This window comes from Aeromicrobium sp. Leaf291 (assembly GCF_001423365.1).
Taxonomy (GTDB): Bacteria; Actinomycetota; Actinomycetes; order Propionibacteriales; family Nocardioidaceae; genus Aeromicrobium.
Window position 1 is genome coordinate 510,479 of sequence record NZ_LMNM01000003.1, and the last position, 49,484, is coordinate 559,962.

Genomic DNA, 49,484 nt, shown 5'->3' on the forward strand with positions numbered 1-49,484 from the left:
CCGCGGCGAGCCCCGTAGCGGCCGCCGGGTCGTTGTTCGTCGCCGCCTGGTAGATCAGCGGCAGCATCGCGGCCACGGCGAGCAGGGCCGCCAGGGTCGTGCGGAGGGTCGCGCGCCACGGGTGCGCGGTCTGGGTGGGGACGCTCATGAGGTTCTCCTTCGGGGTTGAGCGGTCGGCCGTCACTTCCGCACCTTGCGGACGACGGTGATCTTGTGGTGGTCCGAGCGGGACGCGTTGAGCTCCTGCGCGGCCGAGAGGACCTCGACGTAGTGGCGCACGAGCACCAGGTCGAAGTGGCCGCCCTCGAGGAACGGGGTGCGCCAGTTGTTGTGCGTCCGGTACTTGCCCTGCGACGTCTCCCCGGCGAGCTGGAAGGACGACCGCCAATTCATGCGGACGGCCTCCTCGAGGGCCCACGTGTACGAGTTGCTGTCGACGCCGAGCGCGAGGTTGTAGTACGGGACGTCGTGCCCGTCGGCGATGCGGTGGACCAGGAAGACCAGGTTCTCGCGCAGCTGCCGCACCCGGACCGTGTCGGCGTGCAGGCCCGTCGCCTTGTCGATGCCGTCCTTGCGGTACTCGTTGTGAGCGGCGACCACCGCACGGGGCAGGCCGCCGTCCCTCGGGCTGTAGACCACGCCGAGCATCGGCTTGTCGTCGCCGTTGAGCTCGGTCGGCGTCGTCGACCGCTCGACGTGGTCGATCACGTACTCGGCGTCGCGGAGGTAGACCTCGCGGCCGGCGCCGTTCGACTGCGTCGCCGAACGGCCCGGGAGCAGCGCACGTCGGAACCCGGGCAGCGCGGCGTCCATCTCGCGGAGCATGGCGTGGGAGTGCTCCACGGCGATGATGACGTCGGGCGCGTCGGCGAGGATCTCGCGCGCCATGTCCGGGATCCGCTTGCTGGCCGTCGCCTTGCCCTTCGCGGCGTTGTAGCCGGCGAGGTTCCAGAACACGATCCGCTCGTCGACGAGCTCGAACGGCTCGGGCGTCGGGACCACGACCGGGGGCGCCTCGGGCTCGGGGGTGGGTGCCGGGCAGATCGGCGGGATGACCTCGGGGCGCACGACGGCGAGGAGCTGGCCCTCGCGGATGACGTCGGCGTCCTCGATCGCGTTCCACAGCTTGAGGTCGTCGAGCGACACGCCGGTCCGCTTGGAGATTGCCCAGAGGGTGTCGCCGGCGACGACGACGTAGTGCGTCTCCGGGGCGGGCTCGGGCTCCGGCTCGTCGACCGGGGCGGGGTTGACCTTCGCCGGCCACGCGGAGGGGGCCGCAGCGAGCCGCTGCAGGGTGACGGGTCCGACGTAGCCGTCGGCGTCGTCGCCGGTCCAGCCCTGGCCGAGCTGGAACAGCCGCACGGCCTCGCGGTCGGTGTCGGACCAGCCGGGGCCGGGGCCCACGGCGTAGGGCACGCGGATGCCTGCGGCCTCGAGGTGCAGCACGAGCCGCTCGCCGAGCCACGTGATGTGGTCGCCGCGCGTGGGGCCGACGGGCGGGTAGGAGGACGCGGCGAGCCGGTCGAGCTCGACGGGCTCGGTGGTGGCACCGGGGGCCTTGGACAGCGCGCCGGAGCGCACCAGGGCCATGAGGGGGGCGCCCGGGCAGGCGGTGCTGTTGCCGGGCACCTGCTGGTGGCCCTGCACGAGCGTCGCCTTCGTGAACTTCCGCCGCTTGTCGGCGCGGAGGGCTCGGAACGCCTCGATCGCCTCGGGGCTGATCGGCTCGTTGTTGCCGACGACGAACAGCACGCCGATGCGGCGCGTGTTCCCGACGACGTTCGCGTGGGCGCCGACGTTGTCGCCGGTCAGGAACCAGATGCGGCCCGCCTGGTCGATCGCGTAGTTGTAGCCGATGTCGGCCCACTTCTTGTTGAGGTGGACCTGCCGGTAGGCGCGAAGCTTGGCGGCCACCTGGGCGCGCGACAGGCGCCCCAGGGTGACGTTCCCGTCGGCGGGGTAGTGGACGGCGAACCCGTCGACGCGGGCGACGTCGAGGGCCCGGCCGGCGCGGCCGTTCTTGGTGTTGGTCCACTCGGACCGAGGAATGTAGGTGACGGACATGGTGTGCTCCTATGAGGCGGGCGTGGCCGAGGGGTCGGGGGTGGGCTCCGGGTCGGGGTCCGTCCCGGGGAGGACGGGGGGCGGCGAGCACGCGGCGGAGCCGCCCTCGACCGTGCTCGAGGTGTCGTTCGTGAGGAACGCGACGAGCTCCCCGTCGACGCACGCGAGACGCCGCAGCCCGACACCCTGCGGGCCCTGGCCGCCGGTCGCGCCGTCCTTGCCCGCAGGGGGCGCAGGCGGCGTGCAGCTGTTGCGTGGGGCGCAGTACGCAGCCACGGCCTGGGCGGCGATGCCGGAGAGCTGGGCCAGGGAGGGGGTGGCCCCGTCGGCCCCGTCCTCGCCGCACCCGCCGGACGCGCAGTAGTCCTCGATCGCGCGCTGCAGGCGGGACTCCGACGGCTGCGCGCCAGGGGCGACCAGGAGGGGGACGGTCGGGGCCGTCTCGCTCGGACTGACGGGGACGATGGGAATCTCGCCGATGTCCTCGAGCTGCTGCTGCAGGAGCGAGATCGCCACGTCCTGCTGCTCGGTCGTCTCGCGGGAGGCGTCGAGCCCGGACCGCAGCTCGCCACGCTCCTCGCGGGAGACCGCGGACCGTTCGAACAGTGTCATGGTTCCCAGGGCCAGGGCGGCGACGGTCAGCACCGCCGCGGTGTAGCCGAGCCACCGCAGGGCGACTCGGGTGCGTGACGCGCGCTGTGTGTTCATCCTCCTACGCCCCCTACGTTGACGATCAGGCCGAGCACGGCGATGAGAAGTCCCACCGCGGTGAGGGCGGCGCCGATCGCCCACCGGCGGGTGGCCTTCGCCTCGGCGTCGCGCTCCTTGAGCTCGCGGGTGACCTTGCCGTCGAGCGCCTCGAGCTTGGTGTGCAGGACCCCGCGGCCGCGCTCGCCGTCGGCCCGCAGCTCGTTGATCGCGGCCAGGTGGTCCCGCTCGAGCTTCTGCAGCTGCTCGGCGTGGCGAAGGTCGGCGTCGCGCTGCGCGGACTGCACGCCGGCGAGCGCCCGCTCCCACGAACCGAGATGCGCGGACAGCACCTCGGTCGTGGGGACCCGGCCGAGCCGCTCCTCCATCCGGGCGAACCCGGCGCGCATCTCCTGCACGACGTCGTCCTGCCGCCGCGCAAGCTCAGCGGGCGTCGGCTCATTAGCCATGCAAGGTTCCCCGGTTTCCACGGCGACAGGACGAGGACCAGTCTATCTGTGCCCTCCTATGATGCGCGCATGCGAGACGCGCCGGAGCGTCACTTCGCCGGAGAGGCCGCGGCCTTCTTCGCGGGACGCCTGGCCGGCTTCTTCGCCGCCGCCTTCTTCGCCGGGCTGCCCGAGCGGGCGCCGGCCTTCTTCAGCACGGCCAGCTCGGCGGCCTGCGAGGCGGCGACGTTCTGCCAGTGCGCGGCAGTCGTGCGGATGATCGCGATGGTCCGAGCCTGGTCGGCGACCTGCGTCGACAGGTCCCCGATGATCGCGTCGATGTCGAGCGGGGTGCCCTGGTCCTGGGTGCTGGTGGTGTCGGTCATGCTGCTCCTTCGATGAGCGCGACTCGGCGGTCGAGCGCGGTGTGCTTGCGGTCGAGCCGGACGACCTTGGCGTCCAGCTCGGCGTTCTTCTTCTTGAGCTCCTCATTCTCGCGCGCCAGGGCCCTCATTGCGAGGACCGCGGCCGCGATCATCCGGTCGTAGTGCAGCGACTCGGCGCGCCCGTCGACGAACTCCACGAACATGCCGCCACCGTCCTCGAGGACCTCCTCAGCGACGAACCCGGGGTAGCGGAGCGGCATCGGCTCCGTGCCCGTCTCGTCGTCGGCGTAGCGAGCAACCTCCGCCTTGTCGAGCCACGTGCGCGGCCGGAGCCGCATGAACAGGCCCTCGTCGACGACGAGGTCCTGCACGTCCTGCTTGTACCGCAGCGACGACGAGGTGCGGTGGATGCGGCGCGTGTTCGCGTTGATGGCCATGTTCGCGGTGGCCGACGCCGTGAAGTTGTAGATCTGGTTCGACGTGACGTAGCCCTCGGGCTCGAGCTGAGCATCGCCCGCGGGCGCGAGACGCGTGTTGCCGCCGGGGGCGATCCAGAGAGCGGCCTGCGCGTACAGGGTGGTGGAGCCGACGAAGTTGAGCCAAGACGTGTTCGTCCAGATTTCGTTCGGCGAGCTCCCAGCGCCGGCCGACACGAGACGCAGGTAGGTGCGGACGGTGTCGGATGCGGTCGCGGGCGAGTTCATCTGGATCGAGCTGCGCGTGGTGTCGCTGGCGTCGGCGAAGATCTCCGCCGGCTTCGAGTACGCGCTGCCGTCGAACAGGATCGAGCCGCGAGCGCCATACCCGTCAGGGGAGGCCGTCCTGACGCGCACGTGGTGAGTTGTGCCACCGATGCGGACCTCGCCGGTCTCGGCGACGTTGAGCACGCCGGAGAGGTTCATGCCGCCGGCCGCCGCCGAGAGCGTCGCGGTGATCGCGTTCGCGGTGTTGTAGGTGGCGATGCCGGTCTGGCTGATCTGCACCCGCTGCCCGGCCAGCGCGGTGGCGATGACGTCGCCCTCGATCAGCTTCGCAGTCATGGCGCCGACGGCGAGCTTCGCGGCCGTGATGATCCCGTCGACCAGGAGCCGGCCGGACTCCATGCGGTGCAGGGTCGGCGTCTCGCCGTACATCGCCCACGTCTGCCCTGCGGCGCCCTCGACCTGCACGCGGAGCGCGACGTGCGTGACGTTCTCCGGCACGGTGAGGACGTAGGAGCGCATGGTGGTCGAGTTGCCTGCGGCCGTGACCCACACGGCGTTGTCCTCCTGGCACACGAGGTCGACGCCGCCGGTGGTGCCGTCGGTGCGGAGGAAGTTGGCGTACACCTTGAACCGGGTCGCGGTCTTGTAGTGCGCGAACCGCAGCATCCACCGCTCGCCGCCGGAGACCTGCAGCCACTGCTCACGCGCGGCGGCCTTCGCGGGCTCGTTGCTGGGGGTACCGGAGGTGACGGGGAAGATGTCGAAGAAGCCCGTCCCCCCGCCCGCGGGGACCGTGTAGCGGACGGCGCGGGCGCCGGACCCGGCGGTGTAGACGTCCCAGCCGGTGCCGTTGCCGAACCGGCCGCCGGTGCCTGAGGTGAGGAACGCGTCGGTGCGGAACCCGGTGTCGGGGAACACGTTGTCGCCGGTCACGGCGAGCAGCGGGGAGGTGATCGACCCGGCCTTGACGCGGTTCGCCACGTCCAGCCACCCCACGGTGGCCTTCCCGAGGTCGAGCGATCCGATCGCCTGGTGGCCGAGCTCGGACGCCACCCACTCGGTGCCCGACCAGCGGTTGAGGCGGTAGCCGTTCGCGGCGTCGAACCACGTGTCGCCGACGACCCCGACGTACGGGGTGGGGGGCGTGACGTACCAGACACGGTTCTTGCCGTTGGCGGAATCCTGGGCGGCGACGGCCGCGGCGTTGGCGGCCGACGCAGCCTGCGCGGCCGCCGCGACCGCCGTGCCCATCTCGCTGACCGCGCTCACGGCGCCCGTGAGGTCGGCCTGGAAGTCGGCCATGAGCTGCTCGAGGGTCTCGTCGTAGTAGAACGGCGTGACCTCGTGGACGTCGCCAGGGGCAGACCAGGTGCCCGCAGCAGACACCGCGACGAGCGTGACGTACGTCGGGACGTCGGAGTCGGCCGGGAGCGTCAGGACGCCGCCAGCGGGCGGCAGCTGGGCAACCTCCGTCGAGTCGTCCCACTCCTCGCCCTCCTCCGGCGAGGCGTGCACGCCGATGTACGCGATCGTGACCCCGGCGGGCTGGTCCTCGAGGTACTCCCCCGCCCACTGCACGACGATCGACGAGCTGCCGGGCGTGACGTTCACGTCGGCAGGCGCGGCGGGCGTCGCGTCGACCAGGTCGACGAGCCCCACGGTGCCGTCGGCCGCCTTCCCGAGCGCGGCGACGGGGTTGCCGTCCTCGTCGTAGACGGTCATGGCCCCGGCCTCGATCGAGCGGTAGGCGGACTGCGCTGCGCGCTCGCCCGCAGCGACCCGGGACTCGATCTGGTGGACGCGGCGCGCGAGCTTGCGGCTCGACTGGTTGCTCATGACAGGACCCGATCTGCGTTGACAACGGTGAGCTGGATCCGGTCGTCGGACCCCGGCCGGACGAGCTCGGAGACGATGCGGCACCAGATGGTCTTGCGGTCCCCGCCGGGCGTGCGGACCTCGAGCGCGACCTCGTCGCCCATCGACCAGGACCCGAGCGGCGCGTTCGGGTGGTCGATCACGACGAGCTCGGCGATGCCCTCGAGCGCGAGCCGCTGCTGCAGCTCGGCGCCGGCCAGTGCGCGGAGGCGGGTGGCGTTGCCGATGTCCTTCATCGGGACAGCGCGCGGGCGACGGAGCCGGCCGTCGTCCTGGTTCACCTCGACGCGCAGCATGTCGCGGCCGTCGCCCTTGCCGAGGGCGATGATCCCGTTGGCGTACTCGTCGCCGTCGTGCTCCGTGTCGGGGACCACGACGACGTTCTCGCCGACCTGGAAGCGCAGGTCGTTGCGCCGGCGCCCGAAGCGGGGCTGTCCGAAGTCGACGCGGTGGAGCACGTTGGTGCGGGCGGCGTTCCACCGGTGGGTCTCGACGTAGTCGAACGGCGTCTCGACGGCGAGCCGGTCGATTTCGGAACCGCAGTCGGGCGCCTCCCACCAGGAGAGCTCGTAGGGGTCGTGGTCGCCGTACTGAGCGTCCCACCGCTCCTGGGCCTTCTTGATCGACTCCTTCGACCGCGCGAGGTTCTTCTTGGCGGCCTCGTACGCAGCCCGCCGGGAGGCGTACGAGCTCTCCCATGCGGCGACCCGGGCGTTGTACGCAGCGGTGGACTCGTTCTTGCCCTTCTTCGGCTTCTTGCCCTTCACGGGCGCCTTCAGCTTGGTCTTGGGCGGCTCGGGGCGGTCCGGCGGCTTCGGGGGAGACACGCGGACCGGGGAGACCGCGTCGTCGATGACCATGCCGATGTTCCCGTTGGCGTACCCCTGCAGGTGGGACCAGATGTCGCGCACGATGAGGAACGGGTCGGCGTTCCACCGGTAGTAGCGACCGCCGAACGGGATGCCGTGAGGGTAGGACGTGAAGCCGGGGCACTCGAGCGACCACGACTCGCCGTCGTCCTCGAGGGCCGACCGCACGTAGATGCCGGCGCCACGGATGACGCCGTCAGCCTCGGCGTAGATCGCCGTCTGCCACTCGCGGAGCAGCTGGGAGCCGTCGGGGGCGCGCAGGTCCCACACCTCCGGCGCGATGACGGCGTCGATGCCGCCAGGCGCGGACACAGCGCGCTCGACCTCGACGTCCCGCAGGGGAAGGTCGGGGTGGAGCCACGCCCCGGTGCGGACGTTCTGCGCGAGGTAGCGCCACGCGGTCACTCGACCTCCTCCACCCACTGCAGGTCGAGCACGACGGACGAACCGTTGTCGAGGGACACGCGGGCGCTGTTGCCCGAGGAGGCGGTGATGCGGCCGCGCAGGTGCGCGTAGACGGTCGTGCCGCGCAGCTCGGCGGGGATCGGCAGGTCGTCGGCGAGCCCCCACGTGTCGCGGGAGACGTTGTTCGCGTTCGGGGTGTCGAAAACGATCTCCTGCGTGACGGGGGCGTTCGCCTGGGCGACGAGCCCGAGCCGCGCCTGGACGCGCCCGACGAGGTTGCCCGGGGGCACCCGCACGCCGTACCAGGTTGCAACGACCTTCACCCGCGTGGCCCACTCCGGGATCTGGACGTTCCAGCCGGCAGCGTCCGGCCACTGCTCGCCCGTCGCCGACGTCGACGTCAGGGTCTCCGCGTCGGTGGGCAGCAGCGAGTACGTCAGCGGGTCGCGGTGCGAGCGCGGCTGGGAGAGGCGCCGCAGGTCGCGGATGTGACCCGCGGTGGCCGTGCCGGTGTTCGCCGGCCGGGTCACGGCGGCCACGGCGTAGCCGGAACGGCTGGCCCAGCCGGGGACGGCCTGCAGGCGCGTCGTGTCGGCCGGGACGCCCTCGACGACGAGCGTGTAGACGCCACCCTTCGTCGAGTCGTAGCCGGGGAACTCCGGGTCGTTGATGATGACGCAGATCAGGTCGGTGCGGGCCGAGCCGGCCGGCGTCGGCGTCAGGGGCACGACCTCGTCCTCGGTCTTGCGCGCGGAGTACGCCTGCGACGCAGCGCCGGCCGACCGGTTGACGATCGACGTCGCGCCCGGGCTGAGGACAACGGACTGCGCCGCCGGCGAGCTCGGACGGACCTTGAGGTCGCCAGGCCGCGTGACGCCGTCGACGCCGCCGCACGCGTTGTACGCCACGAGCCGCGCGACCTCGGGGCCGTGCTTGCCGCCAGCGATGAACCAGGGGGTGGAGTCCCACATGATCGTGCTCCTTCTCAGAGGGTCCGGTACGCGGCACGCCAGCTCGCGTCGAAGTAGGACGTTCCGGTGGCGTCGATCCCGGAGCACACAAGCTCGTGCTCGCCGGGCGGGATCGTGGAACGGGAGGGGGCGGAGTCGAGCGTCATGCGACCCGGCAGAGGGGCACCGGACTCGAGCGCGGCCGAGCGGGACCACGGGCGGGTGTCAAACACGGCCACCTGGCCTGCGGGGACCGTCCCGACCATGCCGAGGGACCAGAGGCGGCGCCCGACTCCGTCGACGAGCGTCGCGGTGGGGTTGGTGATCGGCCCGGCGAACCGCAGCACCGGCCACGTGGGGCGCTTGCCGCCGTTCTCGATGATGGACGCACGACGGGCCACCGCGGTCGTCGTGACGGGTGCGACCAGGAACCCGTCGTCGTCGAGGATGATGTGCGACGACGACTGCGAGGAGAGACGCACCCGGATGCTCTGCTCGACGTCGTCGTACCAGTGCGGGTCGGACTTGCGGAACGCGCCGTCGAACGGGAGCAGGCCGATCGCCTGCCGGCTGTTGTCGAAGTCGAACTCCTCGGGCCGGCCGTAGGCGACCCGGGCAGGCCGCCCAGGACGGCGCACACGGCACGTGGTGACCGCGCGGGGGTTGCGGAGGAGCTCCGGGTCGTCGAACACGTCCTGCAGGGCGGAGACGCGATCCCACGCGCCCGCAGGGTCGCCCTCGCGGACGACCGCGCCGGCGAACAGGATCGTCTGCCCGTCGCGGTACTCGGTGCCGAACGCCCGACCGTCCTCGCCGGCGTTCTCCCACTCGCGGTCACGGAGCGGCCCCGTGCCGAGTCCCCGGATGGACTCGAGCGGCGCGTCGGTGCCGTGCCCGAACACGACGCCGCCCACCTCGACCTGCAGCTCGGCGATGTTCACCATGAGCGGCCTCCTCGCTTGATCTTGCGGAGCTGCCGATCGGCGAGCTCGAGGTTGTCGCGGCGCTCGCGGCGCGTCTCGCCGCCGATGACCAGGGACCCCACGAGCGGCGCCTCCTGGGTGTTCATGACCACGGCACCGCGCACCTGCTCGCGGCCCTTCGGCATGAGGTCGTAGCCGAACTTGTCCGCAGTGAGCCCGAGAATCTCGGTGGCCCGGGAGCGCCGGTCCATCGCGTGGGGGATGAACGACTCGCCCTGCGTCTCGGGCTCGGCGTAGATCGCGCGAGGCACGCCGGCGCGGGCGATGTGCGGGTCCAGGTGGCCCCGTGCGTAGCGGGGGACGCCGTCGACGAACCCGCCCCGGGCGTACGCAGGAGCGCCGCCGGGGTAGAACCCGCCGTAGGCCTCGGCGTTCGCCTCGCGCTTCTTGCGGATGACCTCGTCGAGGCGGGCGCCGACCGATGCGATCTGCGTGAGAGCGTTGCCGATCGACACGGAAATAGACGGGCGGGCCACCTGCCGGCCGAGCGACGTCAGGCGTGCGCTCACGTCGTCGATCGCAGCCTTCGGAGGACCCGTGGCCGGGGGCGTGATGAACAGGCCCGCGGTCGTCCCGTCGAGGTTGTCCATCTCACCCGCGGCCGCGCGAGCAGCCTCCTGAGCCTCCGCAGCGCCGACCTCCTCGATGACGGTCTGCACCAGATCGGGCGTCAGGTTGTACTCATCGAGAAGGCTGCTGATCGCCTCCTTCGTCCACCCGGCGTCCGTGGCTGTGTCGATGAACGCCTGACGGCCGTCACGGAGCATCGCCGCGAGGGTCTGGTTCGACTCGCCAGCCTGCGCGGCAGCGACGATCTGGTCCTGCAGCGCGCCCACCTGCTCGCGGATCGCGGCGTTGTTCTCCCGGCCCGCGGTCGTGGTCAGGTCGACGGTCGCCTTGTTGCCCTGCAGGACCTTCTCGAGCTTCTCGAGGCCCTCGTACCAGGCGCTCGTGGCCTTGTCGTAGTCCATCGCGGGGTTAAACAGCGCGGAGAGGGCGTCGTCGAGCGCCTTGGCGGACTCGGCCGCGCTCATGAGGTCGGTGCCCGTCGACGCGACGGCCTCGGCGAGGTCGGAGGCGGGGCCGGTCGCGCTCCCGGCGGTCTCGCCGTACGCGGCCAGGGCAGCCTCGGCCGCGGCCCACTGCTCGGACTCCGGGCCGGCCTTGAGGACCTCCTCGATGTCGATGCCGAGGCCCTCGAGGATCGGCTTCGCACGGTCGTAGAAGCCCTGCATCTTCTCGGCGTCGAACAGCTCGTTCACGCCGTCCTTGGCGCCGACGGTGCGGTCCTCGAGCAGCTGCAGCGCGCCCCGGTACTGCTCCATGTTGCCCTCGAGGTCGGCGAAGTCCTTCCGCTGCTTCTCGACAACGTTGTCCATGCCGAGCGCGGCCTGCAGGCCGACCTTCCAGCCCGACAGGTTCTTGAGCGAGACGTCGGAGTAGTCGGCGACGTTCTTCGACAGCGCGGCCAGGGCCTTGTCCTGGTCGGCGAACGTGTTCGCCCCACCGAGGGCCTCCCGTGCCGAAGCGAACCGCTCCTCGAGGTCCGCGGTCGAGTTGCTGAGCTCGGTCATGAGCCCGAGGGTCGTGCCGATCGCGACGCCCAGCGGGCCGGCCATTGCGCCCATGAGGGCGTAAGAGATCGTCGTGGCGCCCTCGAACTTCTCGGTCAGGTCCGAAGCGGCCACCGCCATGCCGGCCAGCACCAGGCCGCCCTTCGCCATGTTGCGGAGCATCGCGGCCTTGTCGAGCTGCTGCAGCGACAGACCGGCCATGCGCGACCGCAGCTCGAGCGACGCGATCTCCGTCTTGAGCGCGATGACCTTCGGGCGCATGAGCAGGAACGTGCCGCCGGCCAGAGCAGCAGCACCGCCGAGGAACAGGATCGCCGCTGCGGTGGTCTTGACCGGGCCCGGGAGGGCCTGGAAGTCGCGCATGACGTCCGCGGTGACGTTGAGGAGGTCGACGAGCATGCCGCCGCCGTTCTTGCTCACGAACGGCTCCGCGAGCTCGGAGGACAGGTCGCGCCACGCGGCCTTCACCCGGTCGAACGCGCCCACGGCGGTGTTCTTCACGTTCTCGGCCGCCCCGCCGAACCGCTCGGACATGCCGGCGGCGAGCGCGTCGAGGGCCTCGGTGGCGTCGAGCGAGCCGGAGGTGATCGCGTTGCGGACCTGGGCGCCGGTCATGTCCATCTGGGAGCCGATGAGCGACGCGGCGTCCACGCCGCGGTTGCCGAACTCCATGAGGTCCTGCGCGGTCAGCTTCGCGGACGACTGGATCTTCGACATCGTGGCGACCAGGCCGGAGATGTCGGCGTTGGTGCCACCGGAGGCAGCCACGGCGTCCTGCACGGCGTCGAGGTACGGGATGACCTTTCGGGTCTCGATGCCGAACGCGAGCATCTGCTGCTGCGCGGTGATGAAGGTGTCCTTGGCGAACGGCGAGGTGCGCGCGAACTCGTCGAGCTGGTCCATCTGCGCGTTCGCCTGCTCAGCGGTCCCGAGCAGCGTCGTGAGAGCAGCACGGGACTGCTGCTGCAGCGTGTTGTACGCGATGCCAGTCGACATCGCCGCGGCCGCCACCGCCGTGAGGGAGCCGCCCACGACGACGAGCGCCGTCCCGAGCTCCTGGGTGTTGACGACCGCCCGGGTGGTCTCCTCGTTGTTGCGCTGCTGGGAGGTCGTCGACTCGTCGGTCGACTGAGTGCGGCGCTTGTTCGAGTCGGCCGCCTTCTCGGAGGCGTCGCCCTGCTTCTTCGTGGCCGCGCCGGCGCGGTCCGCAGCGGCGCCGACCTTGTCGGTGGCCGCGGCGGCCTTGTTCATGTCGCCGGCGTAGGTGCCGATATCGGCCTGGACCTTGACGCCGAGAATCTTGTCGCTCATGCGGAGACCTCCAGGTCAGCGAGCTCGGGGTTGACGACGAGGCCGATGTGAACGCCCTTGGCGTCCTCGGGGACGTTGTGGCGCTCCTGCTCCTTGACCTCGCAGCCCGGGCAGCGGGACCAGTGCCCGATGTACGCGAACCGGTGGCCGCCGCGCTTGGGGTCCCACTCCTCCGCGCGGGTGCCGCAGCCGGAGCAGTGCGCCGCCTTCCACGCGCGGAGCTGCAGCGCCTTGTCGCGGTCGAGGGGCGTCCACTCGGCCGGACCGCCGAGGAAGTGCGAGTGCGAGATTCCGAGGGACTCGCACAGCTCGAGCTCAGCGACCAGCGAGGGGTCCGCCCTCAGCCTTTTCCCAGGGAGACCTGCGCGACCTGGTTCACCTCGACGGCCGTGGCGAACAGCAGCGACGACTCGCCCTGCGACAGGCTCGCGATGAGGTCCGCGGCGTCCTCCTCGGTCATGTCGTCCAGGGAGCACGCGGCCACGAGCGCCGGCGCGAAGGTGGCCAGGGCGTAGTCCCGGCCCTTGGCCCGGTCGGCGTCGGTCGGGGGGTGCTCGGAGACCAGCGCGTCGTAGACGTCCGACCCGAGCCCGCGAAGGTAGATGCGGACGGTTCCCTCGTCGCGCTTCTTCTGCGCCAGGGTCAGCTTCTTGCGAGCCGACGTGACCTTGCGGTTGGCGCGGAGGGCGTCAGCGACGGCCTTCTCGCGCACCGCGTGGGTGGAGTCGGCGTGCTGGGCCTCGGTGGCCTTGCGGCAGGCGAGCTCGGCGACGCCGACGACGTTCTGCGCCTGCTCGAGCTCGGCCTCGAGGTCCTCGTCGAGGAAGTCGAAGTGGCGCGTCTTGCGGCCACGACGCCGCAGCTTCTCGCGCTTCGTGGCCCAGACCTCGTCGGCGACGGACGCGTCGGTGGTGGCCTTCTTGGTGGACGTGGTGCTCATCGGGGGCTCCTCGCGGCGTGCGGTGATGCCCCGAGGGCGGGCCGGAAGTTATAGCCCCTGGGTGCCAGGGGGAACCTTCTCGGCCCGACCTCGGGAGGACGAGCACCCGATGTAGTTGTGGTGGTGCTGGGCGACCGGTCAGGCCGCCACGGGGACCGGCTGGTCCTGCTCCGGCTCGGTCGTGATCGTGAACTGCACGACGATCCGCGCGGCGTCGTTGCCGGCGGAGTGCTCGGCGCTGTTCGACGCGACCCGAGCGGGGAACGCGTCGAGCGAGAGGCTGCCCGGCTTGTCGCCGCGGCGGAGGATGACGAACACGCCAGCCTCGCCCTTCGGCAGCACGGCCGAGATGTCGACCTCGTCGCCGGTCGGGTCCTCCTCGGGCTCGTAGCAGGTGATCGAGGAGTCCGAGGCCGAGTCGAGGCCGGGGATGTTCTTCTCGAACCGCGAACCCATGTCGGGCGTCGACGCGGCCTGGTTCTCGAGCGACCAGCCGCTGATGTCGGCGATCTCGTCGGACAGGTCGATGCCGCCCGTGAGGTCGCTGCGGGTGATGTTCCGGTAGTCGGAGACGCCGGTCAGCCAGTAGTACTTGCTGACACCGCGCCGGACGAAACGAGTGCTCATGGTGTCCTCCTATGACCGGGACGTGCCCGACCGGATGAGTGGGAAAGGATCAGCGGGAGCCGCGGCCGCGGACGGCCTTGCTCTCGCTCTCCGCGGAGACGCTCGCGGTCGCGTTCTCACCCTCGGGCAGCGAGCCGCCGTCGGTGGTCTTGGGGCCGTCGAGCGGCGGGACCTCGGAGCCCGCGCCGAGCTCGCCGGCGGGGAGCGTGCCGTCGACGACCAGCTCGCCCGCAGCCGGGGCGACGGGGTCGCCGTCGGGCTGCGTGCCGGCATCGGAGTCGTCGGAGGTCACGACGGACCAGCCACGCTTCTTGTAGAACTCCAGGGCGCGCGTCGGGCACTTCGTGACGACGTCCTCGCGGGTGATGTCGGTGAACTCGGCCATTGCAGGGCTCCTTCTAGGCAGGGGAAACGCTCAGTGTGAACCGCACGTCATGGGACATGATACCGGCCTTTGTGTCCTCACCTGACGCACCCGCGCCGTTCTCGTCGTCCTTGTTGCGGTCGTACACCTTCTGGCCCTCCACGGCGAGCGGGTGAACCCACGCGCCGGAGGCGTGGCGGTCGTACAGGAACGCGACGAGCCGGTCGTAGAGCAGCTCGAGCTGGTCGCCCCGCTGGCCGACAAGGGTGGCCTGGTAGGACCACGCGGCGGAGGAGTGCGGCTTCCCCTGCGTGCCGGAGCTGCCGCCGTCGAGCGGGTACAGGATCACGTAGGGCGGGGCAGCAGAGACCGTCGCGGCGCCGTCGCGGACACGCGGGATGGACCGCAGCTCGCAGGGGAACCCGATCGTATGCGCCAGGGCGTCGCGCAGGGCCAGGCTCATCGGCTGACGGCGCAGAGCGGTGGTGGTCACGTCCAGTCTCCTAGGTCCTTCATCGCTTCCTCGAACTCGGGCGTGGTGGCGTCGAGCGCCGGCTGCAGGTGCGGGAACGGGGGCTGGTTGTAGACGCGCCCGAGCCGGTCGGGGCCGACGAACCCGTACTCGAGGCGGCGGCCCTGCGGCTTGTCCGTGCCGACGGACGCCCCGACGAGCGACCCGGCCGCGAACGGCTCGGTGGTCCACGAGCGCCGGTAGTCACCAGAGGGGGCGCGAGGGCCAGGGCGGCCGGAGGCTGCGGCCTTCACGCGCGTCTCGAGCAGCATGGCGTGGTGGTCGACCTTCTCGCGGGCCCGCGACTGCGCGGCCGCCCCGACAGCCCGGAGGTCGGCGGCGATTTCAGCAGCGTTGCTGTAGGCGCCGGCCGACGGGTGCGCGTTGGGGTGCGGGGCCATTACGGGGCCCAGCCTTCGGGGAGGGTCGGGCCACGGGTCGGCTTGAGCCACCCGATCCGCACGACGGCGAACATGCTGGTCGACGGCGGGCCCGTGAACTCGAACCACCGGCCGACGAGCGCAGGGTCGCCCGAGGAGGCCGGCACGGCGTCGACGCGCAGGAGGTCGCCGGAGCGGAGGTCGTCCGGCGCCACGAGCGGCAGCAGCAGTCGGTGCGTCGTGTCGTCGTCGTCGGGGGTCGTGGCCGTGTCGAACGCAGGCAGCCCGGAAGGGGCGATCGCCGGCACGACCCCCGCCGGACCGGAGTACCGCAGGTCCGGCGGGGGCGGCTCGAGCTTGCCCGTGCCCTGGTTGAGCACGTCGTCGCTGGCGCCGTGGTCGCGGATGACGAGCACGGCGGAGCCGGCGAGCAGCAGGTCGACCGCGGTCCGGACGCCGCCGAGCTCAAGGCCGGACATCGGCCCACTCGATCAGCTGGCGCAGCATGGCCGCGGTGAGGGCGTGCGGCTCGGTGCCGAGGTCGGCGCGCTGCAGCGCCGCCTTCTCGAGCTCCTCGGCGGAGATGCGCCCGAGGAACACAGCCGTGGCGGGACCCGGGTCGGGCGCGGACGGGTCGCCCACGTAGACGCGGGCGAGGCCGTCGAAGTCGATCAGGTTCGCGGGGTGGACGTGGAGCACCGCGTGGGCGACCGCGCCGGCCGAGAGGCGCAGGTCGATGCCGGCGAGCTGCGAGGAGACGTCGGTGCCGTCGAGGGAGACCTCGGCGCGGCCGGGAGCGGTCTCGTTGATCGACAGGCGGCTCAGGGAATCGGTCATGTGTTCATCCTATCCGCACGGTGCCCTCCTACGAGGACGCCGCGGCCTCGGCGAGGTAGCGCGCCCGCAGCCGCTCCTGGCGGGCCACGCGGGACTGCGCGATCTGCTGGCGACGGGCATGGCGGGAGCGGTCCCGCATCGCCTGCTTCTCCGGCGACCAGTCGTGCTCGGCGGCGTCGTCGCGCTGCTCCTGCGTCGTCGAGGGCGACGCGGCCGCCGGGTCGACGATGTCCGGCCGGAGGCCGAACGCACGCGTGCAGTTGGGGTGGCTGATCGCGTACTGCGCCGCCTCCTCGAGGGTGCGGATCGAGCCCGCGGCCTTGTCGAGGTCCTCGTGGTAGCGCCAGCCGCAGTCGGTGCCGTCGAACACCTCGACGTACTTCACGCCCATCGAGACGCCCTGGTTCAGGGTGCCAGCGTTGTAGGCGACGGCCGACTTCGTGCGCGCGGCCATGCGCGTGTAGACGTCGACGGGAACCCGGGCACCGTTGCGGTAGACCACGCGAGTGATGTCGTACTCCCCCAGGAGGCGCGCCTCGAGGCGCTCGGCGGCCTGTGCGGCCGTCCGACCACCCGCGGCGAGCTTGGGGACCTCGGCACGCGATGCGGCCCGCACAGCGCGAGCGAAGTCCGCAGAGGTCTCGCCGGCGGCCTGGGAGCGGGCGAGGAAGTCGGCGTAGGTGTCGGTCGCCAGGGCCACGAACGCCTGCGAGTGGATCGCGGTCCACGCGGCGACCCCGCCGGACGCGACCACGCCGGCCATGTACTGCGGCGCCAGGTGCAGCCCGGCGAACCGCTCGAGGTGGAACGCGACCTCCTCCCCGAAGCGATCGATCGCGGCCTGGAACTCCTTGATCCAGGCGTCGACCTCGCGCTTGCGGAGCATCTTGGGGTCGAGGAGCACCCGGACCCGCTCCGCCTCGAGGTCCGCCCACGAGCGCGCCAGGGCCTCGGCGAGCGCCTCGGCAGCGTCGTCGGTGTCCGCGATCGGCAGCGGCGGCCACTCGTAGCGGGCCACGGTCAGCGGCGCCGGGTGCGGGCCAGCGCGAACGTGCCGAGCTCGCCGCGGTCGTCGGCCGGCACGGGCGTCGGGAGCGACGGGTCGTCGACGAGCTTCTCGAGCTCGGCGATCTGCCGCTCAAGGGCCTTCACGTTCTCGGCGTTGTTCATGGAGACCGCGCCGGGGATGTTGACGGACAGCGGCGAGGCGAGGAGAGCGTGCAGGCGGGCGCGCAGGACCTCGAGCGCCACGTCGCGGACGCTGCCGAGCCGGTCGAACTTCTGGTGCAGCGCCAGGTCGTCAGGCGTGGCGCCGATGCGGCCGCGGAGCCACGACAGCTGCCGCTCGTTGAGAGTGCTCATGGTGCTGGGTCCTTTCGGAAGAGGGACGGCCCGGCCACCGCGCCAGGTAGGGGACGGGTGGCCGGGCCGTGGGCGGCTGCGGGAGGTCAGCCGCCGAGGATGCCCTTCCGGGCCTTGCCCTTGCCCTCGAGCTCGACGACGCGCGTGTACTCCGCCTCGTCGGACTTCTCGAGGTGCGCCAGGACCTCGTCGACGTCGTGCTTCGACGGGTCGAACAGCTCGACCGGCGCCTCGGCGTCGGGGTCGAGGTCGTCGAGGTCGCCCGTCGGATCGTCGTCGCCACCGGTGGTGGCAGCGTCGAGCGCCTCCTCGAGCTCGGCCTCGAGCGCGGCGATGCGCTCGTCACGCTCGGTGACCGCGGCCACGAGCTCGGCGATCTGCGCCTGCGCGCCCTGCAGCGCCTCGGAGACGTCGCCGTCGACGGACAGGTCCGCCGTCAGGACCGGGCGGGGCCCGTCGAGGAGGTGGGCGCCGACACGGCCGGCGACGGCGTCGGGGACCTTCTGGCCCGGACGGTAGATCGTGACCTTGCCGGTGGCCGGATCCAGGTCGTGGAACGTGCTCTTTGCCTTCGCCACGGTGGGCTCCTTCGGATGGTGGGGACGGGGTGGAACGGGGCGGCCCGGAGGAAGTCCGAGCCGCCCCGCCGCCAGGGTCAGAGGACCTTGGCGCTGACGAACGAGTCCGTGCCGTAGAGCACCGGCATGGCGACCGCCGCGGACTTCGTGCCCGTGCTGATCGGGTTGTCCTGCTCCCACGCGGTCACGACGATCCCGGGCAGGTCCTCGCGCTCGATGCGCGGGTTGCCGTTGCGGGCGAGCGTGAGCGCCTCTGCCGTGATGCCGTACTGCGTCTCGGCGAACTCCTCCTTGTTCTCGGGCAGGAGGATGAAGCGGTTCTCCGCGATCGTCCGCTTCTGCACGCCGTCGACGCGGACCTTCACGTCGTAGGCGCGCACCGGGGGCAGACCGGCCCGCGCACGGGCCTCGTTGATCTGGCCCGGCAGGAGCGTCGGACGGCCGGTCACGTCGACCAGGTCGCCGTAGAGGAGCTGCTTGTACTCCTCGGAGCGGGCGAGCTGACGCAGCACCGCGGTCGAGGTGATCGCCTCGGCGGGGGCGCCGTCGCCCTCGTCGATGAGGTGCTCGATCCAGAGGCGCTCCTGGTTGATGTGCCCGGCGTTCGGGTTGGACCAGAGGGTCGTCGCGTCGGGCAGGAACGCCGCGTCGACGCCGAAGTCGGCCTCGATGGTGAGGCCGTTCTCGTCGACCAGGGAGAAGATGCCGTCCTCGAGGACGTCGCCGGCGGCGAGCTCGAGGCGGTGCTTGATGCCCAGGACGTGACGCTCGACGTCGTTGTAGAGCGCGTCGACGAGCTCCTGGTTGTCAGCACCACGGCTGATCGACAGGAGGATCGTCTCGAGCTCGCCGACGGTGAAGACCTGGCCGAGCGGGGGCAGCATGCCCTCGGTCACGGCGTGCTGGACCTCACGACGACCCATCGGGGTCGACGCGTCGTAGGCGCGGAACTTCGCGGTGTTGACGCGACGCTCCCGGCTCTTGATGCGGTACTTGACGTTGTTGATGAACGTCTCGGGCACGACCTCCTGGGTGAGGAGGAAGCCGGCAGGGGTCGGGACCTCACGCGCGTACGCGAGGATGTCCGCCGGATCGACGTTGTGCAGGAGCTCGGTCTCCATGATGGTTTCCCTTCGAGAGAGGTGGACGCTGCCCGGCGGGTCAGCGGTAGAGGAAGTGGGGCGCCCCGAGCTCGGCGTCGAACTCGACGCCCTCCGGGGTGGGGATGAGCTCGGCCGCGGCGACGCCGTGCCACTGCACGGCGATGCCGATCGAGGTGCCGGCACCCACGAGCACGGACTCGCGGACGTGGCCGGTCGCGGCGACCTGCGTGGCCCCCTCGGCGTCCTCCCCGAACACGCTCTTGTAGGTCTTGGTCGCGGCGTCGTACACGACGGGCGTGCCACCGGGCAGCACGTCGCCGGCCACGAGGCCGAAGTCCGCCGCACGAGCGGTACCCGTGAGGACCGAGTCGGTGCCGTGGGTGTCGATCAGCCACGCCTTGTCGTCGATCGGCGCGGCCACCGTGGTCCTGGGCTGGATATCCATATCCCTGCTCCTTCTCCCCGCCGGCGGCGAGGATCGGTGTGGTTTCTCCCCGCCGGTTGACGGTTCGATCCGCGGTGGGCGCGGTCCCTACCTCCCGAAGGGGGTCAGCTTGTGGTCGCCTAGTCCTTCTTCCAGCGACGAGCGGCGCGCTCGCGGCCGTAGGCGCCGGGGTCCTTGCCGGGCGGGTCGTTGCGACCCTGGGGGCCGCCGGAGGGCTGGTAGTGCCCGCGCCGGCGCGGCTTGGGCTCGCCCTCCTCATCGTCGGCCGGCTTGCCGAACAGCTCGGGGCGGCGGCCCTTGAGCTTCTCGACAGCCTCCGCCACGGCGTCCTCGTCGGCGTCCTCCTCGACCTCGCGGCTGAGCAGCAGCAGCGCGTCGTCCAGATCGTCGGCCTTGACGTCGACGTCCCGGAGCGCCGCGCGACGGACGCGCACCCGCTCCTTCTTCTCCGTCTCGACCTCCCGGGCGGCGAGCTTGCGCTCCCGCTCCTCGAGGGCGTCGGCGCGCCGCTGATCCTCGGTCTTGGCCGCCTCGGCCGCCTCGCGCTGAGACGTCACGAACGCCTCGAGCTCCTCGGCCGTCTCGAACCCGACCCGGGAGAGCACGTCGCGGGCGCCAGCACGGCGCCCCTGGCGCTTCTCCTCAGTCAGCTTCTGCGAGACCTCGTCCTGGGTGAACGTGCGGCCACCGTCGCCGCCCCCACCGTCGCCACCGTCTCCGCCGTCTCCGCCGGCACCACCGTCGCCGCCGTCGTCGGACGGGTCGTCCGGGGAGGCGCCGAGGATGGGCCACACAGCGCGGCCGTTGACGTAGCCGACCGGCTGCAGCAGCGAGCCGGTACGCGGGTGACGCTTGAGCGCCGGAGCGCGGGTGTCCTTCACGGAGGTCCTTCTCTCGTGTTGCGGGCTCCCGGTACCGCCGGGTCGGATCCCGGAAGCGCCGGGTCGCTTGGCACTATCCTATGACACACGTTCGATGTTCTGTGCATACCTATGACGATCACGCGTCCTGTGTCGGAACGGGCGGCACCGGAGGCGCCCCGCCGAGGACCACGGGACGCTGCAGCTCCTCGGTGGTGGCCTCGCGGCCCAGGTAGGCGAGCACCGCGTCGATGTTGCCGATCGCGTCCGCCAGGTCGTTCGCGCCCTTGAAGTCGCGGCTCTCGATCCGACGAATCTCCTCGGCGATGTCGTCGACCGGGAACCCGACGTCGACGAGCATGGCCACGCCCGTCTCGAGGCTGATCGCACCGGCCTCGAGCGCGTCCTTGACGAGCGACAGGACCCCGGCCTGGTCGGCCGGCAGGAAGGACCCGAGCCGAATCTCCGCACGCGGCGTCTCCCCGGCCTCGAGGAGCCCGTTGGTCTGGTAGAACCGCTGCACCATCTTGAGGATCAGGGGGTGCTTCACGGACCGCGTGAGACGCATCTGCCGGATCATGGACGTCAGCGGCCCGAAGGACAGCTGCATCGCGTACCCGGAGGGAGCGTCGGACGGGTCCATCGTGCCGGTGACCGCTGCAGGGAGCCGGCTGTTGACGTGGGCGCGATCGCGCAGCGACTCCACGTAGTCCCGCAGCTCCGCGAGCGCGGCCGCGGTGTTGACCGTCGACAGGGCGCCGTTCTCCCCCAGGTCCCAGACCTCGCCGGCCTTCACGGTCAACTGGCGGCCGACGCCCCCGCCCCGGCCGTTCGCCTCGCCGCCGATCTTCGCGCCGGAGACGCCGATGATCGGCGAGCCGGCCGTCGCGGAGGCGCGCTGGGCGTCGGTGTCGGCGTTCTGCAGGTCGTCGAGGATCTGCAGGACGGCCGCGATCGACGACTGCCCGTAGTGGTTCCCGCCGGCCGGGGTGTTGGGGACGTGGACGACGGGCAGGAAGTCGACGTGCAGGTCCAGGTCGCGCACGAGCTCGCCCTCGTCGGAGACCGCGAACGTGGCCGTATCGAGGGTGAGGGCGCGCACGTCCGTGTCGCCGCGGATGTCGTCGAGGATCCAGGTGGCGTCGGTGACGTGGCAGGTGCGGGTCGACGGCTTGCCGTCCCAGGGGTACGTGCGCTCGATGAGGCCCTCGTCGTTGACCCGGTCGCCCTCGTGCAGGACGTACTCGACCTCGTCGCCGTCCTCGAGCACCTCGGCGGGGCGGATGGGCCCGAGCCGGTACGTGAGGCGCCGCAGCCGCGTCTTCTTGTCGAGGGGGAAGTCCTCCGCCGGCAGCTCCCACGCGAAGTGGACCGTCTCGGGGTAGGCGTAGGCGTCGATCGAGTCGGGCAGCACGGGGAAGTAGAAACCGGGATCGATCACGGAGCACGTGGCGCGCTCGCGGTTGCCGTCCCACCCGATCAGGTACACGGCGTCGCCGGACTGGACGGCGTTGCCCTCGCCGTCGACCAGGCGCAGCGGGAGGTGGACGTCCTCGGCCCAGGCGCGCAGGAACGCCTGCCGGTCGGCGAGCCGCTGCGCGGCAGCGAGCTCGAGGAGCAGGTCGTCGCGCTCGAGGAGGTCCAGGTCAGCGTCCTCGTCCTCCGGGCGCTGGGCGAGGTCGGCGTCGAGGGCGTCCACCTCGGCCTGCAGGGCGGCCGCACGCTCGGCGCCGGGCACCACGAGCTCCTGCGTCTCGCCGAGCAGCGCCGCGAGCGTCTGGTCGATGATCAGGGCCGCGTCGCCGTACTCGCGGTTGTCGTCCCGGTCCTCGTCGGTGCCGCCGAGGAACGCCCGGGCGTTGTTCGCGCGGTACGCGGCGAGCACGGTGTAGGCGGCGAGGCGCCGGCGGTCACGCGAGGGGACCCACGAGCGGGCCTCCCAGCCCTTCTGGCGGGCCTCGACCTCGTCGCGCAGCGGCGCCTTGTAGTCGACGGCCGACCAGGCGTCCAGGATGAAACCCTTGATTCGTCCCATGTGCTGTGTCCTCCTATGACGCGGGCAGGACACTAGGGTATCCGGCCGGCGACACGGGGGGCGGGAGGACGGTCCGCGGCGAGGGGACTACTCGAAGTCGCCGTGCAGCTCGCGCATGAGCCGGCGGACCTCGCGGCGCGGGATCGCGGCCAGGAGACGCCGGGAGCCGTTGATGAGGGCCGGGGCCTGGGCGGCCTCCTCCTCCCCGAGCTGCAGGGCCCAGACGGCCCGCTCCACGAGCCGGGCGACCACGAGCTCGGTGCCGGTGACGATCACGTCGCCGCCGGCGGTGGCCTCGACGTGGGGGCGGTGGTCGGCGGGCAGGCCGTGGGAGGAGGCGAGCCAGTCGTTGATGAAGTCGGCCGGCAGCGGCGGGGTGACGTACCGCTGCTCGGGGGCGTCGGTGCTCATCGGGCCGGAGGGGGGTCGTCGCGCTCGCCGGCTTCCCACTGCCGCAGGTGCTCCTCGAACTCGCGCTTGGGCCGGAGCCGCTGGGCGAACAGGCCGCCGACCAGGAACAGGAGCCCGGTCCAGAACATGACGTCCGCGCCGACGGGGCCGGGGGTGGTGTCGGCGACGATGAACCAGATGAGTCCGGCGGCGACGGACACGCCGCCGAGCGAGGCGAGGAGCGAGGCGGGGGTGAGCGGTGGCATGCCCCCACCTTCCCATACCCGGGGGGTGGGGCCGACGGTCTGTGCGCTCACCTGATGCTCCGGGCAGCAGCTCGAGCAGCGCGGCGGGCCTCGCGGCGGGCCTCCCGCTCGGGGTCGGGGGCGGTCCCGCCGACGACGAGCCCGGGCGGCTGCCACGCGGCGGCAGTGGGGGCCGGGCGGCCGAACCGGGTCGCGGTGACCCCGGCGGCCTCGAGGCGGCGGATGTTGGCACGGGCGGAGCTCACGAGCCCGGCGTACTCCGGGTCGAGCTCGTCAGCGATCACGACGTAGTGCCGGGCGTCGTCGAGGGCGTCGACGGCGGCCGCGTCGTCGAGCTCGAGGCGCACGATCCGCGAACCGGCGCGGACGACGGTGGGGGCGTCGCCGTCGTAGCGGCTCATCCAGTCGGCGGCGTGGACGGCGGCGAGGGAGATGGTGAGCATGGGGACTCCTTGGTGGGGGCGGGGATCAGGCGGCGATCGACAGCGGGTGCGTCGGGCGGTAGACCTCGGGGGCGGCGGTCTCGAGGGCGATGACAGCGGCGTGGGCGGCAGCGATCGAGACGCGCAGGGCGCGGGCCACGATGGCTACGCGGCGAACGAACGTCCCTGCGGCGGCGATGTCGGCCAGGTAGGTCCAGTGCGTCGTGTGCAGGGCAGTGACCTCGGCGTTGGCGGTGGCGATGCGGTTCGTGTTCATGGTTACACCGTACACCCGACACTTGATGAACGTCAAGTCATGCAGACCGGCGACCAGCCCGAGACCGCACGTACCGCTCCCACCCCGGCGCCAGCAGCGGCGCGCCCTCCGACCAGTCCCCCGCCGTCGACAGCGCCGCGTCGTGCGGGCCGAGCTCGAGCGCCCGGACCATCGCTCGAGCCCGAGCGGCCGCGGAGCCGGGAGTCGGGGCGGCGAAGTAGACGTGCAGCGCCACGTCGCACTCGGGCACCGCGGGCTCGCACCACTCGCGCCACGCGTCGCCGCCCACGAGCTCGGCGACGTCGAGCAGGGCGCCGTACCGGTGGACCCGCTCGAGGAGGTCCTCGAGGCCGTCGTGGCGGGCCTTGAGGTGCAGGACCCACTCCTGGGCCGTGTCCGGGGCGTGGTCGCGGCTGTCGCGGACGAACAGGGGATCGCCGGCCGGTCCGACCGGGCCGACGGGTGCGACCGTCCACGGGGCGCTCACGACGCCCTCCGGGCGGGCGGGCCGGCGATGACCTCGAGCACCCGGTAGGCGCCGGGCCTCGTGCGACCCCAGGGGACCACGCGGCGGACTCGCATGACGTGGTTGTCGGGGATCACGACCAGGCGGAGGCTCGGGTCAGCGGGGCGGACGACCAGCCCAATGCTCGAGCGGGTGCCGTGGTCGAGCGCGACGCCGACGATGTGTCCGACCACGCCCGCCGCCTCGGCGAGCGGGCCGTCGGTCGCGTGCTCGACCCGCACGAGCTCGCCCTGGGTGCGGGCCGCGACCTCGTCGAGCACACGAATGCGCTCCCGCCAGTGCAGGCGCTTGATGATGCGGCCCACGACGGGCTCCGCGGCGTTGTCGTTCGTCATGGTCACTCCTGGTTGATGGTGGCGGTGGGGCACTCGGTGGCGGGGTGCATCTGGCGGTTGACGTGCGATCCGTGCTCGAGGCACGGGGCGACGTCGATGCGGCGCCGCTCCATAGCGACGCGGGCCCGACGGCCGGCCGCGACTGAGGCGGCGCGGCCGGCGTGGTCGGCGGGGCGGCTCATCGCTCGAGGATGTCGATGAGGGCGGCGTGGTCGCACGGGGCGAGACCGTGGCGGTTGAGGCCGCGCGCGGCGCACGCGATGGCGAGGAGGGCCTCCTCGATGCCGGCGCGGCGAGCCTCGATGGACTCGCGGAGCTCGGTGGCGCGGTCGGCGACGCCGGGGTGGATGATGCCCCGCAGGTGGTAGTCGCGGAACGCCACGAGCTGCGGCATGGCGGCGAGGAGGCCGCGGCGGACGTCCAGGAGGACGAGCTCGGCGTCGGACGGGTCGCCGTTGGCGAACGCGGCGGCAGCGCGGCCGCCGGCGTCACGGGCGGCGATGCCGAACGCGCGAGAGTTGAACGATGCGGCGCGGGCGAGGGCGGTCTCGGTGCTGGTCATGGTGTGCTCCTATGAGGCGGCGAGGTTGAGGGCGAAGGTGGCGTGGTCGGCGACCACTGCGACGACGAGCGCCGCGGCGGTCGTCGTCCAGCCGGCCACCCGGAGGCGGAACGCGAACATGCTCATCGGGCACCGCCGAGCACGACGAGCCCGTCGCGGTGGCGGACCGTCGGCGACGGACCCGAGCCGGCCAGGTAGTCGGCCTCGAGCGAGCTCGCCTCCCAGGACCAGTCCTCGCGGGTGATGGTCACGAGCGCCATGCCGGCGTCGGTGAGGGCCCGGAACTCGACGGCCGAGATGCGCTCGTCGGCGAACGTGGAGGACAGCGCCGGCGCGTTGTGGCGAGCGAGGCGGCCCTGCTCGAGCGGCTCGAGGTCGGCGAAGGGGAGGTTCAGCATGGCGGGGGTCCTTTCGGGACGGGGGTGGGTCACGCCTCGTCGGCGTGGCAGTCGCAGCAGGAGGTGCAGCGGGCGCGGTCGTTGGGGCACATCTGCTCGTCGAGCACGTCCTCGCGGCAGTCGGCGCAAGCGATGTCGGACGGGGTGGTGGCTGCGGTGGTGAACATGGTTACACCGTACACCCATGACTTGATGAACGTCAAGTCGCACGGCGGGCGGCGTCCGCCAGGTCCTCGAGCACCCGCGCCAGAGCATCCGCCTCCGACGGCGACATGATCGCCCGCTGCCACGCGACCGCCACGGACCGCAGCGACTCCCCCGGCTCCGGGCACACCGTGTCCCGGACCTCGACCCGAGCGAACCCGAGGTCGACCTCGTCGGGCCCGGGCTCGAGGCGGGCGCCGCCCCACGCGAGCAGCGCCCGCCCGAGCTCGGCCGCGAGCGCCGGCGTCAGCGACGCGCCCTCGTGCGACCAGGCGTCCAGCACCGGGCCGACATCGGCGAAGGTGAGCGTGCGGCCGCCGGCGTCGAGCCGGACGTGGCCGCGGACCTCGTCGACGTACACGCCGTCACCGGCGGCAGGCTCGGGCACCCGGTCACGGTCCGCGAGCCATGAGGAGGCGGCCTCGAGCGCGTCGTACACCGGCTCGCGGTCGCCGGCCTGCAGGAGGGCGTGGGCCTCGTCGAGCTGCGCGGCGAGCTCGCCCGGCGTTGCGGCGCTCACGGCTGGCCCCAATCGAACGTCACGCCGACCGGCGCGGACAGCGGGGCGGAGCAGTCGATGCACGCCCACCCGGCAGGCTCGTCGGCGTCGGCACGCACGTCGTCGTCCAGCACCACGGTGCGACCGTCGGCCTGCAGGCGGGCCTCGTGTGCCACGGAGCCGGCGTACAGCGCCCGGACCCCGTCGGAGCCGCAGAGCGGGCACGCGAGCCCGCTCCCGACCCCGTGCGACTCGACCTCGACCGCGGGCCGGTGGGCGCGGACCTGGACGGCCACGGCCTCGAGCCACCGCAGCAGCTCCTCGCGGTCGGGCGCCTCGAGCACGGCGCCCTCGCCGATCGTCAGGGCCGGCCCGTCGTTGGTGTTGCCGTACCCGTCGCCGAAGTCGCCCGGCGTCTCGGAGTAAGACCAGGACTGGCCGACCTCGGCCCACTCGATGCGGCCGCTCACGACCGGCCCCCGAGCTCGTCCACGACCAGGATCTGCGCGCGCCCGTCGTCGACGCCTTCGACCTTCCGCGCGATGACCTGGGTGCCGAGCTCGTACTCCTGCCCGCACACCGGGCACAGCACGAAGTACGCGAACGTCGCGTCCAGGTGGCCGTCGGCGCCGCACGGGCACCGGAAGTCGAGGCACACCTGGGTGCCCTTCCACTGGATGAACATGTCCGCGTCGCTGCCGGCGGGCCGCGTGAACGGGAAGGGTCGCGAGGCGTCGGGCAGGCTCGGCGCCTCGAGCCGCTCGTGACGGCGCGGGGCGCGGAGCCGCTGCCCGAGGTTGATGCCGGCGTCGAGGGACTCCTGGGCGTCGCCGCGGCGAGGGACCAGGTGGTCGACGTTCCAGGACACGTGGAGCGCGAGAGGCTGCGCCCACCCGTCACGGATGCCGAGGACCCACGCGCGGAGGTGGGCGAGCTCGAGCCCGGCAGGCAGGAGCCGGCGTACGCGGCCCTTCATCGGGCGACCTTGGCCGGGTCGACGCGCAGGGACGACTTCCAGAGGTTGACGATGACGGTGCCGCGGAGCCCGCGGGGGCCGAGCTGCAGCCCGAGCTCGCGGTCCCAGCCGCCTCCGAAGCGGCCCATGCGGGCGGCGGGTCCGCGGTTGCGGAGGCGCCAGGTGCGCCCCCGCCAGGCCCAGGTGCGCTCGTAGGCGGCGTTGCCGGTGGCGCCGAGGGCGACCTCTGCGGCGGTGGCGAGCAGCCGGGCGGGCCCGGGGCGGGCGGGAGCGGTGGTGGCGGTCATGGTGCTTCTCCTTCGGTGGCGGCGACGGCGAGGAAGCCGCCGTCGGGGGTGGGGTGCAGGCGGTCAATGAGGACGGTCTCGCGCAGGCCGGACGGCCAGACCAGCTCGAGGGGGACGCTCATCGGGGAGCCTCGCGCTCGTCGATGCAGTCGCCGGGGTGGTCGGCGGAGCGGTCGCAGGTGCCCTCGGTGACGCCGTCCTCGAGGACGACGAGCACGGGGAGCGAACAGCGTCCGTGGCGGGGGCCGGGCATGGCGGTGGCCTTTCGTGGGTGGCGGTTGGTGGCGATGGTGCGGTCCTATGAGGGTGCCATAGGACCGCACCGGGAGGTCAGGCGAGGTAGCCGCGGATGAGGGCGGCGAGCGCCTCGGCGGTGGCGTTCGACAGCGTCGCGCAGGAGGAGGCGACGCCCCAGTGGTCGATGAGCTCGAGGCGGACGTCGGCCTCCTCGTCGAGCACGCGGACGCGGACGGCGATGCCGGGCCGGGTGTTGGAGAACACGCGGACGAGCTCGTCGTCGCGCTGGTCGGCCTCGACGTCGAACGCGGCCGGCTGGCCGGCCTCGCGCTGCAGCAGCAGGGCGTAGGCGTCGCGGAGGGCCTGGGTGGCGGAGTAGCGGATCATGGCGGGGCCTTTCAGGCGGGGAGGAGGTCGAGGACGGTGGCGACGACGTCGGCGGCCGTGGCCCGCTCGAGGGCGACGGGGGCGGGGTGGCCGGCACCCTCGTGGAGCCGGGCGACGAGCGACTCGGCCTCGACGGCCACGGCGACCGTGACGAACACGTAGCCGCCGGGGCGGTTGACGACCACGCGACGGCCGGCGTGGGTGACGACGACGTCGGGGTTGGCGGCGAGCAGCTCGACCGCGGAAGCGAGCGTGGCGGAGGCGGAGTAGGTCATGGCGGGGGTCCCTTCGGGTCAGGCGTTGGTCTGGCGGAGGATGTCGGCGCCGCGGGCGGCGAAGTCGCGGTCGTCGCTGCCCGCGGCGTGCTCGGCGAGGGCCTCGAGGGCGATCAGCGAGCTGGCGGGCATGCCGGCCTCGAGGTGCTCGACGGCGCCGGCGAGGGCGAACGCGGCGGTGCTGGCGCCGGCCTCGCGGGCGGCGAGGGCGAGGGGGGCGAGCTGGGCGGCGGCTTCGTTCGTGTTCATGGTTACACCGTACACCCTTGGGTTGATGAACGTCAAGTCGGGGACCAGGGGGCGACCGCACGCACACAGCGCAACGGCCGCCCCGCGCACGGTCAGTCCCAGAGCTCGAGGCGCTGACCGTTGAACCAGCGCGACGGCAGCAGTCCGAACCGAGCGAGGCGCTCGCGCAGCTCGTGAGGCTGGCCGGGCTCCCCGAGCACGTCGCCGGCCCAGCGGCCCACCCGAGCGTCGGCCCACGCCATGAGCTCGTCCTCGGACAGGCCGGCCTCCACGGCCGCGGCCAGCAGCAGCTCGTCGGCGACCTCGCGCTGGTCGGGACGGAAGTCGAGCCGGCGGCCGAGGTAGCCGTAGCCGTGCCACTCGGGGCGGAGGCCGAGGCGGTCGAACAGGGCACCGGCCTCGAGGTCGGCGGTCAGGGGGGCGGAGGTGGCGGTCATGGCGGGTCCTTCCAGGTTGGGGGTGGCTGGCGAGCGGGACGCCCGGCGAGCTCGAGCCGGCCCCGACGAGCGGGGGCGGGACGGGCCCGCCGGGTGTCAGCCGGCGGGCGGGACGTCGCCGTACGGGAGGACGATCCCGGCGACGATGAGGCGGACGTGGTGGTCGATCGCCCACTCGGCGATGCAGGCCGAGCAGATGGTCTCGCCGTGCTCGCAGTCGCCGGCCTCGAGGAGGGCGACGTCGGACCAGTCCATGCCGGCGGGGATGAACCGGGTGGCGTCCTCGTCGGCGACGCGGTAGGTGGGGTCCTTCAGGAGGACCTGGGCGGTGGCGGTAGGTGCGTTGTTCATGGTTACACCGTACAGCATGACCTTGACGTTTATCAAGTCGAGCGGGGAGGGCGAGCGGGCTCGAGCAGCTCGTCGACCTCCGCCGCGAGCCGGGCCACCCCGTGCCCGGACCACAGCGTGCGCGACCGCAGCGCGTCGCCGTCCTGCACCTCGAGCGCGACGACGTCGATGCCCACCGCGATCGCCCGGACCGTGCGGTCGCCCACCCGCCACGAGACACGCGGCCGGCGGGGGTTGAACCCGACCCGGGTCTGATCGCAGGAGAACGGCAGCTCGCCGAGCTCGAGCACCAGGCCCGCCGCGCTCACAGCCCGCCCCCGAGCGCGCGGTGCAGCGCGTTGTCGGCGCAGGACTCCGGCACGGGGCAGCGGGCGTCCCGAGCGGCCTGGTACGCCGCCGTCCAGCCCGAGGAGGCGTACGCGGCCGCCACGGGCCGGTGGCAGGCCCCGCAGGTCGCGCCCGTCGGGGCGTCGGGAGCCGGCACGCCGTCGGCCTTGCAGCACGGCGTCTGCGCCACGGCGGTGACCACGGTGGGCCGGTGGTCGTCGACGCGGCCGAGCACGACGGCACCGCAGGGCGCCTCGTGGCGGACGGGGACGGGGCGGGCGAGCTGGGACATGCGGGGCTCCTTCGGGGGCCGGGGGTGCCGGCGGCCAGGTTGGCCGCCGGCCGGGGAGTCAGGGACGGGCCTCGAGCACGGCCGCCTCGGCCTCGCACGCGACGCGGTGGGCGACGACACGGTCGGCCTCGGTGAACCCGAGCTCCTCGAGGTCGTCGGCCTCGAGCCCGTCGAGCATGGTGACCGCGGTGGACAGGACCAGGCGCAGGGCGCCGGGGTTGGCGGCGAGCACGAGCGCGGCGGCGTTGGCGGCAGCCTGCTCGTTGCGGGAGGCGGGGGTGGGGATCGGGGGCGGCCGGTTGGCCGCCCCGGGGGAGGTCAGGCGTCGACGAGCTCGACGGCGGCGGCCGCGGAGATGAACAGGCCGCGCTTGGCGGTGAGGATGGTGGCCTCGGCGCAGGCCTTGAGGAGCTCGAGGGCGCCGGCGGTGTCGCCGGTCTCGAGCAGCGATGCGGCCTCGTCGAGGTCGAGGGCGGCCTGGTGGAACTCGGGGTTGATGTTCTCGAGGTGGCGGGCGTCGGCGATGAGAGAGTCGATGCGGGCGGCGGCTTCGGTTGCGTTCATGGTTACACCGTACACCCCTAACTTGATGAACGTCAAGTCGGGCGGGTCAGCGAACCGGGCGGACCCGGAGCCCGAGCGAGCGAGCGAACCGCGTGTCGCGCCGGCAGACAGGCCGGCCCTCGAGCACGACACCGTCGACCACGAGCTCGCCGACGTGCGTCGCCGGCCGGGTGCAGCCGCCCAGGTCGCACTCGCCGGCGTAGCGGGTGCAGGCGGCGCAGTCGGCCACGGCGAGCCCGTGGTCGATGCAGCGGGCGTTCGCGGCGGCCGGCGCCTGGGCGCGGAACTCGGCGGCGGTGCGGTGGGGGCGGGACGTGGTCATGACGGTGGCTCCTTCGAGGGGTGGGGGTGGGTCAGGCCGCGCCGGAGCAGCGGCGGACGTCGGCGACGGACACGTGGCGACCCGAGCAGTGGCCGCAGCGGATGCCGACCTCGGCGAGCAGCGCGTCGTCCAGGTCGGCCTCGTCGACGGGGTGGCAGGCGTCCTGGGGGCACCCGGGCTGGCCGAGCGGGACTCCGGCGTTGAGGTGCCACTCGCGGTGGGCGGCGCCCTCGAGCGTTCCGAACATGGTGGGCTCCTTCGGTGGGGGCGGTCAGGCGGGGTCGAGGGACGACTGGCGGACGTGCAGGAGCGTCTGGCCGTGGACGTGCCGCAGGACGAACCGCACGTCGGCGCCCGGCTCCTGGCAGCGCCCGCACGGGCACAGCGACACGGCCGTGAAGGTGCCGCCGTGGAACTCGTCGAGCGAGCCCACGTAGACGACCTCGCGGTCGAGGATGGGGAACGCGGGGCGGTCGCCGTCGAGGCGGAGGGTGTTCGACATGGTGGACTCCTTGGGGGGTGGCGGTGCAAGACGTTGTGGTTACACCGTACCTCCCAGACTTGATGAACGTCAAGTCGGGTGGAGGGGCGAGCTCAGCGGCGGCCAGCGAGCCGGCCGTCGGTCGCCTCCACCGCACCCGCCACCTGCTCCGGATCCAGGAACAGGTCCCACAGCGCCCAGACCAGGGCGTCGAGGATGTCCGGCGACTTCTCCTGCGACTCCTTCGCGCCGACGTAGGACGTCATGACCGTCTCGAGCGCGTCGAACACCTTCGCCGGCCCCACGTGCCGGATGCGCCGCTGCTCGTACAGGCCCGCCACCGGAGCAGCACGAGCACGCTTGTCCCGGGAGGCGTGGACGATCCGGTAGTTGACCGTCGGGTCCACCTGCATGAGGACCGTCGCCAGGTACTCGCCGCCGTTGTTCGCCTCGAGGACGACCGCGTCGGCCTGGTGCTCGTGGTAGAGCTCGGCCGCCCGCTTCATCGTCTGCGTCGGCGTCAGCCGGGCCGCCTCGGAGTGCAGGACGTACCCGAGCGGCCGCGTGTCGCGGTGTGTGGCGTCGAACGGGAACGAGCGGGCACAGACCGCGAAGCCGTTCTCGTCGGCCGTCTCCGTCGACGTGACGGCCGGGTCGACCGCGACCACGACCCGCTCGAGGTCCGGCAGCTCGGAGCGGTGGGGCCGGAAGTCCTCGTCGGCCAGCATCCACCCCTTCCACAGCGCGCCCTCGACGTCCTCGAGCAGCTCGCCGTCGAGCTCCTGCTTCCCCATCCGTGTGCCCGCGTACGAGCGGTCCAGGCGCCGCAGGGCGATGCCGGACAGGTTGGCGGCGTTCTCGTTCGTGTGGCCCGTCGTGAGCCGCACAGACGGCTCCTCCACGCCCGCCTTCACCTCGGCCTCGTGGTCGCGGACCAGGACCTTGATGTGCGGGAGCGCCTTGGGCGTCGTGGAGATGAGCACCCGGGGGTGCTTCGCCTCGCGCAGACAGAACCACAGCATGTCCATGACCTCTTGGGCCTTGCCGGCCGGCCACGCGGCGTACTCGTCGCACCACGCGGCGTCGAACTCCCACCCGCGGAGGTTGTCGGGCTCCTGGGCGCCGAACCCGCGGATGACGTGCCCGCCCTTGAGGTGCAGCTGCAGGTTGCCGACCGTCTTGTCGTACTTCTCGACCAGGTCGCCCAGGATCGTGATGAGCCCGGACTTGCGGTGCTCGAAGCAAATCTCCCGGGCCAGGGTCTCCTTACGGGCGACCACGGCGATGTGCAGCTGCCGGCCCTCGGCGGTGGCCTGCTCGATCCACTCCTTCAGCGACTCCGAGCCGGTGCGGGTCTTGCCCCACCCGCGGCCCGACATGATCAGCCACGTCGACCAGTCGCCGGCGGGGAGCCGCTGCGACGCACGAGCGTGCCGGTGCCGCCACCCGGCGTGCGGGCGACCGTTGCAGCCCGGCCTCGAGCACGCCCACCGGCGAGCGGACTGCGCGGCCGCGGCGAGGTGCGCGGCGATCTCCGCGTCGAGCTGCTCGGGGGACAGCAGCCCGGGCACGGGGAGCGACTGCAGCGCCTTGGTGCGGGGGTGGCCGCCGACGGCAGCCTTGCGGGGACGGGTCGCAGTGGTGGGCATGGGTCAGAACTCCCCGACGGTCGCGCGCACCGTGTCGAGCGCGTAGGACAGGTGGACGACAGCCGGCGGGTCGGCCACGTCGCAGCCCCCGTCGCCGCACAGGAACGTGGGACCGGTGACGAGCGGCGGGTCACGGTCGACCAGGAAGAACCCGACGAGCTGGTCAGTGGCGTCGGCGAGGAGGCACAGCTGCTCCCACGTGGGGTACTGCAGCCCCTCCTCCCACCGGTCGACCTCCGGCTCGACGGCACCGCACATGGCGTCGACCTCGGGCCCGTGCAGGCCGGCGAGGTCCAGGGCCAGGCTGATGCGCCACGGGCGGACCTGCCCGGCCTCCCACAGCAGCCGGTCGACCTCGAGCACGGGCGCGGTCACGTCAGCCGCCTCGGGGGGACGCGGGGCAGCTCGAGCACGGCGTCGGGCCACGGCAGGACCTCGTCGAGGCCGTCGCGGCGCACGAGCTCGGAGCGCGCCCTCGGCTGCTCCCCGGGGTACCGGTCGACGAGCATGCGGGCCTGGGCGTCCCGGACCACCTGCGTTGCGGACACGGCCCCCTCGTCGGGGTGCCGCAGGACCACGCCGTCGATCGGGACCTCCGCGAGCGACAGCCCGTGGACGTACATCCACTCCTGCAGGGCGACGACAGCCGGTCGGGCCCGGTACCAGGCGCGACCGTCCAGGACCCGCAGCTCGACGTCGTCGAGCCCGAGGATGGGCGTGGGGATATACAGGGGGCGGCGCATCATGCCTCCTTCGTGCGGGACCCGATGAGCCACAGGTCGCGTTTGTAGACACGGGCCGGCGTCCGCACCTCGTGCAGCCCGGAGGGGCGGTCGTCGGACGGCTCGACCCACGGGTCGGTGAGCCGGTCGAGGGACGTCTGCCAGAGGTCCCACTCCCCCGCCGGCGCGGACCGCTGCAGCCCGGACAGCGCCCACGCCCACGACGGGCAGTCTGCGAAGCACACGTAGGGGGCACGCCAGTCGGGGGCGACGTTGAACCCGGCCGCGCGCAGGTCGGCGTTGGTGGAGTGGGTGACGGCCCGCCGGCCGGGGAGGAGCCCGCGGCGGATGATCTGCTTGCGGTGCCGGGTCGGGGACCAGTGGTACAGCAGCCGGTAGGGCTCGACCTGCTGCAGGGCGGCCTGCAGGGCGTCGACGTCGGCCTGGGCGAGCTCGAGCGTCGACAGGGCCGTCTCCCCGCACGAGCACGGGAGGAGGACCCGAGCGCCGGCGGGGAGCAGCTCGGAGGCGTCGTCCTCCCCGAGCTCGACCTCGTCGTGCTCGCACAGGTGGTCGGTCACGGCCGGTCCACCGCCTCGAGCGGCCCGAGGACGGCGGCAGCGCGGTTCCGGGCCTCTCCCGCCTCGTTCAGCAGCCACGCCCCGTAGGCGTCGGTCGGGTCGCCCACGCCGGCAGCGCGCAGGGCAGTGAGGTCCGCCTCGGCGTCCCGGCCGCGCCACTCGGCGACGGTGACCGCGCGAGCCGCGGCCTTCCCGGCGCGCCGGCCGGACACGTGGACGGAGTGCCGGGCCCGCTCGGCAGCAGCACGGACGTCGGCAGCGGTCGTGCCGGCACGACGGGCGGGCAGGGACGTCGCGACGTCCATCACCGTCCGCTCCGCCTTGCCCGCTGGGATGCCGGTGGCAGCGGACAGGCGGCGGGCGGCCTCGGCCAGGGCAGCGGGGTGCAGCTCCTCGAGCCGGTCCAGGACCACGCCGGCTTCGGTGAGAGTGGCGCGCACCAGCGCCCCCGCAGGATCCGCAGGATCGACGGCGACGAGCCGCCTGGCCTCGGGCTCGGGGTGCGGAGGCCCGATCGGCTCGAGCGACATGACGGCACGGTGGCCCGCCTCGATCGCACCGCCCACCTCGGAGCGCAGCGACCCGTCGGGGTCGGCCCGCTCGAGCGCGGCCTCGTCGCGGGCAGCGGCGGCCGCCTGGGCGCGCTTGTGGGCGCCGATGCGGGCCTTCACGATCCGCTCCGCCTCCCGCCGGCCGGCGCGGTTGTTCGGCAGGCCGGACGCACGCCGCTGGTCCTCCACGAGCTGGCGGGCGACCTCCTGCACGGACGGCCCCTCGTGGGCCTCGTCGGCGCTCACGGGGCGACCTCCACCCGGTGCTGGATGCCGTGGAACGTGACGGCCTCGGACTGCAGGTGGGCCCGGGGAGCAGCAGCACCCGGGGGTACGGGCTCGGCGTCGGGGTGCTCGACGATCACGGCCACGGCGAACGGGTCGTGCTCGACGTGCGCGGAGACCACGCGGGCGTTGGCGGGCAGCCCGAGGAGCCGCTCGAGGTCGGCCAGGGCGAGGTCGACGCGGACACGCCGATCGGCCGGCGCGGTGCCCCAGTCGGCGGTCCGGGCGTGCAGAGCCCCGGCGTTGAGCACCCCGTCGACGAGCAGCTTGTCGTCGTCCAGGCGGATCACAAGCGCCTGCCGTCCGATCGGGTAGGCGTGACCGCGGGGCTGGATGTGGATGAGCCCGCCAGCGGCGAACCCGACGTGGGTGGAGGCCGAGCCGTTGGTGACGCGGACGGTCGACGGCAGGTGCGGTTCGAGCTCGGCGTACACGGCGCGCACCCGAGGGGCGTTGGCGACCTCGAGCAGCACCTCTTCGCCAGCGTCGGCAGCGCGCAGGGCGTCGGCCAGGTGGCCGTCGAGTCGGGTGGTCGGGATGGGCATGGGGCTCCTTCGGGTCAGGCGGACAGGTGGGTGGACAGGGCGAGGAGGGTCAGGCCGGACGCGAGCAGCGCCACGGTGACCGCGACGTCGGTGGTGCGGTCCCGGTGCGGGAGCCGGCCGACGACGACGAGCACGGCGGTGCAGCCCAGGAGGAGCAGCAGCGTCGCGGCGAGGCCGACCAGGAGAGCGATCACGGGCGGGGCTCCGCGGTACAGCGCCAGCAGATGATGGGGCCCCCCGGGGAGGGCCACCAGTCGTGCCCGCCGGCGAGGAGGCACGCGAGGCGGGCGAGGGCGAGGCGGATCACCAGCGCCCCCTGCGGAGGAACCGGGGCGGCACGTGGTCGGGCAGCGCCGGGTCCCGGGGTCCCAGGTACTTCGGGGTCGGGCCTACACGGACCGTGCCGGCGACCTTGCCGGCGTGGAACCCGTCGGACCACGCCTCCGCGCGGACACGGTCGGTGCGGCGGATCGTCCAGAGGGCCACGGCGAGCTGCACGAGCCACCCGACGGCGAACAGGAACACAGCGAGGCCGGTCATGACAGCCCCTCCCGGCAGTGCTGGCACAGCACGACGTAGTCGTCGGGGTTGCGGGACGCCGGACGCGACGCCTGCGGCCCGTGGCGGTAGACGAGGGTCAGGACGGCGACAGCCTGGGCGCGGCCTCCCATCGGGGAGCGGCGCTGGTGCCGCTCGATGCAGCGGCCGCCGGCACAGCGACGGTCAGCGCACCGGCCGTCGCACTCGCACCGGCCACCGGCCCGACCGTCGCCGAGCTTGCGGACGAACGCCGGCCACTCGAGGGCCCCCGCGACGGCGCTCACGCGAGCCTCCCACCGGTCAGGCGGTCGAGGACGGAGACCACCCGGTCGAGGCGGGCGTGCACGGTCTCGCGCAGCTCCCACGCGGCCATGCGCACGCGGGCGACGGCCTCGGCGGTCGTGCCCGGGAGCGGGGGCCACCCGGGCATCACGTGGACCCGGTCGGGCAGGCCGTAGCCGTCGACGAACAGGCGCGGGTCGGACGCGTCGGCGTAGGGGAAGCCGGGGAGGTGGACGACGTACACGTGCCGGGCGGGGAAGCTGATGAGCGCCCCGGCGGTGATCGCCTCGAGCGCGACGATCCGGGACGCCGGGATGCCCTGGTCGTCGGCCCAGGCGAGCGCCTCGGCCCGGGGAGCGAGGAACAGCACGGGAGGCTGGTCGTGGACGGTGCGGGTGGTGGCGATCATGCGTTGTGTCCTCCTATGACAGTGGCACGGGTTCGGGCGGTCAGGACACCGCGGACGCGGTGCCAGAACGATGGGGTGGGCGCGTGGGGCGCGGGCCACGGGAGCAGCCCGTCGCGGGCGTCGAGCAGCGCCAGGGCGGCCCGCAGCTCGGCGGACAGGGCCGGGTGCGGCCAGTCGGGCAGGTGGACGACGTGGGCGCACTCCCACCCGCGCAACAGGTCCACGTCGCCCGGGTGCAGGGAGACCACGCGCTCGAGGTCGATGCCCTGCTCGCGGGCCCAGAAGCGCGCCACGGTGCCCGGGGCGAGGACCACGACGGGCGGCGGGTGCAACGTCATGCGGCCGCCCCCTCGTCGCCGGACGACCCGAGCTGCCGGTCGAGCTCGGCCCGCAGCTCGAGCAGCCGAGCGTGCCGCTCCTCGTCGGTCAGGATCGACACGTCCGCCACAGCGATCGCACCGCCACCGGGACCCGAGACCTGCACGTTCTCCGTCGACTCCCCCAGCGCGAGCCGCTCGAGCTTCGACGCGGCGTCCATGAGCCGGGCGATCGCGTTCGCGTCCATCTCGCCCGTAGCGAGCGACGACAGGCCCTGCGCGGCCTTGCCGAACGCAGCACGCGCGAGCTTCGCGTTCAGCTTCGCCGAATCCCGCCGCTGCTGCCGCTGCTCGAGGAGCCACTCACGGTCGAGCTCACGGTCCCAGGCGGACGCCCGGAGCACCCACGAGTGGCGCGAGGACCACCGGTTCATGAGCGTGGTGGACTTGCCCAACTCGCGGGCGACCTTCGCGTTACTGCGGGCGAGCCCGAGGTCCCGGTAGGCGAGGAACGCCTCGTAGGCGGGCCCGGACTCGTCGGTCAGCTGGTCCCAGGGGTTGTCGGGGGCTGCGGCGGTGGGCTTCTTGGTGGGGGTGCGCTTGGCGGCCGGCTTCTTCGCGGGGGCCTTGGATGCGGCTGCCATGCGGGTCTCCCTCCGTGGTTCATGGGTGGTGGTGGGCGTACACGGTTACGTCCTATGACCATCGTAGCCGGTTGGGTGGGTGTGGGCGGGGAGCCGTGGCCGGGCCTACGGTGGGCGGGTGGGCGCGAACAGGCGGTATGGCGATCGGTCTCCGTTGCCGGCGCACCTGCAGCGGGGCCCGGAGCGCGTCCACCACGTGTGGGTGGGGCAGGACGACGGGCCCCCGTGGGCGGGGCTGCTGGTGGCGTGGGAGCGGCGCCCGGACGGGTGGTGGGCGCAGGTGGCGGCGGTGAGCCCCGACGACGAGCTGACGCTCCGGTGGGAGCCGGCGGGACGGGTCAGCCCGGCGGGGTGATGCCCCACGAGACGTGGACCTCGCCACCCTTCCCGTCGTCGACCCACGAGCGGTCGTCGTAGGCGCCGATGAACGCGAGCTCGTCGTCGGGGAAGTCCTCGCGGCGGACGGACCACCCGTCCCGGTTGAAGTCGTACATGAGGACGAGCTCGTCGGCAGCGCGCACGGCCTCGAGCCCGACGGTGAGCGAGGTGGCGTTCCCGTTGACCCCGGGGTAGGACAGGGCGACGCGCACCGTCGCGTCGGGGTCGTAGGCGGGCGGCGCGGTGGGAGCTTCGACGTCGACGGGCTCGAGCCAGGCGGGGTCGCAGGCGGGGTGGTCGCCGTAGGGCAGCGCGAGCGCGCGGAGGGTGGCCACGGAGGCGGCGTCGTGACGGTCGGCGTGGAGGTCGACGATGCGGCGCCTCCCCTCGATGCCGGCGAGGACTCGGCCGGGGACGTGGTGACCGTTGTGGTCCACGAGCGCGTCCGCGCGGTGGTCCCGCAGGTCCGGCTCGCCGGACGCGAGCACGGCGCCGTCGTCGTGACGGGCCTCCCAGCGGCGCGGGTCGCGGTAGACGTAGTACCGAACCGGGCCGACGGCGCGGGCGGTGCGTTCCTCGCCGTCGAGGCGGGCGCGGAGGAAGTCGACGATGGTGGTCATGGGTGGCTCCTGGGAGTCGATCTGGCGGTGGTTACACGGTACGCGCGGGGGTTGATGTTCGTCAGGTGCCGCGCGGTGGGTCCGGGGCGAGCTGCGCGGCGGCCGCCAGCACCCGAGCAGCGAGCGCCACAGCACCGTCGGCCGGGTCGTGCTCGACCTCGAACGCGCCACGGACCACGCCGGCATCGCCTACACCGGGCCACGGGATCCCGGGCCACACCTCGCACCGGTAGCGACAGACACCCGACGGCAGCTGTGCGACCCGGACCGCGTCCCAGGCGCCCACCGTGTGCCCGTTGACCTGGACGGTGCCGTGGAGCGTCACCGGTCCGCCTCCACGTCAGCGGCCGCGCGGGTGAGAGCAGCAGCGATCGCGCGGGCCTCGTCGGGCTCGAGGTACAGGGGCCCCTGCGCCACGATCAGCCGGACGTCGCGCCCGAAGCAGCACGCAGCGACGTCGACGAACCCGTGAACGTCGCTGAGCCGGTCGCCGAGCTCGCGATCGCTGTTGTAGGTGCTCACGGGCGCCTCCTGTCGGCGACGCACCAGCACGGGAGACGCATGGTGACGCCCCGCTCGAGGGCGACGTCGCGCATCCCGGTCCCCCCGCAGTCCCGACAGCCGGGAGCAGCATCGTCGGCGATGGCCTGCCTCTCCCCCTCCCAGGCGGCAGCGAGCCGAGGGCCGGGGCAGGACGCCGGGACCGGGATCGTGGCGTCAGGGTCGGCGAACGTCCCCGCCGCGGCGGACTCCGGCGTCGTGAGGCGGATGAGCTCGTCGAGCACGGCCTCGAGCGCGTCGACGTCGACACGGACGAGCGAGCGGGACGTCGAGCGGGCGCGGCGCACCTGCCCGGCGAGGTGGGCCACCTGGGCGCCGACCTGCACGCCACGGTCCTCGCTGCTCATCGACCCTCACCGCCGTGCGAGCGCCAGAGGTTGCTCACGAGCCCGAAGGCGTCGTCCAGAGCGTTGAGGTACTGGTCATCGGTTCCGAGCTCGCGGAAGTGGATACGTCGTGCGCGGATCTGCTCGCGGGCAGTGGATAGCGCGTCGACGGCCCGCACCGTGTCCTCGTCGTCATCCGGCGGCTCGGGGTGGACGTAGCCCGTCACGAGCGGCACACCCTGGCGCTCGATCCGCACGAACGTGGGCCCCTCGCGGTACTCCTCGACCTGCACAGCGATCACCGCGGGCTCGTCGTCCTCTGGGACCAGGCGGCGGAGGCTCTCGACCATCCCGGCGATCTGGGCGTCAACGAACGCGGGGTCGGACTCCTTGCCGTGCTTGCCACGCAGGAGCCCGTAGGCCACGGCTGTGCGGATGCGGTAGCGCACCTCGTTCAGCACCGCCTCGCTCGGCAGCGGGGCCACGACGGGCTCGGGGCGGGTCGGGGCTCCGTGGGCAGCGCACACCTCGTTGGGCCACGTCTCGCCGTACATGGTGAAGGGCGCGGCGTGGTTCACCCTCCAGCACGGGAGCCCCTTGCCCTCGGCTGTCAGGTCACAGCCGTGCCAGCAACGCCCTCCATCAGGGCACGCGTCGAACGGGTTCTCCTCCGGCACTGCCACGGGAGCAGGCGTGGGGGCAGGGTGGTGGGCGGTGTCGTCGGCGGTCATCGGTCGCACGCTCCTTTGGGGTGGTCCAGCCAGCACGTCGTGCAGACCGGGTTGTTGGGGGCGAGTGGATCGGCGGGGGGCGGGCAGGCGGCGTGCTGCCAGTCGTGGGCGGTGGACTCGCGGACGATGGGCGTGCCCGGCTCGAACCGGTCGCCGCACTCGCCGCAGGTGCCGCCGTAGCGCGCCGTGGTGGCGCTCACGGGAGGCTCCCCGTCTCGACGCGATCGGCGGCCTCGAGAAGCGCGCTCCGCCCGGGCTTGGCGCGTCGGTGCTCGCGGGTGTCGTAGAGCGGGTCGGGCTCCTCAGCCATACGGCGGAGCGAGCGAGCGGTGTCAGCCGGCGAGAGACCCCCGGCCGCCTGGCCCTGGTCGTAGCCGGCCTCGAACGCGCGTCGCAGGGCCCCCTCGTCGAGCAGCGGGGGCCGAGGACGGGACGCCTCGTGGGCGCGCCAGGCGGCGGTGCGGTCGGCCATGCGCTCAGCCACGGCGGGCCTCCCTCGCGTGCTGACGGAACCAGAGGATCGCGTCGGTGAGCTCGTCGCGGGCGTGGGCCCGCAGCTGCAGGCGCTCGAGGGACGGGCGCGGCGAGTCGATGTAGGTCGCGGCCAGAGCTGCGCGAGCCTGGGCGCGGGCCGCCTGGCGTTCGAGGTGGGCAACCCTCGCGGCCATGCGCTCGATGGACGCGGCAGCAGCTCGAGCAGCCGTGTGCAGGTTCTCGACGAACCGGGACGCGTCGGCCCGCAGGGCCACGTTGATGGTGCCGGACTTGGTCATGGGTGGGTCTCCTCGAGGACGGCGGGACGGAAGGTGCGGCGCTGGCAGCCGGGGCAGGCGCCCAGCTGGTCGACGGCGAACACGGTCCGCTGGCAGGTCGTGCACCGCTTGGGTGTGGCCAGGAGGAAGCGGGCGGTCAGGGGCGCGGTGGTGGCCACGTCAGCAGCTCTCCGAGTAGGCGGGGTCGCACACGTAGGCGCTGTCCTCCGCGGAGGTGAGGAGCAGTGCGGCGAGCAGTGCGACCCCGAGCAGCACCAGGGCGACGCGCCGCTTCATGAGGGCATCCCGGCGAGGAAGCGCGCCGCCATGTTGAGGTTGCCCTGCCGGTTCTGGTGGACGGTGTCGACGGTCTGGGCGCTGTCGTTGAAGCGCATGGTGACGTAGGTGAAGCCGAGGCGCTCCGCGACGGCCTTCTGCTCGCGCCACATCCAGTAGTGGGCGTCCATCTTCGAGCTGCCCCACGGGGTCGTGACGTAGACCTTCGAGCGGTCGAGGCCGATGCTGTCGACGCGGTCGGCGAGCGCGGTCAGGTAGATGTCGACGGCCCGCTTCGAGGAGGACTCGTAGATCGGGACCTTCTTGTTCGAGGCGTCGCACCCGTGGGTGTCGTTGAACCCGCCGGCGACGATGATCAGCGACGGGCGGATGCGGGAGACCTCGCCGAGCCGGTCGCCGAACTTGGTGCCCTGGCACTTGTTGCCGCGGGCCCACATGCCGGACCCGTGCTCGGCGGACAGGGTGACGTCGGCGCCGAGCTGGCGGGCGACGATCGCCCACCAGGCCTCGGACGGCGACCCGGGCTCCTCGTTGTACCAGGACGACGTCGAGTCGCCGATGACGAGCAGCCGGTCGTTGGGGCCGGCGCCGGCGGGCGTGGAGGTCGTGCCGGCGAGCAGTGCGACGACGAGAGCAGCGGCCAGGGCTGCGGCGACGCGGCGGGCGATCTTCATGGGTGGTGCCTTTCGGGGTGGTGTCCTCCCATGAGCGGGAGAGACAGGATCAGGGGGTGGTGTTGCCGACGACTCTTTCGATGACGCGTTCGGCGACGCGGGCCGCGAGCGTGTCGAGGAGGTCGTCCGCAGCGACACGACGGTTCGCGTTCAGGACGGTGGTGTGGTCACGGTCGAGGCAGCGGCCGATCGAGGCGGCCGAGACGCCGAGTCGGTGCGCGGCGTTCATGGCGACCATGCGGGCGCGCAGCGGGAGCTTGTGCCGTGAGGTCGACCGGACGTAGTCGGAGGCGATGCAGAACATCGAGGCCGCCTCGAGAACGGCGCTCTCGACGATGTCCTCGTCGCTGCGACGGTCGCCCGTGGTGGGCAGCAGCGGCCGGTCGGGGTCGATGCACGCGGCGAGGTACTGCACGAGCGTCCGCAGCTCCTCGCCGTCCAGGCGGCGCAGGACCCGCTGGGTGGTCAGGACGTTCCCGGCGTGGACGGCCACGACGAGCGCGGCAGCGTCCTCGCGGGGGTCGGGCAGGCGGGCGACGTGGGCGTTCACGGGAGCCTCGCAGCGGCCGCGGAGACCAGGACGATGACGGCCGCGATCGCGGCGACGGTGGCGAGCATCATGCGGCCAGGGGGAACAGGCGGTTGTCGCGCGACTCGGGGCGGGCGTGCCGGGGTGCGCGGTGGCGGCCCGGGAGCGCGAGCTCGGCGGCCTCGTCGTAGGGCAGGGCCCGCGCGGTGACAGGTGAGGGGGCCGGCGGGGCGTCGACCCCGGCGACACCGCAGGCGGCGAGCAGGCGGCGGAGCGAGCGGAGGTCGTGGGCGGTGATCTTCATCGGGGGGTCTCCTTGGCGGTGAGGGCGAGGTACAGGACGAGCGCGACGACCACGACGACGTGGAAGCCGTTGATCGTGCCGAGCAGGTTCTCGATCATGGCATGGTGCCCTTCTATGACGGTGGCAGGGGCGGATCAGGCGGGGAGCGCGACGGCGTCGAACGTGGCCTGCGCGCGGCGCAGGAGGTAGGTGGCGTGGCGGTCGGCGGCGGTGCCGGCCGGGGCGGCGTTCCAGCGGGCCTCGGCCTCGAGGAGGTCGCGCTCGGCGGCGCGGTAGGCGATCTCCGTCATGGAGGTGGTGGGGCGGGCGGGCATCCGGGCTGCGGTGTCGGTGAACATGGTTACACCATACACCCATTACTTGATGAACGTCAAGTCGCGGACCTCGGAACGCAGCCGCACCTGCTCGAGCAGCCACTCCGCATGGCACGGCTCCCCGATCGGGCACCAGCACACCAGGTCGAAGCCGGCGAGCTCATCCACCGCAGCCTCGAGCGAGTCCGGCCGCTCGAGCATCCACGCCGCGAACAGGTCGACCGCGAGCTCCGGCGTCACCAGCACGGACCCCTCGTGCGACGGAAGCGCGACGCGATCGCCGGCCCGCCACGGGTTGCCCCAGGGCGTGCCCCGGGAGACACGCACCGCCCCGTCCGGCACGGACCAGCCGGCCACCCGCTGCTGCTGCAGCCGCACCGGCCCCTCCGTGCTCGTCGGGGACGCCACCGGCGTGACGCCCTCCCAATCGCGCGCCACCCGAGCGACGACGGCACGGGCCGCGCGCACCCGTGCCGTCTCCTCGAGGGCGAGCCGGATGACGCACGCGCCGACCACGACGACAACCACCGCCAGGGTGATCGCCGCCGTGGCGGTCAGGGCCTGCTCCGGCAGGGCCTCCGCGCCCGTCATGACCCACCCGGGACGGGGACGCCGAGACGCGCGTAGTGGAGCCGCACGGACTCGTCCTTCAGGCCGACCCGGCGACAGGCGCGCTCATGGTCGACGCCGGAACTCCGCAGGAACTCGTAGTCCTCCCACCGCGCACGGTTGAGGTGACGGGAGTGCAGTAGGTCGTTGAGCTGGCTACTCGAGGGCATGGCGGTCAGGTGCCTTTCAGTCGTCGCCGGAGAGCTCGGCCAGCGCCTCCGCGTGCCGATCGGCGAGCTCGTCCTCGTGGATGGTCTTGCAGCGGTCGCAGAGGTCGGCGTACGGGCCGTCGGTGGGGTGGCGCCGGCAGAGGTAGCAGCGCCGGACGACGTCCTCGGCCGGCGGCGCCGTTGGCGCAGCCACAGCAGCCGCGCTCACCGGCCGGTGTCCCACGGGTTCGAGCTCGCCGGCGCGGCCTGCTGGCCGCCGCCGAACGGGGGCTGCGCCTGCGCGACGGGCCCGGCGGACGCCTGGGAGCCGGCGGCAGCGCGCGTCGGGCGCGCGAGCGACGTCGAGGCGAACCGCAGGGACGCTCCGACCTCGTAGACGTTCATCTCGACGCTGGTGCCCTGGCCGCCCTCCTGGCGGTCGTACTGCCGGACGTTGAGCGCCCCGTGGACGATGACGTGCGAGCCCTTCGACAGCGACTCGGACACGTGCTCGGCCATCTGGCGCCACACCGAGCAGCGGATGAAGAGGGGGTTGCCGTCCTTCCACTCGTTCGACTGCTTGTCGAACGATCGCGGGGTCGAGGCGACCGTGAAGTTGGCGACGGCGTCGCCGGACGGCGTGAACTTCAGCTCGGGATCCGCGGTGAGGTTCCCGACGACGGTGATGACAGTTTCTCCGGCCATGAGTGGCTGGCTCCTTCGGTTAGGTGAGGCGGTAAAGGTCGACGCGCCCGACGTAGGCGTCCACGCGGTACTCGAGGCTGCCGAGGACCAGGACGTCGCCGTCGATGAGCCGCAGCGGCCTCTTGGTGAGGAGGCCGTACGGGCACGGCGTCATGAGCGCGATCGGGCCGGGGACCATCGGGCCCCCGTGCTCGAGGCGCGTCACCCCGTCGGCGTCGACGTAGTCGACGCTGTGAGGGACGGACCGGGACAGCTCGGGGGCCGCGAGCACGAGCTCGGCTGCGCGCCAGTGGCCCGGCTGGGCGCCGGGCACGAGGGGGAGTGCGAAGCGACGCATCGCAGGTTCCCGCCTTCCTCACTGTGTGGTCCTATGACGGGACCCACGTTAGGCGCTGGTGCCGACAGACGTCAACACGGTATAGCCATGCCAGGAGGTCACGACGGCAGCACGAGCGACGCCCGCTCCCCCCGTGGGCCGAGGACCCGCAGGATCGTGGGCCAGTCGGCCGGTCGCCACAGCGCGACCTCCTGGCCGCAGGCCTCGAGGTCGCGCAGCCACTGCACCTGCGCCGGCGACGGCTTCGACTTCTTCGAATCCGTCTTGAGCTCGACGAACAGGATCCGGGGCGGCTTGCACAGCACCTCATCGGGCCACCCCGCATCGGAGCGATCCGAGCGGTGCGTGTGGTAGCCGGACCACCCGTAGCGTTCAGCCACCTCGCGGAGCGCGCGCCGGAACTGCTCCTCGGTCTGCGTCGGCCTCGTCACGCCGCCGCCGAGGTGAAGTCGCGCGGCTGCCCCGTGGCCCGGTTGATCGGCTGGATCCCGGTGTGCTCCTGCCAGCGCCGGCAGATGACGTCGACGTAGCGGGGATCGAGCTCGACGAGCACCGCGCGGGCGCCGTGGTGGTGAGCAGCGATCAGGGTGGAGCCGGAGCCGCCGAACAGGTCGAGCACGAGCCCGCGGGGCGGGAGGCTGTTCTTCAGCATCTTGCGGATGAGCTCGACGGGCTTCATCGTCGGGTGGACGTCGTTCCTCTTCGGCTTGGCGGCGTCGAACACGGTGGTGGCCTTGTTGTCGCCGAACCACCTCTTACCGCCGCGGCCGAGCCGGCCCTGCCCGCCGGGCGTGAAGCCGTACAGGATCCCGTCGTGGTCCAGGGGCTCCTCCTCGTCCTCGGCGCCGGCGTCCTTCGGCCCACCCGGGGCGACGCCCTCGAGGATCGGCTCGTGCTTGTAGTGGTAGTCCGACCGGCCCATGACCAGGGAGTGCTTCACCCAGACCAGGTTCTGCCGGAAGATGATGCCGGCGTCGCGCATCGCGCCCTCGAAGTTCATGCGCTCGGTGTCGGCATGCGCGATGTAGACCGGTGCGCCGGCCTTGCAGACCGTGGCCAGGGTCTTGAATGCACCGTCCAGGAGCTCGCGGAGGCCCTCGGCGCCGTCGTTCTGGATCGTCAGCTTGTCCTTCGTGCCGCCGACGTAGGACACGCCGTAGGGCGGGTCCGTCCAGACCGCGTCGGGGCGCTCGCCCTTGAGGGCGTCGAACACCGCGGAGACCTCGGTGGAGTCCCCGCAGAGGACCGCGTGCTGGCCGAGCTCCCACACGTCGCCCTCCTGGCTGATCGTCGGCACGCCCTCGTCGGCGACCTCGGGGGCGTCGTCCACGTCGGTGAACGTCTCCGGCTCGTCGAGGAGCCCGCCGATGAGCGCCGCCAGGTCGTCGTCGTCGTAGCCGGTGCCCTCGAGCGACGGCAGGGAGTCGAGCAGCTCGGCGAGGACGTCGTCCTCGTAGCCGGCCAGGTCGCTCGAGCGGTTGTCCACGAGCACGATCCGCGCGGCGTGGTCGTCGTCGACGTCGACGTAGGTGGCGGCGAGCTCGGTCCACTTGAGCTGCTTCGCTGCAGCCAGCGTGTGGTTGCCAGCGAGCACCTCGTTGGTCTCGCGGCGGACGACCACGGGCTTGTACTGGCCGTTGCGGGCCAGCGACTCGGCGATGACGTCGACGTTCCCGCGGCGGGGATTCTTCCCGTAGGGCTGCAGGTCGGCGAGCGGGACGCGGAGCTCGGCGAGCGAGTCGTGGATCTGGTTGATGGTCGGCATGGTCATAGCATACGGCCACACGCGACGGTGCCCTCACATGACGGGCCGGGCGGGACGGGTGCGGCGCGGACGCGACACCGGCCCCCTCGTCACGCGCGGCGGGCTTGGTGTTGCGCGGCGCCGCGGTCGCCCGGAGCGGCGAGCAGTCGGCCGAGCTGGTCGGTCTGTGCGGACGTCATTGGGGGGATAGAATCGTCATCTTCCATCTCGCGGGCGAGTTCGCGGATGCGGTCAGGATCGGGCACGTTGTGTCCTCCTATGAGGCGCCTGCCGGGGGAAGCGGGCGCGTGCCACGTCGGGGGAACGTGGCGACGGCGGCGGAGCGCCTACGTTACCTAACGCCGCCACCGGACCTTCACGCGGGATGGGTCGAACGTCTTACTTCCTACGACGGGCGCCGGGTGTACGGCGACCCCGGACAGGAGCAGTGACAGCAGCGTGCGCTGCTGCCCGAGGGACGCGCCCTCCCACCACTCGACCAGGTCGTCGGCCTCGAGGAACGCGACGTTTTCGAGGTCCGCGGCGAGCTGGCGATCGCGGCGGGCGGCCTGCGACCGCTCGGCGAGCTTCTCGGTTGCGGCGCGGGCGGCGGAGCCGGTGAGGTTGCCGGCGGCGTAGTCCTCGCCGAGCTGCGCCTGTCGCAGCTTCACGTCGGCCAGGGTGGCCTCGGCGACCTTGGCACGCTCCTGGGCCTTCTCGGCGAGCGCGGCCAGGCGCTCGCGGGCGTCCTCGCGCAGCAGTCGGGCGAGGGCCCGGTTCGCCACCTCCTCCTCGAGGAGGTGGCCGTTGATGCGGATCTTGCCGCACCCGAACGTCGGCGAGCCCGAGCTGCAGACGTAGCCGCGCTGGCCCTTGTTGTCCGGGCGGGCGATGAGGTCGGCGCCGCAGAGGCCGCAGGTGGCCAGGCCGCCGGTGAGGAGGTAGGACCGGCCCTTCGGCGCGGGGGCGGGGCTGCGGGCCTCGTCGTTGAGCAGGGTGACGAGCTGGCGGTGGGTGTCGTCGTCGAGGATCGCCGGCCAGCCGCCGTCGACGATCGCTCCGTCGGGGTTCTCTCGCTTGCCGGCGGCGCGGAGCGAGACCAAGAGGCGCTTCAGGACGACGGGGCGCCAGGTGTTGCCGCCCGGCGTGACCACGCCGCGGTCGTTCCAGTCGGTGGTCACAGCACGGATCGAGGAGCCCTTGAGCACGGAGTCCGCGGCCTCGCGGATGAGCGCGGCTTCGGCTTCACGGACGTGGAAGCGGTCGCGCTCGTAGCCGAACGGTCTCATGGTGGCGGTCCTTCATCTGGCGGTTTGGCGGAGGCAGTGCGTACTGGCGAGTAGGTTCTTACATTACTTGGATCATAGAACATAAACGGCGCGCCGGGTGTGTTACGTGATGCTGAACACTACGGACGTGACCTTCTCCCTCTTGCGCTAACGCCACTCGATGGTCACGCGACCGGCGTCGTAGTGCGCCCTCCCCCCCGAATGGGCACCGATCAGAATACGCAGAATCTGTCCGCGAACAATGACCTGGCGCTGGGACAGCGACGCGGCGTCCCACCAGGCAGCGACCTCCTCCGCGGACCCGACGGGCAGCCCGTCCTGCGCTTCCGCGGCTTCGAGGCGGGAGCGGGCGGCCTCGATGAGCTCGGTCAACCGGTCCCGAGCCGCACGAAACTCGACACGCCCGAGGAGCCCGTCGGCGTAGTCCACGCCCAGGTCCCGGAGCCGGGCCTCGAGCTCGCCGAGCTCGCCGGCGGCGGAGTCGGGCCGGCGGACGCCCTCGGCGGACGTGGCGATCGCGCGCCGGTTGCGAAGGATCCGCGCGAGGACCCGGTTAGCGATGTCCTCCTCGAGCGCCTCGGCGCGGATGCTCACGCGACCGCACGCGAGCCCGTACCCGGGGCGGCCGGCGATGGTGGCCTCCCGGCACCCGTAGGCGCGCTGCTTGTCACGGCTCTCGTTGCGGCGGAACGTGAGCAGCCCGTAGCCGCAGATCCCGCACCGCAGCATCGCCGAGCTGAGCAGCGCGACCCGGGCACGGTTGGCGCGGGCGGGCCCACGGTAGGTGAGGGCCTCGACGACGCGGCGGTGGGTCGTCTCGTCGATCAGCGGCTCCCACTCGCCCCGGCCGACGACCTCGCCCTTGTAGACGGAGAGGCCGGCCAACCGGGGAGAGGTCAGCATGCGCTTGACGGCGACGCTCGACCACCTCGTGCCGCCGGCCGTGGTCTTGATGCCGGAGGCGGTCAGCCACGAGCACATCGCGTTCACGGCCTGGCCGGCGAGCGCCATGTCGATCAGGTGCCGGAGCGCGTCGGCCTCGACGGGGTCGAGCGCCAGCCGGTCGTCGGCCCACCCGAACGGGCGGTAGCCGCCGCCGCTGTTGCGGCCGGCCTGGGCGAGCTCGCGGGCCTTCGACGACTGACGCTCGGCCTGCCGCTCGGTCTCGTAGCGAGCAGCCGCGCCGAGGAAGCGCGCAACCATGCGCCCGGAGGCGGTGGCCAGGTCGAGCTCGCCGGCCTTGACGGTGGCGAAGGTGACGCCGGCACCGTCGGCGA

At 72.7% G+C, this 49,484-nt stretch carries 86 protein-coding genes (2 of these 86 running past the window's edge); all 86 read right to left on the reverse strand.

What is annotated here, in order from left to right; all coding sequences use genetic code 11:
* A protein-coding gene (locus tag ASF35_RS16135; protein ID WP_200931788.1) for a hypothetical protein crosses the window boundary here: on the reverse strand, window positions 1-148 show its start. The gene continues 161 nt to the left of window position 1, outside the view; only the first 148 of its 309 coding nucleotides appear in the window; it begins with the start codon at window positions 146-148; its stop codon lies beyond the left edge, outside the window.
* Window positions 149-180: 32 nt separating this feature from the next.
* On the reverse strand, window positions 181-2,064 hold the full coding sequence (locus ASF35_RS16140) for a peptidoglycan-binding protein (protein WP_055969767.1): 1,884 nt from the start codon (window positions 2,062-2,064) through the stop codon (window positions 181-183).
* A gap of 9 nt (window positions 2,065-2,073) precedes the next feature.
* Window positions 2,074-2,772 (reverse strand): hypothetical protein, encoded by a 699-nt coding sequence (locus ASF35_RS16145; RefSeq protein ID WP_055969770.1) that lies wholly within the window; start codon window positions 2,770-2,772, stop codon window positions 2,074-2,076.
* Window positions 2,769-3,170: a hypothetical protein gene (locus tag ASF35_RS16150; RefSeq protein ID WP_055969773.1), complete on the reverse strand. Its 402-nt coding sequence runs from the start codon at window positions 3,168-3,170 to the stop codon at window positions 2,769-2,771. The genes ASF35_RS16145 and ASF35_RS16150 overlap by 4 nt, the downstream gene beginning before the upstream one ends.
* 140 nt (window positions 3,171-3,310) lie before the next feature.
* Window positions 3,311-3,586 (reverse strand): hypothetical protein, encoded by a 276-nt coding sequence (locus tag ASF35_RS16155; RefSeq protein WP_055969776.1) that lies wholly within the window; start codon window positions 3,584-3,586, stop codon window positions 3,311-3,313.
* A complete protein-coding gene (locus tag ASF35_RS16160; RefSeq protein ID WP_055969779.1) occupies window positions 3,583-6,126 on the reverse strand; it encodes a hypothetical protein in 2,544 nt (847 codons plus the stop codon). Before ASF35_RS16160 ends, ASF35_RS16155 begins: the two co-directional genes overlap by 4 nt.
* Entirely contained in the window at window positions 6,123-7,439 is a 1,317-nt protein-coding gene (locus ASF35_RS16165; protein WP_055969782.1) for a hypothetical protein, read from the reverse strand. The genes ASF35_RS16160 and ASF35_RS16165 overlap by 4 nt, the downstream gene beginning before the upstream one ends.
* The gene (locus tag ASF35_RS16170) at window positions 7,436-8,410 is read right to left on the reverse strand and encodes a hypothetical protein (RefSeq protein WP_055969785.1); all 975 of its coding nucleotides are present in this window, start codon (window positions 8,408-8,410) and stop codon (window positions 7,436-7,438) included. Before ASF35_RS16170 ends, ASF35_RS16165 begins: the two co-directional genes overlap by 4 nt.
* Before the next feature lie 14 nt (window positions 8,411-8,424).
* The gene (locus ASF35_RS16175; protein ID WP_055969788.1) at window positions 8,425-9,333 is read right to left on the reverse strand and encodes a hypothetical protein; all 909 of its coding nucleotides are present in this window, start codon (window positions 9,331-9,333) and stop codon (window positions 8,425-8,427) included.
* Window positions 9,327-12,257: a tape measure protein gene (locus tag ASF35_RS16180; protein ID WP_055969792.1), complete on the reverse strand. Its 2,931-nt coding sequence runs from the start codon at window positions 12,255-12,257 to the stop codon at window positions 9,327-9,329. The genes ASF35_RS16175 and ASF35_RS16180 overlap by 7 nt, the downstream gene beginning before the upstream one ends.
* A gap of 340 nt (window positions 12,258-12,597) precedes the next feature.
* Window positions 12,598-13,197 carry a hypothetical protein gene (locus ASF35_RS16185; RefSeq protein ID WP_055969795.1) on the reverse strand — a complete coding sequence of 200 codons (600 nt, stop codon included), beginning with the start codon at window positions 13,195-13,197 and terminating at the stop codon, window positions 12,598-12,600.
* A gap of 138 nt (window positions 13,198-13,335) precedes the next feature.
* The gene (locus ASF35_RS16190; protein ID WP_055969798.1) at window positions 13,336-13,824 is read right to left on the reverse strand and encodes a hypothetical protein; all 489 of its coding nucleotides are present in this window, start codon (window positions 13,822-13,824) and stop codon (window positions 13,336-13,338) included.
* A 49-nt stretch (window positions 13,825-13,873) separates the two neighbouring features.
* Window positions 13,874-14,209 (reverse strand): hypothetical protein, encoded by a 336-nt coding sequence (locus tag ASF35_RS16195; RefSeq protein ID WP_055969801.1) that lies wholly within the window; start codon window positions 14,207-14,209, stop codon window positions 13,874-13,876.
* Between the two features lie 13 nt (window positions 14,210-14,222).
* Entirely contained in the window at window positions 14,223-14,681 is a 459-nt protein-coding gene (locus tag ASF35_RS16200) for a hypothetical protein (protein WP_055969804.1), read from the reverse strand.
* On the reverse strand, window positions 14,678-15,100 hold the full coding sequence (locus ASF35_RS16205; protein ID WP_055969805.1) for a hypothetical protein: 423 nt from the start codon (window positions 15,098-15,100) through the stop codon (window positions 14,678-14,680). Before ASF35_RS16205 ends, ASF35_RS16200 begins: the two co-directional genes overlap by 4 nt.
* A complete protein-coding gene (locus tag ASF35_RS16210) occupies window positions 15,100-15,558 on the reverse strand; it encodes a DUF6093 family protein (RefSeq protein WP_055969808.1) in 459 nt (152 codons plus the stop codon). The genes ASF35_RS16205 and ASF35_RS16210 overlap by 1 nt, the downstream gene beginning before the upstream one ends.
* The gene (locus tag ASF35_RS16215) at window positions 15,545-15,916 is read right to left on the reverse strand and encodes a hypothetical protein (RefSeq protein WP_055969811.1); all 372 of its coding nucleotides are present in this window, start codon (window positions 15,914-15,916) and stop codon (window positions 15,545-15,547) included. The genes ASF35_RS16210 and ASF35_RS16215 overlap by 14 nt, the downstream gene beginning before the upstream one ends.
* 28 nt (window positions 15,917-15,944) lie before the next feature.
* Window positions 15,945-16,934, reverse strand: coding sequence for a hypothetical protein (locus ASF35_RS16220; protein ID WP_055969814.1), 990 nt, complete (start codon window positions 16,932-16,934; stop codon window positions 15,945-15,947).
* A 2-nt stretch (window positions 16,935-16,936) separates the two neighbouring features.
* Window positions 16,937-17,278, reverse strand: coding sequence for a hypothetical protein (locus ASF35_RS16225; protein ID WP_055969817.1), 342 nt, complete (start codon window positions 17,276-17,278; stop codon window positions 16,937-16,939).
* Window positions 17,279-17,364: 86 nt separating this feature from the next.
* On the reverse strand, window positions 17,365-17,856 hold the full coding sequence (locus ASF35_RS16230) for a hypothetical protein (protein ID WP_055969820.1): 492 nt from the start codon (window positions 17,854-17,856) through the stop codon (window positions 17,365-17,367).
* 77 nt (window positions 17,857-17,933) lie between these two features.
* Window positions 17,934-18,977: a major capsid protein gene (locus ASF35_RS16235; RefSeq protein ID WP_055969823.1), complete on the reverse strand. Its 1,044-nt coding sequence runs from the start codon at window positions 18,975-18,977 to the stop codon at window positions 17,934-17,936.
* Between the two features lie 40 nt (window positions 18,978-19,017).
* Window positions 19,018-19,404: a hypothetical protein gene (locus ASF35_RS16240; protein WP_156368069.1), complete on the reverse strand. Its 387-nt coding sequence runs from the start codon at window positions 19,402-19,404 to the stop codon at window positions 19,018-19,020.
* 119 nt (window positions 19,405-19,523) lie between these two features.
* Window positions 19,524-20,285, reverse strand: a complete 762-nt coding sequence (locus ASF35_RS18395) for a hypothetical protein (RefSeq protein WP_055969829.1) — start codon at window positions 20,283-20,285, stop codon at window positions 19,524-19,526.
* Window positions 20,286-20,403: 118 nt separating this feature from the next.
* Window positions 20,404-22,299 (reverse strand): hypothetical protein, encoded by a 1,896-nt coding sequence (locus tag ASF35_RS16250; RefSeq protein WP_055969831.1) that lies wholly within the window; start codon window positions 22,297-22,299, stop codon window positions 20,404-20,406.
* Window positions 22,300-22,386: 87 nt separating this feature from the next.
* Window positions 22,387-22,710: a hypothetical protein gene (locus ASF35_RS16255; RefSeq protein ID WP_055969834.1), complete on the reverse strand. Its 324-nt coding sequence runs from the start codon at window positions 22,708-22,710 to the stop codon at window positions 22,387-22,389.
* A complete protein-coding gene (locus tag ASF35_RS16260) occupies window positions 22,707-22,955 on the reverse strand; it encodes a hypothetical protein (RefSeq protein WP_055969838.1) in 249 nt (82 codons plus the stop codon). Before ASF35_RS16260 ends, ASF35_RS16255 begins: the two co-directional genes overlap by 4 nt.
* Window positions 22,956-23,002: 47 nt before the next feature.
* Window positions 23,003-23,398: a hypothetical protein gene (locus ASF35_RS16265; protein WP_055969841.1), complete on the reverse strand. Its 396-nt coding sequence runs from the start codon at window positions 23,396-23,398 to the stop codon at window positions 23,003-23,005.
* Between the two features lie 25 nt (window positions 23,399-23,423).
* Window positions 23,424-23,654, reverse strand: a complete 231-nt coding sequence (locus ASF35_RS16270; RefSeq protein WP_055969844.1) for a hypothetical protein — start codon at window positions 23,652-23,654, stop codon at window positions 23,424-23,426.
* 37 nt (window positions 23,655-23,691) lie between these two features.
* Window positions 23,692-24,141 (reverse strand): hypothetical protein, encoded by a 450-nt coding sequence (locus tag ASF35_RS16275; protein WP_055969847.1) that lies wholly within the window; start codon window positions 24,139-24,141, stop codon window positions 23,692-23,694.
* The gene (locus tag ASF35_RS16280; protein ID WP_055969850.1) at window positions 24,138-24,515 is read right to left on the reverse strand and encodes a hypothetical protein; all 378 of its coding nucleotides are present in this window, start codon (window positions 24,513-24,515) and stop codon (window positions 24,138-24,140) included. Before ASF35_RS16280 ends, ASF35_RS16275 begins: the two co-directional genes overlap by 4 nt.
* 2 nt (window positions 24,516-24,517) lie before the next feature.
* Complete coding sequence (locus ASF35_RS18160) at window positions 24,518-24,697, reverse strand: hypothetical protein (protein ID WP_156368070.1); 180 nt, start codon at window positions 24,695-24,697, stop codon at window positions 24,518-24,520.
* Window positions 24,694-25,077: a hypothetical protein gene (locus ASF35_RS16285; RefSeq protein ID WP_055969853.1), complete on the reverse strand. Its 384-nt coding sequence runs from the start codon at window positions 25,075-25,077 to the stop codon at window positions 24,694-24,696. Before ASF35_RS16285 ends, ASF35_RS18160 begins: the two co-directional genes overlap by 4 nt.
* A gap of 122 nt (window positions 25,078-25,199) precedes the next feature.
* Window positions 25,200-25,475 (reverse strand): hypothetical protein, encoded by a 276-nt coding sequence (locus ASF35_RS16290; protein ID WP_055969856.1) that lies wholly within the window; start codon window positions 25,473-25,475, stop codon window positions 25,200-25,202.
* Between the two features lie 29 nt (window positions 25,476-25,504).
* Window positions 25,505-25,642 carry a hypothetical protein gene (locus ASF35_RS18165; protein WP_156368071.1) on the reverse strand — a complete coding sequence of 46 codons (138 nt, stop codon included), beginning with the start codon at window positions 25,640-25,642 and terminating at the stop codon, window positions 25,505-25,507.
* Between the two features lie 32 nt (window positions 25,643-25,674).
* Window positions 25,675-26,199 (reverse strand): hypothetical protein, encoded by a 525-nt coding sequence (locus ASF35_RS16295; RefSeq protein ID WP_055969859.1) that lies wholly within the window; start codon window positions 26,197-26,199, stop codon window positions 25,675-25,677.
* Window positions 26,196-26,648 (reverse strand): hypothetical protein, encoded by a 453-nt coding sequence (locus tag ASF35_RS16300; protein ID WP_055969861.1) that lies wholly within the window; start codon window positions 26,646-26,648, stop codon window positions 26,196-26,198. Before ASF35_RS16300 ends, ASF35_RS16295 begins: the two co-directional genes overlap by 4 nt.
* The gene (locus ASF35_RS16305) at window positions 26,645-27,154 is read right to left on the reverse strand and encodes a hypothetical protein (protein WP_055969863.1); all 510 of its coding nucleotides are present in this window, start codon (window positions 27,152-27,154) and stop codon (window positions 26,645-26,647) included. Before ASF35_RS16305 ends, ASF35_RS16300 begins: the two co-directional genes overlap by 4 nt.
* Window positions 27,151-27,441, reverse strand: coding sequence for a hypothetical protein (locus ASF35_RS16310; protein ID WP_055969864.1), 291 nt, complete (start codon window positions 27,439-27,441; stop codon window positions 27,151-27,153). Before ASF35_RS16310 ends, ASF35_RS16305 begins: the two co-directional genes overlap by 4 nt.
* The gene (locus ASF35_RS18545; RefSeq protein WP_255354075.1) at window positions 27,438-27,563 is read right to left on the reverse strand and encodes a hypothetical protein; all 126 of its coding nucleotides are present in this window, start codon (window positions 27,561-27,563) and stop codon (window positions 27,438-27,440) included. The genes ASF35_RS16310 and ASF35_RS18545 overlap by 4 nt, the downstream gene beginning before the upstream one ends.
* Window positions 27,560-27,694 (reverse strand): hypothetical protein, encoded by a 135-nt coding sequence (locus tag ASF35_RS18550; RefSeq protein WP_255354076.1) that lies wholly within the window; start codon window positions 27,692-27,694, stop codon window positions 27,560-27,562. The genes ASF35_RS18545 and ASF35_RS18550 overlap by 4 nt, the downstream gene beginning before the upstream one ends.
* A gap of 77 nt (window positions 27,695-27,771) precedes the next feature.
* Window positions 27,772-28,065, reverse strand: a complete 294-nt coding sequence (locus ASF35_RS16315; protein WP_055969868.1) for a hypothetical protein — start codon at window positions 28,063-28,065, stop codon at window positions 27,772-27,774.
* Window positions 28,066-28,076: 11 nt separating this feature from the next.
* Window positions 28,077-28,340, reverse strand: coding sequence for a hypothetical protein (locus ASF35_RS16320; RefSeq protein ID WP_055969870.1), 264 nt, complete (start codon window positions 28,338-28,340; stop codon window positions 28,077-28,079).
* Between the two features lie 18 nt (window positions 28,341-28,358).
* Window positions 28,359-28,589, reverse strand: coding sequence for a hypothetical protein (locus tag ASF35_RS16325; protein WP_055969873.1), 231 nt, complete (start codon window positions 28,587-28,589; stop codon window positions 28,359-28,361).
* A 92-nt stretch (window positions 28,590-28,681) separates the two neighbouring features.
* Complete coding sequence (locus ASF35_RS16330) at window positions 28,682-29,026, reverse strand: hypothetical protein (RefSeq protein ID WP_055969876.1); 345 nt, start codon at window positions 29,024-29,026, stop codon at window positions 28,682-28,684.
* Between the two features lie 96 nt (window positions 29,027-29,122).
* Complete coding sequence (locus ASF35_RS16335; RefSeq protein WP_055969878.1) at window positions 29,123-29,377, reverse strand: hypothetical protein; 255 nt, start codon at window positions 29,375-29,377, stop codon at window positions 29,123-29,125.
* 32 nt (window positions 29,378-29,409) lie between these two features.
* Window positions 29,410-29,685, reverse strand: coding sequence for a hypothetical protein (locus tag ASF35_RS16340; protein ID WP_055969881.1), 276 nt, complete (start codon window positions 29,683-29,685; stop codon window positions 29,410-29,412).
* Window positions 29,682-29,996 (reverse strand): hypothetical protein, encoded by a 315-nt coding sequence (locus ASF35_RS16345; protein ID WP_055969884.1) that lies wholly within the window; start codon window positions 29,994-29,996, stop codon window positions 29,682-29,684. Before ASF35_RS16345 ends, ASF35_RS16340 begins: the two co-directional genes overlap by 4 nt.
* 58 nt (window positions 29,997-30,054) lie before the next feature.
* Window positions 30,055-30,228, reverse strand: coding sequence for a hypothetical protein (locus tag ASF35_RS18170; protein ID WP_156368072.1), 174 nt, complete (start codon window positions 30,226-30,228; stop codon window positions 30,055-30,057).
* Window positions 30,229-30,314: 86 nt separating this feature from the next.
* A complete protein-coding gene (locus ASF35_RS16350; protein WP_055969886.1) occupies window positions 30,315-30,560 on the reverse strand; it encodes a hypothetical protein in 246 nt (81 codons plus the stop codon).
* Window positions 30,561-30,606: 46 nt separating this feature from the next.
* Window positions 30,607-30,882 (reverse strand): hypothetical protein, encoded by a 276-nt coding sequence (locus ASF35_RS16355; RefSeq protein ID WP_055969889.1) that lies wholly within the window; start codon window positions 30,880-30,882, stop codon window positions 30,607-30,609.
* Between the two features lie 31 nt (window positions 30,883-30,913).
* The gene (locus tag ASF35_RS16360) at window positions 30,914-31,129 is read right to left on the reverse strand and encodes a hypothetical protein (protein ID WP_055969892.1); all 216 of its coding nucleotides are present in this window, start codon (window positions 31,127-31,129) and stop codon (window positions 30,914-30,916) included.
* A 24-nt stretch (window positions 31,130-31,153) separates the two neighbouring features.
* Window positions 31,154-31,384 carry a hypothetical protein gene (locus tag ASF35_RS16365; protein WP_055969893.1) on the reverse strand — a complete coding sequence of 77 codons (231 nt, stop codon included), beginning with the start codon at window positions 31,382-31,384 and terminating at the stop codon, window positions 31,154-31,156.
* Between the two features lie 92 nt (window positions 31,385-31,476).
* On the reverse strand, window positions 31,477-33,012 hold the full coding sequence (locus ASF35_RS16370) for a terminase large subunit domain-containing protein (protein WP_055969896.1): 1,536 nt from the start codon (window positions 33,010-33,012) through the stop codon (window positions 31,477-31,479).
* A gap of 3 nt (window positions 33,013-33,015) precedes the next feature.
* Window positions 33,016-33,387, reverse strand: coding sequence for a hypothetical protein (locus ASF35_RS16375; protein ID WP_055969899.1), 372 nt, complete (start codon window positions 33,385-33,387; stop codon window positions 33,016-33,018).
* Window positions 33,384-33,758, reverse strand: a complete 375-nt coding sequence (locus ASF35_RS16380) for a hypothetical protein (RefSeq protein ID WP_156368073.1) — start codon at window positions 33,756-33,758, stop codon at window positions 33,384-33,386. Before ASF35_RS16380 ends, ASF35_RS16375 begins: the two co-directional genes overlap by 4 nt.
* Window positions 33,755-34,315: a hypothetical protein gene (locus ASF35_RS16385; protein ID WP_055969906.1), complete on the reverse strand. Its 561-nt coding sequence runs from the start codon at window positions 34,313-34,315 to the stop codon at window positions 33,755-33,757. The genes ASF35_RS16380 and ASF35_RS16385 overlap by 4 nt, the downstream gene beginning before the upstream one ends.
* Window positions 34,312-35,112 carry a hypothetical protein gene (locus tag ASF35_RS16390; RefSeq protein WP_055969909.1) on the reverse strand — a complete coding sequence of 267 codons (801 nt, stop codon included), beginning with the start codon at window positions 35,110-35,112 and terminating at the stop codon, window positions 34,312-34,314. Before ASF35_RS16390 ends, ASF35_RS16385 begins: the two co-directional genes overlap by 4 nt.
* Window positions 35,109-35,696 carry a hypothetical protein gene (locus tag ASF35_RS16395; protein WP_055969911.1) on the reverse strand — a complete coding sequence of 196 codons (588 nt, stop codon included), beginning with the start codon at window positions 35,694-35,696 and terminating at the stop codon, window positions 35,109-35,111. Before ASF35_RS16395 ends, ASF35_RS16390 begins: the two co-directional genes overlap by 4 nt.
* A 14-nt stretch (window positions 35,697-35,710) precedes the next feature.
* Window positions 35,711-35,890, reverse strand: coding sequence for a hypothetical protein (locus ASF35_RS16400; protein ID WP_055969912.1), 180 nt, complete (start codon window positions 35,888-35,890; stop codon window positions 35,711-35,713).
* A 109-nt stretch (window positions 35,891-35,999) separates the two neighbouring features.
* Window positions 36,000-36,236 carry a hypothetical protein gene (locus tag ASF35_RS16405; RefSeq protein ID WP_055969915.1) on the reverse strand — a complete coding sequence of 79 codons (237 nt, stop codon included), beginning with the start codon at window positions 36,234-36,236 and terminating at the stop codon, window positions 36,000-36,002.
* Entirely contained in the window at window positions 36,233-36,520 is a 288-nt protein-coding gene (locus ASF35_RS16410) for a hypothetical protein (RefSeq protein ID WP_055969918.1), read from the reverse strand. Before ASF35_RS16410 ends, ASF35_RS16405 begins: the two co-directional genes overlap by 4 nt.
* Window positions 36,517-36,927 (reverse strand): hypothetical protein, encoded by a 411-nt coding sequence (locus ASF35_RS16415; protein WP_055969921.1) that lies wholly within the window; start codon window positions 36,925-36,927, stop codon window positions 36,517-36,519. The genes ASF35_RS16410 and ASF35_RS16415 overlap by 4 nt, the downstream gene beginning before the upstream one ends.
* Window positions 36,924-37,265 carry a hypothetical protein gene (locus ASF35_RS16420; RefSeq protein WP_055969924.1) on the reverse strand — a complete coding sequence of 114 codons (342 nt, stop codon included), beginning with the start codon at window positions 37,263-37,265 and terminating at the stop codon, window positions 36,924-36,926. The genes ASF35_RS16415 and ASF35_RS16420 overlap by 4 nt, the downstream gene beginning before the upstream one ends.
* Entirely contained in the window at window positions 37,262-37,888 is a 627-nt protein-coding gene (locus ASF35_RS16425) for a hypothetical protein (protein ID WP_055969927.1), read from the reverse strand. Before ASF35_RS16425 ends, ASF35_RS16420 begins: the two co-directional genes overlap by 4 nt.
* Window positions 37,889-38,226: 338 nt before the next feature.
* Window positions 38,227-38,886 carry a DUF6221 family protein gene (locus ASF35_RS16435; RefSeq protein WP_055969934.1) on the reverse strand — a complete coding sequence of 220 codons (660 nt, stop codon included), beginning with the start codon at window positions 38,884-38,886 and terminating at the stop codon, window positions 38,227-38,229.
* A gap of 61 nt (window positions 38,887-38,947) precedes the next feature.
* Window positions 38,948-39,211 carry a hypothetical protein gene (locus tag ASF35_RS16440; protein ID WP_055969937.1) on the reverse strand — a complete coding sequence of 88 codons (264 nt, stop codon included), beginning with the start codon at window positions 39,209-39,211 and terminating at the stop codon, window positions 38,948-38,950.
* Window positions 39,208-39,408: a hypothetical protein gene (locus ASF35_RS16445; protein ID WP_055969940.1), complete on the reverse strand. Its 201-nt coding sequence runs from the start codon at window positions 39,406-39,408 to the stop codon at window positions 39,208-39,210. The genes ASF35_RS16440 and ASF35_RS16445 overlap by 4 nt, the downstream gene beginning before the upstream one ends.
* The gene (locus ASF35_RS16450) at window positions 39,405-39,794 is read right to left on the reverse strand and encodes a hypothetical protein (RefSeq protein ID WP_156368074.1); all 390 of its coding nucleotides are present in this window, start codon (window positions 39,792-39,794) and stop codon (window positions 39,405-39,407) included. The genes ASF35_RS16445 and ASF35_RS16450 overlap by 4 nt, the downstream gene beginning before the upstream one ends.
* Window positions 39,791-40,351, reverse strand: coding sequence for a hypothetical protein (locus ASF35_RS16455; protein WP_055969947.1), 561 nt, complete (start codon window positions 40,349-40,351; stop codon window positions 39,791-39,793). Before ASF35_RS16455 ends, ASF35_RS16450 begins: the two co-directional genes overlap by 4 nt.
* Window positions 40,352-40,500: 149 nt before the next feature.
* Window positions 40,501-40,704, reverse strand: a complete 204-nt coding sequence (locus ASF35_RS16460; RefSeq protein WP_055969950.1) for a hypothetical protein — start codon at window positions 40,702-40,704, stop codon at window positions 40,501-40,503.
* Window positions 40,701-40,988 (reverse strand): hypothetical protein, encoded by a 288-nt coding sequence (locus tag ASF35_RS16465; protein WP_055969953.1) that lies wholly within the window; start codon window positions 40,986-40,988, stop codon window positions 40,701-40,703. Before ASF35_RS16465 ends, ASF35_RS16460 begins: the two co-directional genes overlap by 4 nt.
* Complete coding sequence (locus tag ASF35_RS16470) at window positions 40,981-41,277, reverse strand: hypothetical protein (protein WP_055969956.1); 297 nt, start codon at window positions 41,275-41,277, stop codon at window positions 40,981-40,983. Before ASF35_RS16470 ends, ASF35_RS16465 begins: the two co-directional genes overlap by 8 nt.
* A complete protein-coding gene (locus ASF35_RS18175; protein WP_156368075.1) occupies window positions 41,274-41,435 on the reverse strand; it encodes a hypothetical protein in 162 nt (53 codons plus the stop codon). The genes ASF35_RS16470 and ASF35_RS18175 overlap by 4 nt, the downstream gene beginning before the upstream one ends.
* Before the next feature lie 114 nt (window positions 41,436-41,549).
* On the reverse strand, window positions 41,550-42,227 hold the full coding sequence (locus ASF35_RS16475; protein WP_055969958.1) for an SGNH/GDSL hydrolase family protein: 678 nt from the start codon (window positions 42,225-42,227) through the stop codon (window positions 41,550-41,552).
* A gap of 49 nt (window positions 42,228-42,276) precedes the next feature.
* Window positions 42,277-42,777 (reverse strand): helix-turn-helix domain-containing protein, encoded by a 501-nt coding sequence (locus ASF35_RS16480; RefSeq protein ID WP_055969962.1) that lies wholly within the window; start codon window positions 42,775-42,777, stop codon window positions 42,277-42,279.
* Between the two features lie 67 nt (window positions 42,778-42,844).
* Window positions 42,845-43,060 carry a hypothetical protein gene (locus ASF35_RS16485; protein ID WP_055969965.1) on the reverse strand — a complete coding sequence of 72 codons (216 nt, stop codon included), beginning with the start codon at window positions 43,058-43,060 and terminating at the stop codon, window positions 42,845-42,847.
* Window positions 43,061-43,194: 134 nt separating this feature from the next.
* Window positions 43,195-43,398, reverse strand: coding sequence for a hypothetical protein (locus ASF35_RS16490; protein ID WP_055969968.1), 204 nt, complete (start codon window positions 43,396-43,398; stop codon window positions 43,195-43,197).
* Between the two features lie 18 nt (window positions 43,399-43,416).
* Window positions 43,417-43,965: a DUF4326 domain-containing protein gene (locus ASF35_RS17835; RefSeq protein ID WP_082495563.1), complete on the reverse strand. Its 549-nt coding sequence runs from the start codon at window positions 43,963-43,965 to the stop codon at window positions 43,417-43,419.
* Between the two features lie 204 nt (window positions 43,966-44,169).
* On the reverse strand, window positions 44,170-44,361 hold the full coding sequence (locus tag ASF35_RS18180) for a hypothetical protein (RefSeq protein ID WP_156368076.1): 192 nt from the start codon (window positions 44,359-44,361) through the stop codon (window positions 44,170-44,172).
* A complete protein-coding gene (gene ssb, locus ASF35_RS16505; RefSeq protein ID WP_055969974.1) occupies window positions 44,358-44,837 on the reverse strand; it encodes a single-stranded DNA-binding protein in 480 nt (159 codons plus the stop codon). The genes ASF35_RS18180 and ssb overlap by 4 nt, the downstream gene beginning before the upstream one ends.
* A 19-nt stretch (window positions 44,838-44,856) precedes the next feature.
* Complete coding sequence (locus ASF35_RS16510; protein ID WP_055969977.1) at window positions 44,857-45,174, reverse strand: hypothetical protein; 318 nt, start codon at window positions 45,172-45,174, stop codon at window positions 44,857-44,859.
* Between the two features lie 98 nt (window positions 45,175-45,272).
* Window positions 45,273-45,605, reverse strand: a complete 333-nt coding sequence (locus ASF35_RS16515) for a hypothetical protein (RefSeq protein ID WP_055969981.1) — start codon at window positions 45,603-45,605, stop codon at window positions 45,273-45,275.
* The gene (locus tag ASF35_RS16520; protein ID WP_055970297.1) at window positions 45,602-46,939 is read right to left on the reverse strand and encodes a DNA methyltransferase; all 1,338 of its coding nucleotides are present in this window, start codon (window positions 46,937-46,939) and stop codon (window positions 45,602-45,604) included. The genes ASF35_RS16515 and ASF35_RS16520 overlap by 4 nt, the downstream gene beginning before the upstream one ends.
* Before the next feature lie 89 nt (window positions 46,940-47,028).
* The gene (locus ASF35_RS18185; protein ID WP_156368077.1) at window positions 47,029-47,184 is read right to left on the reverse strand and encodes a hypothetical protein; all 156 of its coding nucleotides are present in this window, start codon (window positions 47,182-47,184) and stop codon (window positions 47,029-47,031) included.
* A 90-nt stretch (window positions 47,185-47,274) separates the two neighbouring features.
* Window positions 47,275-48,207, reverse strand: a complete 933-nt coding sequence (locus tag ASF35_RS16525) for a recombinase family protein (RefSeq protein ID WP_055969984.1) — start codon at window positions 48,205-48,207, stop codon at window positions 47,275-47,277.
* 147 nt (window positions 48,208-48,354) lie between these two features.
* On the reverse strand, window positions 48,355-49,484 hold the 3' portion of the coding sequence (locus tag ASF35_RS16530; RefSeq protein ID WP_055969989.1) for a recombinase family protein. The gene runs 295 nt beyond the window's last position; only the last 1,130 of its 1,425 coding nucleotides appear in the window; the start codon falls outside the window, past its right edge — the gene reads right to left on this strand; the stop codon is at window positions 48,355-48,357.

Coding starts and splice junctions, on each gene's coding strand:
- ASF35_RS16140 (WP_055969767.1), bottom strand. CDS start 2,064: ATGTCCGTCACCTACATTCCTCGGTCCGAGTGGACCAACACCAAGAAC.
- ASF35_RS16145 (WP_055969770.1), bottom strand. CDS start 2,772: ATGAACACACAGCGCGCGTCACGCACCCGAGTCGCCCTGCGGTGGCTC.
- ASF35_RS16155 (WP_055969776.1), bottom strand. CDS start 3,586: ATGACCGACACCACCAGCACCCAGGACCAGGGCACCCCGCTCGACATC.
- ASF35_RS16160 (WP_055969779.1), bottom strand. CDS start 6,126: ATGAGCAACCAGTCGAGCCGCAAGCTCGCGCGCCGCGTCCACCAGATC.
- ASF35_RS16170 (WP_055969785.1), bottom strand. CDS start 8,410: ATGTGGGACTCCACCCCCTGGTTCATCGCTGGCGGCAAGCACGGCCCC.
- ASF35_RS16175 (WP_055969788.1), bottom strand. CDS start 9,333: ATGGTGAACATCGCCGAGCTGCAGGTCGAGGTGGGCGGCGTCGTGTTC.
- ASF35_RS16180 (WP_055969792.1), bottom strand. CDS start 12,257: ATGAGCGACAAGATTCTCGGCGTCAAGGTCCAGGCCGATATCGGCACC.
- ASF35_RS16185 (WP_055969795.1), bottom strand. CDS start 13,197: ATGAGCACCACGTCCACCAAGAAGGCCACCACCGACGCGTCCGTCGCC.
- ASF35_RS16190 (WP_055969798.1), bottom strand. CDS start 13,824: ATGAGCACTCGTTTCGTCCGGCGCGGTGTCAGCAAGTACTACTGGCTG.
- ASF35_RS16195 (WP_055969801.1), bottom strand. CDS start 14,209: ATGGCCGAGTTCACCGACATCACCCGCGAGGACGTCGTCACGAAGTGC.
- ASF35_RS16205 (WP_055969805.1), bottom strand. CDS start 15,100: ATGGCCCCGCACCCCAACGCGCACCCGTCGGCCGGCGCCTACAGCAAC.
- ASF35_RS16210 (WP_055969808.1), bottom strand. CDS start 15,558: ATGTCCGGCCTTGAGCTCGGCGGCGTCCGGACCGCGGTCGACCTGCTG.
- ASF35_RS16215 (WP_055969811.1), bottom strand. CDS start 15,916: ATGACCGATTCCCTGAGCCGCCTGTCGATCAACGAGACCGCTCCCGGC.
- ASF35_RS16225 (WP_055969817.1), bottom strand. CDS start 17,278: ATGAGCACTCTCAACGAGCGGCAGCTGTCGTGGCTCCGCGGCCGCATC.
- ASF35_RS16235 (WP_055969823.1), bottom strand. CDS start 18,977: ATGGAGACCGAGCTCCTGCACAACGTCGATCCGGCGGACATCCTCGCG.
- ASF35_RS16240 (WP_156368069.1), bottom strand. CDS start 19,404: ATGGATATCCAGCCCAGGACCACGGTGGCCGCGCCGATCGACGACAAG.
- ASF35_RS16250 (WP_055969831.1), bottom strand. CDS start 22,299: ATGGGACGAATCAAGGGTTTCATCCTGGACGCCTGGTCGGCCGTCGAC.
- ASF35_RS16255 (WP_055969834.1), bottom strand. CDS start 22,710: ATGAGCACCGACGCCCCCGAGCAGCGGTACGTCACCCCGCCGCTGCCG.
- ASF35_RS16260 (WP_055969838.1), bottom strand. CDS start 22,955: ATGCCACCGCTCACCCCCGCCTCGCTCCTCGCCTCGCTCGGCGGCGTG.
- ASF35_RS16265 (WP_055969841.1), bottom strand. CDS start 23,398: ATGCTCACCATCTCCCTCGCCGCCGTCCACGCCGCCGACTGGATGAGC.
- ASF35_RS16270 (WP_055969844.1), bottom strand. CDS start 23,654: ATGAACACGAACCGCATCGCCACCGCCAACGCCGAGGTCACTGCCCTG.
- ASF35_RS16280 (WP_055969850.1), bottom strand. CDS start 24,515: ATGACGAACGACAACGCCGCGGAGCCCGTCGTGGGCCGCATCATCAAG.
- ASF35_RS18160 (WP_156368070.1), bottom strand. CDS start 24,697: ATGAGCCGCCCCGCCGACCACGCCGGCCGCGCCGCCTCAGTCGCGGCC.
- ASF35_RS16285 (WP_055969853.1), bottom strand. CDS start 25,077: ATGACCAGCACCGAGACCGCCCTCGCCCGCGCCGCATCGTTCAACTCT.
- ASF35_RS16290 (WP_055969856.1), bottom strand. CDS start 25,475: ATGCTGAACCTCCCCTTCGCCGACCTCGAGCCGCTCGAGCAGGGCCGC.
- ASF35_RS18165 (WP_156368071.1), bottom strand. CDS start 25,642: ATGTTCACCACCGCAGCCACCACCCCGTCCGACATCGCTTGCGCCGAC.
- ASF35_RS16305 (WP_055969863.1), bottom strand. CDS start 27,154: ATGAAGGGCCGCGTACGCCGGCTCCTGCCTGCCGGGCTCGAGCTCGCC.
- ASF35_RS16310 (WP_055969864.1), bottom strand. CDS start 27,441: ATGACCGCCACCACCGCTCCCGCCCGCCCCGGGCCCGCCCGGCTGCTC.
- ASF35_RS18545 (WP_255354075.1), bottom strand. CDS start 27,563: ATGAGCGTCCCCCTCGAGCTGGTCTGGCCGTCCGGCCTGCGCGAGACC.
- ASF35_RS18550 (WP_255354076.1), bottom strand. CDS start 27,694: ATGCCCGGCCCCCGCCACGGACGCTGTTCGCTCCCCGTGCTCGTCGTC.
- ASF35_RS16315 (WP_055969868.1), bottom strand. CDS start 28,065: ATGATCCGCTACTCCGCCACCCAGGCCCTCCGCGACGCCTACGCCCTG.
- ASF35_RS16320 (WP_055969870.1), bottom strand. CDS start 28,340: ATGACCTACTCCGCCTCCGCCACGCTCGCTTCCGCGGTCGAGCTGCTC.
- ASF35_RS16325 (WP_055969873.1), bottom strand. CDS start 28,589: ATGAACACGAACGAAGCCGCCGCCCAGCTCGCCCCCCTCGCCCTCGCC.
- ASF35_RS16330 (WP_055969876.1), bottom strand. CDS start 29,026: ATGACCGCCACCTCCGCCCCCCTGACCGCCGACCTCGAGGCCGGTGCC.
- ASF35_RS16335 (WP_055969878.1), bottom strand. CDS start 29,377: ATGAACAACGCACCTACCGCCACCGCCCAGGTCCTCCTGAAGGACCCC.
- ASF35_RS16345 (WP_055969884.1), bottom strand. CDS start 29,996: ATGTCCCAGCTCGCCCGCCCCGTCCCCGTCCGCCACGAGGCGCCCTGC.
- ASF35_RS16350 (WP_055969886.1), bottom strand. CDS start 30,560: ATGAACGCAACCGAAGCCGCCGCCCGCATCGACTCTCTCATCGCCGAC.
- ASF35_RS16355 (WP_055969889.1), bottom strand. CDS start 30,882: ATGACCACGTCCCGCCCCCACCGCACCGCCGCCGAGTTCCGCGCCCAG.
- ASF35_RS16360 (WP_055969892.1), bottom strand. CDS start 31,129: ATGTTCGGAACGCTCGAGGGCGCCGCCCACCGCGAGTGGCACCTCAAC.
- ASF35_RS16365 (WP_055969893.1), bottom strand. CDS start 31,384: ATGTCGAACACCCTCCGCCTCGACGGCGACCGCCCCGCGTTCCCCATC.
- ASF35_RS16370 (WP_055969896.1), bottom strand. CDS start 33,012: ATGCCCACCACTGCGACCCGTCCCCGCAAGGCTGCCGTCGGCGGCCAC.
- ASF35_RS16380 (WP_156368073.1), bottom strand. CDS start 33,758: ATGATGCGCCGCCCCCTGTATATCCCCACGCCCATCCTCGGGCTCGAC.
- ASF35_RS16395 (WP_055969911.1), bottom strand. CDS start 35,696: ATGCCCATCCCGACCACCCGACTCGACGGCCACCTGGCCGACGCCCTG.
- ASF35_RS16405 (WP_055969915.1), bottom strand. CDS start 36,236: ATGACCGGCCTCGCTGTGTTCCTGTTCGCCGTCGGGTGGCTCGTGCAG.
- ASF35_RS16415 (WP_055969921.1), bottom strand. CDS start 36,927: ATGATCGCCACCACCCGCACCGTCCACGACCAGCCTCCCGTGCTGTTC.
- ASF35_RS16420 (WP_055969924.1), bottom strand. CDS start 37,265: ATGACGTTGCACCCGCCGCCCGTCGTGGTCCTCGCCCCGGGCACCGTG.
- ASF35_RS16425 (WP_055969927.1), bottom strand. CDS start 37,888: ATGGCAGCCGCATCCAAGGCCCCCGCGAAGAAGCCGGCCGCCAAGCGC.
- ASF35_RS16435 (WP_055969934.1), bottom strand. CDS start 38,886: ATGACCACCATCGTCGACTTCCTCCGCGCCCGCCTCGACGGCGAGGAA.
- ASF35_RS16450 (WP_156368074.1), bottom strand. CDS start 39,794: ATGAGCAGCGAGGACCGTGGCGTGCAGGTCGGCGCCCAGGTGGCCCAC.
- ASF35_RS16470 (WP_055969956.1), bottom strand. CDS start 41,277: ATGACCAAGTCCGGCACCATCAACGTGGCCCTGCGGGCCGACGCGTCC.
- ASF35_RS16475 (WP_055969958.1), bottom strand. CDS start 42,227: ATGAAGATCGCCCGCCGCGTCGCCGCAGCCCTGGCCGCTGCTCTCGTC.
- ASF35_RS16485 (WP_055969965.1), bottom strand. CDS start 43,060: ATGAAGATCACCGCCCACGACCTCCGCTCGCTCCGCCGCCTGCTCGCC.
- ASF35_RS16490 (WP_055969968.1), bottom strand. CDS start 43,398: ATGTTCACCGACACCGCAGCCCGGATGCCCGCCCGCCCCACCACCTCC.
- ASF35_RS17835 (WP_082495563.1), bottom strand. CDS start 43,965: ATGACGGGCGCGGAGGCCCTGCCGGAGCAGGCCCTGACCGCCACGGCG.
- ssb (WP_055969974.1), bottom strand. CDS start 44,837: ATGGCCGGAGAAACTGTCATCACCGTCGTCGGGAACCTCACCGCGGAT.
- ASF35_RS16510 (WP_055969977.1), bottom strand. CDS start 45,174: ATGCGTCGCTTCGCACTCCCCCTCGTGCCCGGCGCCCAGCCGGGCCAC.
- ASF35_RS16520 (WP_055970297.1), bottom strand. CDS start 46,939: ATGCCGACCATCAACCAGATCCACGACTCGCTCGCCGAGCTCCGCGTC.
- ASF35_RS16525 (WP_055969984.1), bottom strand. CDS start 48,207: ATGAGACCGTTCGGCTACGAGCGCGACCGCTTCCACGTCCGTGAAGCC.